This window comes from Corynebacterium sp. UMB10119B (genome assembly GCF_030228125.1).
Taxonomy (GTDB): domain Bacteria; phylum Actinomycetota; class Actinomycetes; order Mycobacteriales; family Mycobacteriaceae; genus Corynebacterium; species Corynebacterium pseudogenitalium.
In genome coordinates this window covers 1-54,875 of record NZ_JASPBG010000011.1, presented here as the reverse complement: position 1 = coordinate 54,875, position 54,875 = coordinate 1, and the positions used below count along the sequence as shown (strand labels likewise).

Below are 54,875 nucleotides of genomic sequence, written 5' to 3'. Positions count from 1 at the left end.
CCGCGGTTTTGATAGACCATTTTCGGGGCGGGCTGGCATCACTCATCACCGACCCTGCCAAGCAAACGTCTTTTGCCCTTCCCCGACTGTTACGATAATGCAGGTCAATTAGGGAAGACGAAAGAACAACCATGCCACTTGCCGAAATAAACACCGAGCGCAAACAGGAGCAGCGCCGCCTCGAACAGTTCATGTGGCTCTCGATTGCCGCGTCAGTCCTTACTATTGCGCTCAAGGTAATCGCAGCTGGAGTGACGGGATCAGTCGGCTTCTTGTCCGACGCCATCGAATCCGTCATTAACCTGATCGCTGCACTCGTGGGCCTGTGGGCACTCAAACTCTCCGCGAAGCCCGCGGATGAGAACCACAACTTCGGCCACGCCAAAGCAGAGTACTTTTCCGCACAGGTGGAAGGCTCCCTCATCTTGGTTGCATCGGTGGCCATTATCTATACGTCGGTACAACGCATCCTGCATCCACAGCCGGTCGAGCAGATCGGCATCGGTTTGGCATTCTCTGTTGCTGCGACTGTATTAAACCTCGTAGTCGGTGTTGCGCTGGTGAAGGCCGGTAAGAAGTACCGTTCGTCAACACTGGATGCCGACGGCCACCACCTCCTTACTGATGTGTGGACCACGGTTGGCGTGATCGTGGGCATCGTGGCGGTCTGGATTACCGGCTGGCAGTTGCTCGACCCGATCATCGCACTGTGCGTCGGCTGCAATGTCCTCTTCACCGGCTACCGCCTCCTGAAAGGCGCCATCCTCGGCCTGCTCTCGGAAGCGCTACCGCAAGATGAGCTGGAGAAGCTCCACAGCTTCCTCGATAGCTACGCTGCCGAGCACGACGTCGAGTTCACGTCGGTGCGCACGGCTGCGTTTGGCCGCGATCGGCTTATCAGCCTCGTCGTGCAGGTCCCCGGCGGGTGGACTGTGGCGTACTCCCACGAGCACGCCGACGCCATCGAGGATGGCATCACTGCGGTCATCGGTGAGTCGGAAACGATCGTGCATGTGGAGCCTGCCGGGTACCACACCCGCACCGGACCGCTCTGGGCTTAAGAACCGTTTTCAGTCACTGACGCATACTGTTCGCTGAGCTTGTCAGCCTCGGTGACGTAAAACATTGCGCGCTTCCCCATCGACTCGTCGCGCTCGTCGGTACGGGCCTGCAGGTCCTCAATTTCGGACTCGGGAACGCCGATGCCGCGCATCTCATCCGTCTTCGCCCAGATAGCGACGATGGCGTCCTCGAAGGCAGGCTCGTCCATCACGCCCGGATCGGACTCGGACTCAGATGAGGCTTCCTGCGAAGCCGGTGCGGCGGGTGTTTGCTCGAATGGGAGGGGCTGGGTGGTGCACGAAGTGGCCGTCGATACGCAGGCGGCGGCGAGTGCTGCGACGAAAAGCTTTGAGTGTTTCATTCTGCTTATTCTAACCACCGAAATTCGCTGGTCATACGATTAAGATACAGAGGTATGGCTGTACAGCATGGAACGATTCCACCACCGGCGCTCCAGCAGCGCGCCCCCTCCCTTTCGAAAAAGCAGTGGGCGGGCCTCATTCTTGGCGCCGTGCTCTTCGCGCTCCCCTTCTTTTTCAACATCCCTGGCCTCGAGGCTCCCGGCCAGCGGATGCTTTCTATTTTCCTGTTAGCGATTGTCTTCTGGATCCTCGAGCCGATCCCGCTGACCGCGACCGCGGTGCTGGTGATCTTCCTCGAGGTCATCCTGCTTTCGAAGGGCGCCATCGTTGACCCGACGGGCGGCGTCGAGGCGCTGAAGGAGACGGTGCTGCCGGCGTCCGACTACTTTGCGGCGCTGGCGAACCCGGTGATCATCCTGTTCTTGGGCGGGTTCATGATTGCGCATGGCGCGGAGAAGTTCGGGCTGGACAAGAACCTGGCGGCGATTATGCTGCGGCCCTTCCCGGATAAGGCGCGGCTGACGGTGCTGGGGCTCATGCTGATTACTGCACTGCTGAGCATGTTTATGTCGAATACGGCGACGACGGCCACGATGTTCGCGGTGGTCATCCCGATTCTGCGCACGCTGCCGCCGGGTAAGGTGCGCGCGGGTGTGGCGCTGTCGATTCCGCTGGCGGCGAATGTGGGCGGCATCGGTACGCCGGTGGGCACGCCGCCGAACGCGATCGCGATTGGTGCGCTGGCGGAGTACGGCATCAAGGTGTCCTTCGCGCAGTGGATGCTGCTTGCCGTCCCGTTCATGCTGGTGGTGCTGGTGTTTGCGTGGCTGTTCCTGTGCGTCGCGTTCATCCCATCGGAGACGCGGATCTCGATTGCAATGGATGCGTCCTGGGATACGTCGTCGAACGCGAAGCTGTTTTACGCGGTGGCGGGGCTGACGATTGCGCTGTGGATGAGCGAGCCGCTGCACGGGATTTCCTCGAATATTGTCGGTTTCTTCCCCGTCGTTGCGCTGCTGAGCCTGAAAGTGATGAAGGGCAAGGACGTCCAGGCGCTGGACTGGCCGGTGTTGTGGCTGGTCTCCGGCGGTATTGCGCTGGGCACGGGCGTGGGTGCGACGGGCCTCGACGATTGGCTGGTCGGCTCCGTGAACTGGAAGGTGCTCGGCCCGATGATGATCCTGGCGCTGCTGGGCCTGATCGGGTTTGCCATGGCGAACGTCATTTCCCACTCGGCGGCGGCGAACCTGCTGGTGCCACTGGCGGTCTCGCTGGCGATCACGCTGTCCGAGCCGAGCCCGATGCTCATCGCGGTGATTGTGGCGATCGCCTGCTCGCTGGGTATGGCGCTGCCGATCTCCACCCCGCCAAACGCGATTGCGTACGCCACAAAGGAGATCACCATCCCACAGATGGCGCAGGTCGGCCTGGTGGTGGGTACGGTGGCAACGCTGCTGCTGATCTTCGTGATGCCGTCAGTGTGGACGCTGTTGGGGTTGCTGTAGATGATTCCACACTCAACAATCGCGGTCATCGGTGCGTCGGAGGCGTCGCGCACCGTCCAGAGCATCGTGCGCGACGCGTTCGGCGGCACGCATACGGTGCTCACCTACCCGTCGCTGACGGACTTGCCTCGCACGGACGACCTCGCGCTCGTCACCGTCACGGTGCACGAGCACGGGCTCACCGCCGATCACCCGCTGGTCAAATTTCTTGACGACGCCCACTACGAACACACCCGCATCATCGTCCTGACCACGGCACCGACGGTGTCGGGCCTGGACCGGCTCAGCGAGCTGGGCAGGCTGGACATGCTGGTGTACACGCCGGAGATCCACGACGAGGCCCTGGCACGGAACCTGCAGCAGCAGCTCACCCGCTATTGGGCGTCGCGCTACCACGACAACCCCGAGTTGGCGTCGAAGTACGACCAGCCGGCGGCGCCGGCGCTGGACGTGGAGCTCAGCGACGAGGAGATCATCAGGCACATTATTGACGCCGCCGACCGGCACCTCGGGCGCCAGCCGCGCCTGGTCTTCCCGCCCGGGGTGAACCTGACCACGGAGGGCAAGGAGGTCGAGGAGGTCATCTTGACCATCTCGGGCGAAGTGGTGCTGCAGCGCAACACGGACGCCGGGGATATTACGATGCACCGTGGATCGACAGGCCAGGTGATTGGACTGTTGGCGCTGGCAGGCACGCGCATTGGGTTCTTCACCGCGCGGACCACGACAGAGGTCACCGCGGTGCAGCTGCCGATGGACCAGCTCAACTACCTGCTCGACATCGCCCCTGGCCTGGACCGCATGCTCGCCGTGTTGCTGGTGCGTTCCTACGACCGGCGCCTACGGCGCTCCGAGGACAGCCAGGTGCACCAGCACGAGATGACCGTGGAGCTGGAGCAGGAGCGCGCACGGCTGAGCACCGCGCTGCGCAACCTGGAGGAGGCCCGCCGAGAGCTGATGAGCCAGGCCCGCTTCGCCTCGCTCGGTGAGTTGGCGGCGGGGGTCGCCCACGAGCTGAACAACCCGATGGCCGCGATCGAGCGCACGGCGGCGCATCTCGGAGAGGACGTCGATACGCTGCTTGCGGCGAGCCCGAACCGGAAGTGGCGCGAGGGCGTGCTCAAGGCGTTTGAGCAGGCAAAACGTGCACCATCGGTGAGTACGAAGGAGGCGCGCAGGTTGCGGCGTGAGCTCACCGAGATCATCGGCGACCGCGCGCTTGCGCAGCGCTGGGTGCTCGCCGGTCTGCACGACGCCGCCTTTGCTAAGCAGGTGGCTCGCTCCCGCGGGCTCGACTTCGAGACCATCGAGCGCGCTGCGGCGATCGGCACTGGGGTGCGTAACCTCTCCACCGCGGCGACCCGCATCACGGAACTCGTGGCCTCGCTGCGCTCGTACGCGCGCCCCGACGGCGACCCCGTCACCGACGTCAATGTCCACGAAGGTATCGACGACACCCTCCGGCTGATTTCGCACCGGCTCGACCACGTCGAGGTCATCCGCGACTATGCGGAGCTGCCCAACATCACGTGCATGCCGGGCCAGCTTGCTCAGGTGTGGACGAACCTGCTGACCAACGCCGCCGAGGCGATGCAGGACACCGGCGTTGGCGGCACTGTCACGATTAGAACCAGCGCGCCCGAGCCGGGCTGGGTGGAAGTCGACATTATCGACGACGGCCCCGGCATCCCCGGCGAGCGCCTCGAGCGGCTCTTCGAACCGCGTTTCACCACGAAGAACGGCCAGGTGCGCTTCGGGATGGGCATCGGCCTGAGTGTGTGCCGAAGCATCATCAATAAGCACCACGGAACCATCGCGCTGGAGTCCTCGCCACGAGGCACCCAAGCCAGCGTTCGCCTACGTATCAACGGACCAAGGAGACACCATGAACCTCACCATTCTGATTCTTGAAGATGAAGCCGAAGTGCGCGCCGCCCTTGAGCGCGACCTCCTCTTGTTCGCGGACACCGTCCGCTTGGAGGTTGCCTCCAACGCCGACGAGGCATGGGAGGTGATCGACGAGCTCAGCGACGACGGCGACCTCCTCGCGCTCGCGCTGTGTGACCACCGCATGCCCGGGACCACCGGCGTGGAGTTCCTTGTGCAGATGATGCAAGACCCACGCACCGCGGCGACCCGGAAGGTGCTGGTAACCGGGCAGGCGCAGCTCAAGGACACCGTGCACGCGGTGAACGAGGCGAACCTGGACTACTACATCGCTAAGCCGTGGGACGTCGAGGAGCTGCACAGCGTAGTGCGTGACATGTTGACGGACTACGTGGAGGCGCTAGACATCGACCCGCTGCCCTACTTCGAGGTGCTTGACCAGCAGCGGGCGCTGAAGCTTACCCGCCACCGGGACTAATGAATGGAGGTTGGGGTGTGCTCGGGCGGGATCTTCGGGTGGTCTAACAGGTCGAACCCGAAGAGGATCCGGTCCTTGACTCCCGCCAGAATCGCCTCGACGGAGTAGACGTCGCGGAACGTTTGCTTCGTAAACACTTCGGCGGGTGAGCCTTCGGCATAGATCTTGCCTTCGTGGAGCACGATGATGTGGTCCGCGAAGCGCTCGATCAGGTCGATTTGGTGCAGGCTTACTACCGTTGTGATGTTTCGCTCAACCGTGAGCGCCTTGATTTGGTGCAGGATTCTGTACTGGTTTTCGATGTCGAGTGCGGACGTGGGCTCGTCGAAAAGCAGGATGTCTGGCCGCTTGACCATGGCCTGCCCGATGAAGACTTTTTGGCGTTGGCCGCCCGACAGATTGCGGATGGCCACGTCGCGCAGCGGCTGCAGCTCAAGCATGTCGAGCACCTCGTTGACGTCGTCGACGTCCTCTTGCGTGGTGCAGATCCCGAGCTTGGCTACTTTTCCGATCATCACCGTTTCAAACACGGTAAACGGTAGGTCGCCTTCCGTGTGCTGGTTCAGGTACGAAATGTTGCCGGTGGTTGTAATCTCGCCTGTGACCTTCTTGCCGCGGCCAGGCTTGCCTGAGCGGGCTATCGACGTCATCAGCGTGGTTTTACCTGCGCCGTTTCGGCCCATCAACACGGTGACCTCACCGGGTTTCGCCTGGAAACTGATGTTGTCGATGATCTGGCGCTCGCCATAATCGAACGAGAAGTTCTTGACGCGAATCATGCCGCTACACCGCCCTTTGACGGCGCTGGCTGGTAAGCGCGTAGACCAGGAACGGAATGCCGATGATGGAGCTGATGATGCCGATTGGCACCACAACCCCAGGGACGATCAGCTTCGAGAGTATAGAGGACACCAGCAGGATCATCGCGCCGAGGATCGCGGAGCTTGTCAGGTAGAAACGCTGGTCTTCGGAAACGAGGCGGCGTGCCAAGTGCGGCGCGGCCAGCCCGATGAACCCGATCTTTCCGCAGAAACTCACCGCGAGCGCGGTCAGAATCGAGGCCAAGACGAGGGAGAGGATCTTCACGCGCCCGACTTTGACGCCGAGCGCTTCCGCTCGTGCTTCACCGAACTTCAGCGCGGTCAGGTTCCAGGCGTTGCGAAGCAGCACCGCGAACACAACGACGAACGTCGAGAGCAGGATCCACGCCTGAGGGTAGGAGGCGCGGGTCAGCCCGCCCATCGTCCAAAAGACGATGTACGACAGGCTTTCTTCGGAGGCCCGGTACTGAATGAGTGACAGGAACGCGTCGAAGAGGAAGTTCAGCGCAATGCCCGCCAGCACGAGCGAGGAATTACTCATCTCGATATACTTGCCCACTGCGAAGATGACCAGGACGGAAAGCAGTGCGAGGAGCAGTGCCCCTCCGGTGACGAACACCATCGGCACCGCCATCACAAAGACGATGGCTGCGCCAAGGCTCGCTGCCGAGGACACGCCAAGCGTGAACGGGCTAGCAAGCGGGTTATTCAGGATTGTCTGCATCACGGCGCCCGCCAACCCCAGGCTCATCCCCACCCCTACTGCCATGAGGGCAGCTGGCATGCGCATGCGGAAGAACGCAATGTGCTCAACCGAGTCAGGGTCTAGCACGGCGGAGAAGTTTGAGAGCTTGATGTCGGCGGGGCCGACGCAAAGATCCACCACGAAAAGGACGACGACCGCCAAAATGGCAAATGCGACCAGAAGTCCTTTCGGGAGGCTTTTTGTTGGTGCCTTACTCATACTTGATGAACCAGGTTCCCTCGTATGGGATCGGCATGTACTTATCGAAGTACTCCTTGATCAGCGCCTCTGGATCCAGGTCCGCAAACTCCTCCGGGTGGAAGAGCTTCGCCAGCTGCGCGTAGGAGTAGAAGTCGAGCATTTCGCGGGTCATCGGGTGCCCGATGGCGTAGAGCTCGTTGTTCTGGATCGCCTTGAGCTTGTCCCAGCCTTCGCGCTGGCGGAACGGCTCCATCGAGGCCAGCGCCTCCTCATTGGAGACGGAGAAGCCCATCTTGACCGAGTCCGGCTGGTTCGCCCACAGGGATCCTGAGAGCACGATCTTGTCCGGGTTGCTGACCAGGACCTGTTCCGCGGAGAGCGCCTCGGCGTCGTCCGCAGCCATGAAGTGCGTCGCGATGTTGTCCGCGCCGACGGCGTCCAGGATGGCGCCCCACATGATGCCGGCGCCGTAGGTGTTGCCGAATTCGGTCGGGCCGTTCGAGGTCGTCTCAAAGTAGACCGACGTGGTGTGGTCCAGCTTCGAAGCGCGCTCCTCGATGTCGCCGACGACGTCCTCGTAGAACTTCGTGATCTCGTCGACATTCTTCGTCAGCCCAGTGGCTTCAGCGATGATCTTGGTGGACTGAATATGGTTTTCCAGCTTTTGGCTGTGGTAATCGATGTAGATTACCGGGATGCCAGTCTGTTCAGCGATGACATCCATCTTTGCTTTCTGGCGAACCGGAGCAATGACTCCGTCGACACCCATCGTCAAAAGTTGTTCGGCGGAGATCTGATCCTTCGTCGCATCACCAATCTTCGGGATATCAGCAAGCTCCGGGTTCGCCTCAAGCAAAAGGTCCCACAGGTCCTGTCGGTTGGACTCGAGGCCCTTATCCATCGCAGCGATCTTAGACGTGTAGTTGTCCCGGTCAAGGGCCGCCATCGTCAAAAGCGGCCCGCCAGAACCAGAAAGCTGAATGGCTGCGTGCTCGAGTGGCTTCTCCAGCTGAATCGTGTTCCCGGTGATGTCCGTGATGGTCACTGCATGCGAGGCGTCTGCGGCAGTCTGGCTCGTTTCCGAGGCAGGCTCGTTGTCCGCAGGGCTGCTGCATCCAGTCACTGTCCACATCATCGCGGCACAGAGCACTACAGCTGGGAGGGATTTCTTCGCGGAGAAGGCCATGATTATCGACTTTCACTGTGGTTTGGTTGCACCGATTCCGAGCAAGGAATGTGAAGGCGCAAGGGTGGATGGCTCCACCCCACTAGCAAATGTTCAATTAATGAATTGAACAATCAAATTACAGCACATGCGAAAGCGATACGTCAAGCCTGTCAAATTATTGTGAGACCTCTTCTGAGGCCTCCGCAATCGCGGCCGTGAGGCGCCCAACCGCCTGTGCGATCTCCTCGTCGCTGATCACCAGCGGCGGCGTCAGGCGGATCACGTCATCCGCCGGCGCGTTGAGGATCACGCCGTGCTCAAGGCCAAGCTTGACGACGCGCTTCGCCACCGGCTGCTCCAAGACCACGCCGAGCATGAGCCCACGCCCGCGGACTTCCTTCACACCCGGGATCTTCGAGGCGGCGTCGTAAAGCACCTGGCCTTTGCGACGCACCTCCGCGAGGAAGGCGTCGTCGATGGTGACCAGCACTGCCGTGGCCGCCGCGCACGAGACTGGGTTGCCGCCGAACGTGGTGCCGTGACTGCCCGGAGTGAAGAGCTTCGCCGCCTCGCCGCGAGCGATCGTCGCGCCGATCGGCAGGCCGCCGCCGAGCCCCTTGGCCATAGTGATCACGTCCGGGAGGATGCCCTCGTGCTGGAAGGCGAAGAAGTCGCCGGTGCGGCCGACGCCAGTCTGCACCTCGTCGGCAATGAAGAGGATGCCGTGCTTGTCGCACAGCTCGCGGACCTGGGTGAGGAAGCCTTCCGGAGCGGGGATGACGCCGGTCTCGCCCTGGATGGGCTCCAGGATGATGGCCGCGGTATCCGAAGGGTTCTGTTCCACGAGTGCGGTGAGCGCCTCGATGTCGCCGTAGGGGTAGAACTCCACGCCGGCGGGCAGGGGCTCGAACGGCTTTTGCTTGTCGGGCTGGCCGGTCATGGCGAGCGCGCCCATGGTGCGGCCGTGGAAGCCGTGCTGCGCTGCGAGGATGCGGCGGCGACCCGTCAGGCGCGCGAGTTTGAAGGCGGCCTCGTTGGCCTCGGTGCCGGAGTTGCCGAAGTAGACGCGGGCGGTGTCATCACCGACGTGCTCGCGGAGTGCCTCGGCGACCTTGACCACGGGTGCGGAGCCGAACAGGTTCGAGACGTGGCCGAGCGTCGATAGCTGGTTGGTGACCGCCTCGACCACTGCCGGATGCGCATGGCCGAGCGCGTTGACCGCGATGCCGGCCAGCATGTCGATGTACTGCTTGCCGTCGGCGTCAGTCACGGTGGAGCCGGAACCTTCGACGAGCTCGATTGGCGGAACCGGGTAGTTATCTAGAAGCGCGCCCGCCCAACGCTGTGTGAAGTCCTTCATGCGTCATCCTTTCTAAAAATGGTGCCGTCCGGGTACTGGGAACGGTCGTAATCATCTGGCAGAACCATGGTGCCCACACCGCCCATCGTGAGCAGCTCAAGAAGCACGGAGTGCGCGACGCGCCCGTCGATGACGTGGGCGGCTTTCACCCCGCCCTGCACTGCAGTCAGGCACGCCTCCATCTTGGGGATCATGCCCGAGTCCAGCGCTGGCAGCATCTGCTCGAGGTCCCCGGCCTCGATCTTAGACAGCAGCGAGTCCCTATTCGGCCAGTCTGTGTAGAGGCCCTCCACGTTGGTGAGCACCACGAGGCGCTCCGCGCCGATCGCCGCGGCGAGTGCGCCCGCTGCCTCGTCGGCGTTGATGTTGTACACCTCACCGTTCTCTCCCGGCGCGATGCCGGAGACCACCGGGATGCGCCCGGCCTCGATGATGTCCATGACGGCGGCGGGGTTCACGTCAGTGATCGTGCCGACGAGCCCGATGTCGCGGGGTTCGCCGTCGACGTCGACGGTGCGGCGCTTGGCGGTGAACAGCCCAGCGTCCTCGCCGGAGGTGCCCACCGCGTAGGGCCCGTGGGAGTTGATCTTGCCCAGCAGGTCGCGCCCGACCTGGCCGAAGAGCACCATGCGCACCACGTCCAGGATTTCGGGGGTGGTGACGCGGAAGCCGCCGACGAACTCGCCGCCGTCGAGGCCGAGGCGAGAGAGCATCGCGCTGATCTGCGGGCCGCCGCCGTGCACAACCACGGGCTTCGCGCCGACGGTGCGCAGGAAGACCATGTCGGCGGCGAATGCGGCCTTGAGGTCTTCGTCGATCATGGCGTTGCCGCCGTACTTGACCACGACGATTTTGTCGCGGTAGTGCTGCAGCCACGGCAGTGCCTCTGCCAGGACGGTTGCCCGCTGCTCGCTGCTGAGATTCGGTAACACGGATGCCTCCTAGCTGCTGTATGCGGAGTTGATTTCGACGTAGGTGTGTGACAGGTCGGTGGTGCGCACGGTGGCGGTGCCCTGCCCGCCGGTGCCGAGGTTGACGACGACCTCGATGTCCGCACCGCTCAAGTCCACGTCGCGCGCGCCCGGCGCGCCCGCCGACTGCTCGCATACGGTCTGCCCGTTGAAGGTGACGGAGATGTTCTCGGCGTCCATCTCGGCGTCTGCCATGCCGACGGCGGCGAGCACGCGGCCCCAGTTCGGGTCGGAGCCGAACATTGCGGTCTTGACTAGGTTGTCGCGCCCGATTGTCCGGGCTGCGTTGAGCGCCTGGGCGTCGTCGGCTGCGCCTTCGACGGTGATGGCCACGCGCTTGGTCACGCCTTCGGCGTCGGACTGCATCATGGCGGCGAGCTGCGAGCAGGCGTCCTGCATCGCGGCGTCGAGGTCTTCCTGCGTCGGGGTGATGCCGCTTGCGCCGCTGGCCATGGCGATGACGGTGTCGTTGGTGGAGGTGGAGCCGTCGATATCGAGGGTGTTGAAGGTGGTGGCGACGGCGCGGTCGAGCGCGGCCTGCAGCGCTTGGCTCTCGACGTCCGCGTCCGTGGTGATGCACACGAGCATCGTGGCAAGCGACGGCGCCATCATGCCAGCGCCCTTGCCCATTCCGCCGAGCGTCCACCCGTCACCATTGACGACGACCTCCTTCGCCACCGTATCCGTGGTCTTGATGGCGACGGCGGCGTCCGCGCCATGGTCGCCGAGCTGTTTCACAACGACCCCGATGCCGTGCTCTATCTTGTCCATCGGCAGCAGGTCACCAATGATGCCGGTGGAGCACACCGCGATCTGCGAGGCGTCCACCCCGATACCCTCGGCGGTCAGCTGCTGCATCGCCTTGGCGTCCTCGACGCCCTGCGCGCCGGTGCAGGCGTTGGCGTTGCCGGAGTTAAACACGACGGCGGAAATAGCGCCGCCCTTGATTACTTCGCGGCTGACCTTGACCGGGGCTGCGAAGACTTTGTTGCGGGTAAACACGGCTGCGGCCGCGTTCTTTGGCCCTTCGTTGACCACGACGGCCATGTCCGGCTTGCCGGATGCCTTGATGCCGGCCGAGATTGCTGCGGCGCTGAATCCCTTGGGGGCGGTAACACCAGTAGTGCTCATGATGAAAATGTCCTTTACAGTCCTATACGAGAAGAAGAAGTAGAGATGGGGTGAGGCTGGCGGTTACGGAGCCACCCCGGCTCGCGAGAGCCCCGCGGTCTCTTCGAGGCCGAGTGCAAGGTTCATGCACTGCACGGCACCGCCGCCGGTGCCCTTGGTGAGGTTGTCGATGGCACTGGTGACCACGAGCTTCTTGGCCGATTCGTCGACTGCTACCTGCACGTGGCACATGTTTGAGCCGACCACGTGCTGCGTCTGCGGCTGCTGCCCTGCCGGGAGCAGGGTGACGAAGGCTTCGCCCGCGTAGGCGGATTCGTACGCCGCGCGGACAGCGGCAGCGTCCACGCCCTGGGCAAGGGGTGCGACCACGGTGGTGAGGATGCCGCGCGGCAGCGGTGCGAGCACCGGCGTGAAGCTGATGCCGACCGGAGACTGCGCGACTTCTTGCAGGTTCTGCTGGATCTCCGGGGTGTGTCGGTGGGTGCCGCCAGCGCTGTAGGCCTTCAGCGAACCCATTGTTTCCGCGCCCAGCATGGCAACGCTCGCCTTCTTGCCTGCGCCGGAAACGCCGGTGACGGAGACGATAGTCAGGTCCGGCTCGACCAGGCCGGATGCCACCGCTGGCCACGCCGCGAGCGTAGCGCCCGTCGGGAAGCAGCCGGGCACCGCGATTCGCGTGGCTGCTGCGATCTGCTCGCGGTGGCCGGGCAGCTCCGGCAGGCCGTACGGCCAGGACCCGGCGTGTTCGGAGCCGTAGTAGTGCTGCCAGGCATCGGCGCTGCGCAGACGGAAATCTGCAGCACAGTCGATGACCGTGACCTCCGGCGGCAGCGCCGCGCCGATCTTCGCGGAGTGCCCGTGTGGCAAGCCGAGGAAGACGACGTCGTGGCCCGCGAGCACCTCTACCGTGGTGGGTTCGATGACGCGGTCGGCGAGCTCGGGCAGGTGCGGCATGAGCTCCCCTACCGAGGCGCCCGCGTTGGAGGCTCCGGTGAGCGCACCGATTGCAAGCTCGCCCGCGAGGTATGCCGGGTGACCGAGTAGCAGGCGGAGGATCTCGCCGCCGGCGTACCCGGTAGCGCCCGCGACTGCTACGTTCAACACTTTTTGCTCTGACATACACGGCAGCGTAACAGATATACGGCGCGCTGTATGTTATTCAGAAAACTTTTTCGCCCACTACCCCCGAAAACACAATTGCCCACCACCGAACCGGCCTTAAGCCAGTGTCGGCAGTGGGCAACCGAGCGTATTTTATGCCATCAACGCATATTCATATATCCCTAGATGACGCCCTGCGCCAGCATCGCGTCAGCGACCTTCTTGAAGCCCGCGATATTCGCGCCGGCCACGTAGTCGCCTTCCATGTCGTACTCCTTGGCGGTCGAATCGACCGTCTTGAAGATGTTCGACATAATCTCGTGCAGGCGCTGGTCGGTGTATTCGAAAGACCAGGAGTCGCGCGAGGCGTTCTGCTGCATCTCCAGCGCGGAGGTGGCCACGCCACCTGCGTTGGCGGCCTTGCCCGGCGCGAACGCGATCCCCTTCTGCTGGAAGTAGTGGGCAGCCGCTGGGGTGCACGGCATGTTGGCACCCTCGGCGACGTAGCGGACACCGTTGTCCACGAGGAGTTTGGCGTCGTCACCATCGAGCTCGTTCTGGGTGGCACACGGCAGGGCAACATCCGCCTGGACTTCCCACACGTTGCCGTCCCGGTGGTACTCGACGCCCTCCCCGGCCTCAGCCGCGTAGGTGGAGATACGCCCACGGCGCACTTCCTTGACGTCCTTGAGCAGTTCGATGTCCACACCGTTCGGGGTGGTGACGTAGCCGGAGGAGTCCGACATGGCCACAACCACGCCGCCGAGCTGCTGCACCTTCTCCGCAGCGTAGATAGCCACGTTGCCAGAGCCGGACACGATAACCTTGGAGCCTTCGAAGGACTCGCCGTGCGTCTGCATCATCTCGGAGGCGAGGTAGACCAGGCCGTAGCCGGTTGCCTCGGTGCGGACGAGGGAGCCGCCCCACTTCAGGCCCTTGCCGGTGATCACGCCGGACTCGTGGCTGTTTTCCAGGCGGCGGTACTGGCCGAAGAGGTAGCCGATCTCGCGTGCGCCAACGCCGATGTCACCGGCTGGCACATCGCGGTATTCGCCGATGTGGGTGTGCAGCTCCGTCATGAAGGACTGGCAGAACCGCATGATCTCGGCGTCGGACTTGCCTTTCGGGTCGAAGTCGGAGCCGCCTTTCGCACCGCCGATTGGCAGGCCAGTCAGGGAGTTCTTGAAGATCTGCTCGAAGCCCAGGAACTTGATGATGCCCAGGTTCACACTCGGGTGGAAGCGCAGCCCGCCCTTGTATGGGCCGAGTGCGGAGTTGAACTGTACGCGGAAGCCGCGGTTGACCTGGATTTGCCCGTTGTCATCGACCCATGGGACGCGGAACACAAGTTGGCGCTCTGGCTCGCAGAGACGCTCAATGAGGCCGTAGTCAGCGTAGTGAGGATCCTTATTGAGGACGATCTTGAGGGAGTCAAGCACTTCCGCGAGCGCCTGGTGGAACTCTGGTTCCCCCGCGTTCCTCATCTGCAATTTGCCGTAATAGTCAGAGATCTGTTGATCGATAGACATGTGAATCCTTTCTTCGTGGCGCCCCTTCCGTGGCGAGCACTATATTGACTGGACCCCTGTTAGTTTTCCCTCATTGCAAAAGCGTCGCAGGAAAAAATCCACCGAATTTTTGGGACATGGGTCACATTTTCTGCGCCCCTGCCCTTCGCTGCTTTTCGACGCCTCTCCACACACCCCGCACACCACACTCGAACACGCCTTCGTCAACATTGACACTGTATCCCGGCCTCTACCTGCCAAAACGCGCCAACAACACGACCGATACAGCGCTGCCCGCGTGCCTGCCCGCCGAAATGTCGGACCCGTTCGCTACATTGCAGCAACACCAACAACACCGAAGGAGTCCAATCATGACAACGCCCACAGTGCGGTTCCACGGCTACCCGAAACGACTAGTGCCGGACATCCTGAGAGGAGTGGACTGGGACGTTCCCATGACCGATCGCGACAGCGACTCTATCTTTCTGCTCGTGGAGTACCTGAAGATAACCGATCCGGAGAACGCGAACGAGCCGACCGCATACAAGATTCTGAAACAGCTTCACAGCGAGCACGCCCAGTTGGAGCGCGGGGTATTCAATCGATTGTGCGAGACACCGGGCGTGCAGGAGGAGAAAGATCAGGCGTACTACCGGGTGATGTTTCAGCATCTTCAGTACCAAGTGGGACAGCTCGTGATCAAAGCCTTGGAAGCGACGGGAGGGGACGCGACGAGGTTGGTGGGAATGATGCGCTACCACAAACCAGCGATCACACCAGCAGAACTGAACGACGCAGTGATGAAAACTACCGTGGAGGAAGCACTGAAAACGTTGGGCAAAGACCACAGCCCGCAGGCTGTCGAGGAACTTTGGCGGCAGCTGAACCAACAGGTCGATCTGTTGTCGCGGACCCGGAGAGCACAGCGTTTAGCGGGATGGGCAAAGGACATCCAGACTCTTCCTGGCAGCAGCGAGGAGATGAAACGAATCTTCCTGCAGGACCAGAACGAAGCCGCCTGGACGGTGATCGACCAACATCTGACAGAGCCGATCAACGCGCTGATCGAGCAGTAGGAAGAAGAGGATCCCTGGGCGGTGGACTGGGACAGCTAGACCTTGTGCCCTGCTTGCCCGCTGTTTATCTTCGCGCAATTAGCGAGGCGCAGTTCCTGACGAATGCAAAGCTGCCACTGTCGGGGCGCCCGCTTCAAAACCCCAGTTTAAGCATGAGAAAAGGTGGGGTGGACTTGGCTAGTTACACACAAGTGTCCCTTAAGCCAACTCTTTCAGATTTAAAATCAAGTCACTGCCCCATTTGATTTGCTATGCAAAAGCCCCCCTCGCATTTAAGCTTGCAACGCATAAGCTTGGAGGGGGTGTCTCTTGGCTCGAACTATATACCGCTCTAAAGCTTTCGAGCAATTTTCTGCCTTGAAAATCCAAGAGACGAAATCGGAGTCAGCTGCAGGGTGCGGGTGATTTCCTCACGATCCATGACGTTGCCTCCAAAGTACACGGCCCGCACCGGCGCCCGGCGCCGTCCCATCCCCTAGATCTCCTCCGGCACTCCGGGCATGGCACCGCTGACACAGACTTCCCCGGGTCAGTCGATACATAGCGGGGCCTCGTGTCCGCGCGTACCGCCGACGATGATGACTGACATTAACCAGACCCCGTCCACACCCAACTCCCCATGCCGTTTCGTCGCCGTGGTGACCAGATGCGACGCCAAGGCGGAGGCCATCGCCAAGCGAACCGGTGCCAGAGCGGGACCCGACGATGACCCCGCGACGACCGCCGGGCGGCCGCCGCCGACGAGCTCGTCGACCAAACTCCGCAGGACCGCTGACCGGGGCATTTCTCGAACCAACTCCCCTTTCGGGCCGTCGCAAAGCTGCTTTGCGACGGCTTGATCTGGCTTTTCACCGCCTTCTCGACAAGAACTTTAGCTTAGCCTAAGCTATTTCCTAGTAATCGGTATTTCATATTCGGATTATTGGCAGCGACGTTCCGACGACACCGCCACCACCGACACTCTACGAAGGAGTTAAGCATGACCGCCCGCGACAGGGATTTCGATAAACTCCAGGGACATTGGCTATTGGCCAGGCTCGGAAAGAAGGTGCTGCGCCCCGGAGGCCGGAAGATGACAGAGTGGATCCTCGACCAGTCCCGCCTCACCGACGCCCGGGTCGTCGAACTGGCCCCGGGCCTGGGCATCACGGCGGCGGAGATCCTGAAGCGACTGCCGTCCGGATACGTCGGAGTCGACGAAGACGAAGCCGCCGTACAGACCACAGCCAAGGTCGTGAGCGGCCAGGGTCGCGTAGTGAAGGGCAAGGCCCAGTCGACGGGTCTCGACGACGATTCAGCGGACGTCGTCATCGGCGAAGCGATGCTCACCATGCAGGGAGACAAGGGCAAGAATGCCATCCTCGACGAGGTCCGCCGCATCCTCGCGCCCGGTGGCCGGTACGCGATCCACGAACTCGCACTGACCCCCGACGACCTCCCGACATCGACAAAGGACGAGATCCGAGTCGCCATGTCGAAGGCGATTCGCGTCAATGCCCGTCCCCTCACCCCCGCCGAATGGCGGCAGCTGCTCGAGGATCACGGCTTCGAGGTCGAACAGGTCCGCATCGGCGAGATGGGCCTGCTCAAGCCGAGCCAGATGCTCGAGGACGAAGGCCCTGCCGGGGTCGCGCGGATCGTCGTCAACGCGATCAGGCAGCCGGCGGCGCGCCGACGGGTCCTGAGCATGCGCAACACATTCGCCAAACACGACGACTCTCTCGCCTCAATCGGCATCGTGGCCCGCGTGAGCGATACCCGTGGGGAGATCGAATTCCTCGACGAGGAGCAGAAGGCCGACCTGGCCGCCGATCCGGACGCGCTGAGCTTCCACGATGTCATCGCGGCGGCACCCTCACCCGTGGACGGCGACGGCCCGGCGGTGCAGCGGTTGCAGACCGCGGACGGCGTGAACCTGATCGCCATGCGCTTCCGGGCGGGCCAGTCCCTGCCCGACCACCGTGCCGCTCATCCGATTCTGGTGCAGTGTATGGAAGGCCGTGTGCGTTTCTCGGTGGGCGACCGGACAGAAACCCTAACACCGGGCCGTGTCGCACATCTGCCGTCGATGGTTCCCCACAGGGTCGATGCCGACGAGGATTCCGTATTCCTGCTGTCGATGCTGACATAGGCGACGACATGGGCATTGGCGCAAGCATGGTCGAACACGGTGCGAACCCGCCCCGCCGAACACCCCGAATTGGGCCGTAACCAAGCCTGTACTTACCTATTCAGGTTTGAATTCCAACCGTCTAGTAGCAAGGTTTACCTAAGTTCATGAGGGATGGTGACGGTAATTTACCTGCCGGAGCGCCGCCCTCCTCCGAAAGGTCGACCGCATGTTCCTCGCTTCCTTCCTCATCGGCCTGCGCGAAGGCCTCGAGGCGGCCCTGATCGTGGGCATTCTCCTGGCGTACGTCCGCAAACGAGGACGGGAAGATGTCCGTCAGAAAATCTGGTGGGGCGTGGCCATCGCCGTAATCGGTTCCCTGATCCTCGGCGCCGTGTTCACGTTCGGTCGCGCCAAACTCTCCTTCGAGGCCCAGGAGGTCATCGACGGCACCATGTCGCTCATCGCCGTGGCGATGGTCACCTGGATGGTGTTCTGGATGATGCGGATCGGCGTCGGCCCCAAACGGGAGTTCGAAGCCGAGGCGGACGCCGGAGCGTTTCGCGAAGGTGCACCAGAACATGGCCAGGGACGACATGTTTATCGAGTACCTGAGGACGACCTCGTCGTCGATGTTCCCCGTCGCGCCGGGAATCGGCGAGGACGGCTACGTGGGCCAGGGCTTGTTCGAATCCTGACCACGGGCACCACTCGATCACGATGGCGAGGAGGAAGGTGTCTAGGAAGGTGACCGGAAAATCCGGCGGAGGCCAGTCGAGAATTGGCCCTCGCCGTCGCCGCGGCGTCGCTAACGTTCGAATGGTGAACATCAGCCGCAAACTCTTCCGCTCCCCCACTCCCCAGGGTCCTCGCACGGTCCTGATTACCGGCGCTGCCTCCGGCTTCGGCCTCGAACTGGCCAAGCGCTTCATCGCCCGCGACGATTCCGTCATCGCGACGGACCTGCATGACCACGGCGAACGAGGACGTCGTTAAGCTCGGCGAAACGTGCGCCTACCGCAAGCTGGACGTGACCTCCGACGCCGAGTGGGAAGCCACGACCGTCGCCGACGGCGCGATGAAGGGGCATCGACGCCCGCCGGCAGGTGGTCACGCCCGATTCGGTGGCGCTGATCGGCTGGTACGCCAAACGCTTCGCCTAGCGGCGGACGTAGGGCGTAGGGTGTAGAGCACCTTCAGCGAGTCGATGATGGCGATCATCATCGTCGTGGCCTCGCCCAACCCGTCGGAAAACGGGGGCGCGCCGCTCAACTCCACACATCATGCCCCTAGGGCATACGGTGTCGAGGGTTCACCGACGGCCGTCGCAAAGCACGGGCGAGCATCCGAGGACCGACTCGCCCCCGACCATCGGCCACCGGCACCTGCGGGAGCGCCCGGGCTTACAGCTGCCCGAACACCGCGTGGGCGATCAGCTGATCGAGGCGACGGATGTCGATGTCCCGGCCCAGCTTGACCTTGATGTGCCCGGCGCGGGTCCACAACTCCAGCTCCGCATTGAAGTCGAGGGTGCCCGCGTTCTCCGACGACCACATGTTGATCGACGAATACGGCAGCGAGTACAGCTCGACCTTCTTGCCGCGCAGCCCCTGGGCATCGCGGACGATTAATCGGCGATCGGTGAAGATCGCGGAATCGCGGAAGGTCTTGTACGCCGTGATGGGACGCTCGCCCTGAACCAGGATCGGCCCGATGTCCTGGGGAATCGGGATTTCCTGCATGAGGGTCCAGCTGGTGATGGGGGTCATTTCGGCGGTCATGTCTCTCCTTCGGATGGGCGGGCACGCCACGGGAAACCGATACCCGCTGCGTCAACGATGCTAACACACCGTTCGACCACGACGCATAGAAATCCTCCGTGTCCCCGACCCCACAGCCAGCCCGCGGCCCGATGAACCGGGTGAGCAGCCTCAGGCCCGGATCGACCAGCTCGAACATCAGCCGCGCCCGATCGACGTGGGGCGGGCTACTCCTGGGTCAGCGCCCCGCCCCACTGGAACTGGCGGTGCAGCCGCCCGGCGATCTGATTGGCCAGCGCGGCCCGCTCCCACCGGTAAGACTGGGGACTGTGGCCCGGCGAGTTCGCGCCCCGGGGGACGCGGCGCCGCCGGAAGAATTCGGCTAAATTCGACGCAACGGCACGCCACGGCAGCACACCACGGCCAATTGGAGGAACCGCCATGACCGACGAACGCAGTTTGTGGGAGCAGGCCACCGAGTCGAGCTACTGGGCCGACCACGGGGAAGAACGGCCCAGCCCCCTCCCATGCCTCGTCGGGGTGAACCGACTTGCGGCCCGCTGCGGCTGCTCCCCCTCCCCGGACCGTCGCGGGCGGGTCGGGTTTCCTCGAACTCGACGAGCTCGCCTTCGAGCAGACGTCGAGCACCGACATGGTCGTCCGCGACGCCGGCAGCGACATCATCGGCCACGTCAACCGCAGGCCGCGCCTGGAGGAACCCGGGTTCCTCATTCCCCGAGTGATGGTCCTCGAGACCACCGGCCCCGACGGCCCCGTCGACCTGCTCCACATCACCGACCCGCGCAGCATGGGCGGCGCCGATTGCGACGCCGCCCTGCCTGACGGCACGCCGGTGGCGCACATTACCGAGATCTGGCGGTGGTTCCGCCTCAACCTCGCCATCCACGTGGAGGCCGGCGAGGGGCCGCCGGTGGCGTCGATAAGCAGGGAAAGCATGGGGTTCTGCGCCTATTTCCTGTCCAGGTACCGCTACCGCCTGCGCATCGAGCCCGGCGTGGACAGGCCACCCGGTTGGCGCTGGCGGCGACGGTGTACGCGGTGTCGCCGTACGGGTACAAGGACACGGAGAACCAATGAGCCCGGAGGCCGTTTCGGCTGCGGGATCGTTTCGGGGGTGGAAAGGTGGCGGCCATGACAGCCGTGCACCGTGATCTGAATCTCGACGACGAACTACTCGACGCTCTGACCGACCGCGACGCAGATGCCCGGGCCGACCGGGCGCTGGCGCTTCTGGATGCTGGCGCGAACGCCGCGGCGACCTCATCATGAAGCTGATCGTGCGCAATTCCGCCGAAGAGGAGGACAAGAGGGAGCTGTACGACGCCATGTTCTCCTGCCCCGCTACCGCGACACCCATCCCGACACGCCCGCCTTCCCTGGGCTGGACGCCTACCCGAACGCGAACAAGCCCAGTTAGCGGCGGCGGCCCGCCCCAGAGCTATGTGAAACCAGACTTTATTTTCGATACGTTTCCAGGGTGTCCGTCAACGTTTCCACCCCCATCGCATGTCGGGCCCGGTAGACGACTATCGGGGCCATCCTGACCGCGGCGGTGCTCGTCACGGTCCTCGCGGGAATCTCCCTCGGCCCGGTCAGCGTCTCACTGTCCGACGCGACCGCCGCCCTACTCGGGCCCATCGCCGACCGTCTCGGCGTCGACATGCCCGGCGCGACCCAGGCCCGCACCGCGCTAATTTGGACCATCTGTTTGCCGCGGGTGGTCGTCGCCGGTTTGGTAGGCGCTTCCCTGGCCGTTGCTGGGTTGGTCATGCAGGCGGTCTTCCGCAACCCGTTGGCCGAACCGGGCATCACCGACGTGTCCTCGGGCGCGGCCACCGCCGCGGTGCTGGCTATCGTCACCGGAGCGACGTCGATGGCCAGCCGCTGGAGGATCTAGCCGGTAACCCGGTGAGTGAGCTCGGCCCCGTAATCGGCACAGTTAAGGGAAACTTGGAAGATTGTCCTCCGGCATTGTTGAATGGTGCAGGTGAATCGGGGGACAAGAACGTGCAGGCAGGTGGGAAACCCCACCACCGGCAGGTCAACCAGTCAGCAGACAGAGTCATCACGCAGTTTCCCGGGGTGGGTGCAGTCGGGGCAGTGCCCGTCGACAGCAACCGGGGCGGCGTCGATGATAGTGGAGGCGCCCGCGTCGGCGGCTCCGGTAAACGTCAAGCAGATTACTGCCGCGCGGCAGATAGTGTCTGCGACGAGGCTGCCACTAGGCTGCAAGTACGGTCCTGGTTCGGTCAGATGCAAGCGTCGTAACTCTCAACTTGTACCGGCCAGGACCCCTACATGTTGCGCCACCCCGAACCAGGCTCTACGGTCAACTACACACTCCAAAACGCGAAGAGCCGCATTGAACTTCGAGAGCGTCTGCGCGGCGTGTACGCGAATCGACTCCAGCGTGGGCGGGTTCTCCGGATCAGTCGGCACGATCACCGCAACAACCGTCTCCCCGTACACCTCGTGAAGATCACCCACAACAGCCACGTCCAGAACATCAGGGGTGACCAGAGACAGCATTCTCCACCTCGGCGGAATAGATGTTCTTCCCACCGGAGATGATCATGTCCTTCATCCGGTCGACCAGCGTCATGAATCCGTCAGATCCACGTTTTACCTGTTCACCAGTGTGCAGCCAGCCATCCCGGATAGTCTTCGTGGTCTCTTCCGGCTTGTTCCAGTAACCCTTCATCATCGATTCGGACTGAAGGATCATTTCGCCGACCTCACCTTCGGCAACATCATTGCCCTCAGGGTCGACAATTCGGTACACACCATTCAGGTTAGCGCCCAGCTAGAGTTGCCACTCCTTGACCAGCAGGTCCACCAGCTCCTCTTGGCGGCGCTCAACGACCTCGGGAGTCCACACTGGTTCCGCCAGTACCTGGGTCGTCAAAGCGAACACGGCCACGCCTTTACCCGAGGTGAAGTACTTGTCCTTCTTCACGTCGAAATCGAAGCTCTGCGCCCGTGAGTTCGCACGTCGATTCAACAGCAACAGGTTACCCAACTTATGTGTCCACGTCGCTGTTTCTTCCTCAGTGAAGTCACGCACCCACTGGCTGTCTTGAGCAGGGCTTTGCGGCAGAACGTGCTCAACGGTGATGATGCGGTGGTCATAGGATGCACCCGGGTCCTTCGCCAAGATGGAATCAAGCCGTAACAGCACGTAGCGACGCACACGAGTTGCGAGATAGATCTCCCCGTCAATGCGGTCTCGTGTCTCGGCTCGTTCGCTTTCGGTCAGTTCAAAAGCCGGGGCCTCGAGTCCGAAGCCATCAGCAAGCTGCTTGAGGAGTTCCATGTATCGCAACTGGCGTGGGGTCGCGTAGACACGGCGAACCAACATGCTCGCAGCCAAGCGCTCCAACTTGGTAAAGAAATCGACAAGAAATTCTGGGTTTTCACCGTGCTCAGTCAGAGCCCACAATGCCGGAGGACGCCAGTCATCGTTGTCGAGCTGATCGAGTCGCTTGAGCCAGTGATTTACCTGCTCCCAGTGTGGGTCCTCGCCCTGAAAATCCTGTGCCAGTAACCGGATGTCGGCGCGAGCATATGGTTCGAGTACCTCCCGAATGAAGCCACTTCCATTGTCCGGCAGGTAAGTATTGAGAACCTGCTCTGGAAACTCTTGTAGGAGGCTCTTCACGCCACGGTTGCGAGCCTTGATTGCTCGGATATACAGGAAGAGATCGCCGAACTCGTCTCGACCAAGGCTTTCCTCCAAGTGCTCCCAGCGATCGGCATAGTGCTGCTTTTCATTCTCGTCGATCGCGCCAATCACCTGGGACTTAAAAATGTCCTGCGGAGAAAGCGGTAGACCCCGAGCATTCATCACCGAGAAGATCCGGTAGGCACTGTTCAAATCCGGCGTCGAGACCGTTACCAAGAAAGCCCGTCCAGCGATGAGCCGAAACAAGTCCTTCAACCGCTCTGCACTGAGCTGCACCAACTCGTCGTGAAGCGCCTTCGCGTTGTCTCGTAGACCCCGCTGAGAGTCAGTCTCGGGAATGTTGTCGCTGAGTTCAATGAGCTTCGCCGTGTTGCCCACGGTCTGCACGTAGTCGTAGAAGAACTGGTTGTCGCGCGGACGAAGCTTCAAACGTGGCCGTGCGGGCTGGTTATCCCACTCCACCGCAGGCTTCTCGATCAAATTGTGAATGGAACGGCGCAGGTCATCGTTGGCGACGAGGTCTCGAAGCAACGACAGTAACAACGTCAATGTTGTGATGCGCTGCTGCCCGTCGATAACCTCGGATCGAGCTACGTTCGGAGACTTCACGAGAACAATCGACCCGAGAAAATACGGCTCATCGGTGTCCCGCTCCAGCGCACCGAGCAGATCCGATAGCAGCTGGAGCGATTCCTCAGCACCCCACGCATACGGACGCTGGTACTCCGGAATGACGAACTCGAAGTCGCCGCTGGTCAACAGCCTCCCGATGTTGATCTCCGCAGCCTCTAGCCTTCTAGTTTCTCCTGCCACCAAGTGTCCCTTCATCGATTAAGTCTTGAACTTGAGTTTAACCACCGAGGCCTCATTTGAAGCACTCACGCCGCCAGCGCGACTGTGCCGTTATTTTGTATCCAAGTCGGGTTGAAAGCTTCCATGCATACGTGTGTGGCGAGGCTGTCGCGGAACTCCTGGAGCTTTTTCACACTGGTTGACTTCGAGTTGATGAGGCGGTCAGCTTCTTCGCGAAGCTCGTCGAGAAACAGCGGGCCGAGGGTTTTGAGAATGTTTTTCTCGGAGGTGTAGTGCTCGCCGTCGCCGCGACGTGCCTCCTTCGATTTCACAAGTTGGAAGAGGGAGCCGAAGATTGCCGGAGAGATGTTGGTCCACTGGAAACGGCAAGCAACCAAGATCGCGTCGCGCATCTCCGGGGTGAAGAACTGGGTGGGCATGATGGTCTCAAACAGCGTGCCGTTCACGTACGGGAACGCGGCCATCGAATCGGGAACACGTCGGCGACGCTCCTCCGGTGTATTGAGCACCTCGAACAAACCGGCAAGCTGCGTGCCGACGTTCTCGCTGTTGGTGTGCTCAAGAATGAAACGATAAAACAGGTCCTGCTCCCACAGCCCTGCATCATCGCCGAACAGGAGGAAGAGTAGGCGCGTGAGAAACATGGAGGTTTCTTGTACCGCGAGTTCTTCGTCGTGCATGTAGGTGGGGGCTGCGTCGCCTACTTCTTCGTCGACGTCGTCGCCGACCATGGCGGTAAAGAGGTTCGCCATGATTTTTGATGCTGCGATCGAGGCTTCGGTTTGCTCAACGTGGGTGAGTTTGTCTTCGTAGCCTGCGAGGAATTTGAGTTCGTCGACGTGATCGGTGATTTCTTCGAGCGGGAACTCGATGTTGAACCTGGTTTCTGGGTCACCGAGGCGCATGAGTCGGATGCGGTAGAAGTCGGTGGCGATGATGTAGCGGGGTTGTTCGGCGTCGTTGACGGTGCCGCCAAGCAGGTAGTCGCGGGCTTGGTCGATTGCTACTTGCAGGTCGACGCCTGGCTTCTTGGCTTCGCCGATGACTACGCCCGGCCAGAAGAGGTCGATGTAGCCGCGTTGTCCGCTTGAGGCGCGCTTCGCGTCTTGCTCAAACAGGTCCATGCGTGAGGCTGTGATGCCGAAGCATGCGAGGAGTTCTGCCCAGTACGATTGTGCGTATTTGCGCTCCAGTGCGCCTTCGTCGAGTGAGCGCCACCCGTCGAGGCGTTCGTTCCAACGGTGTTTGAAGCCGTCGAGGTTACGGCGCATGGTGGCGCGGTCAAGGCGCGGAGCAGTTGTCACAGAACTCATACAGGTAGCTTAACGGAGGCGCTCGACATGCGAGCGGGCGATCGTCGATAAGCGTAGGGCCTCAGCCCAAGCGAACTTCTGCTTTGGGGCTCAACGCGCTTCAACGCCGGCGTTTCAAATGCCCTTTAGCAATTGGCATTCCAACTGGTCTGTCAAAGCCGATTTCATGACCATGGCTCTAGCTTTTGGGTCCACGTCAGGTCATAATTTGAAGCATCATTTTCCCTATAAAAAGAGGAGAACCATGCCGCTACAGCAAACAGCCATCGTGATCCCTGAGGCGATTGCACAAGGATTGAAAACAGGTGAACTCATTCGCAACGGTAGTGTAGTCCGCAACAGTGCCGGCCAGATCGTTAAACATTTGGCAGAAGTGACGATTGAGCCTAACACCGCCGAGAAAGCAGTAAACACTGTGCGACTCGTAGCTGGACGTGGAATTGAACTGACCCGGAAATACCCAATAGTTGCTGGCGCGATTGGTCTTACGGCTCTCGTTGCAGGTGGAACGATGGCCACGCTATCTGTCAGAAGCAAGAAGGCCAAGATTCAAGAACGCGTAAATATAGAGGACCGATTTGCAGCAGCGGCCACCGCCTGGTTTGACGCCGCCGCTGCAGGAGCGGTGACCTCCGACACGGTCTCAGAACTTGAGGAGGCGTGGGAAGAATACAACGATTCGAATAAGGAGTGGCATGCTCAGCCCAACAATCTAGCGATAAGCCTTATGCAATCGGTTCAAACCTGGAACTCACAGAACGGGCTGAGCACCAACTTGCCTGCCACACCCCACGACTCAACTGACGATACCGTCGTGAATCTCAGCGAGTATCTGGCAGCCCAGCGAAAGTTTCTAGGCGAGGCCGAGGGTCGCGGCGTCGCTAGTGCTTGAGCTACGCCAATGTACTCGTGAACGACCCCATCGGCCGCCAAGCTGGGCAGCCGGTGGTGTGCCCAAAGCGGGAGTGGCCAGCCGACTCGGTATCGGGCAAAGGACCTTTTTTAAATTCCTTGCGGGAGGCGCCGAGTAAACGTCCTCTTTCCTCGTGGTCGCTCCTATTCCCGCTCTTCGCTGTTGTAGCGCTCAATGAGGCGCCCAAGGAAACTGATGATGACTGCGGTAGTTAAATACCCGCTGACCACAATGCTAAACCAGCCATCGCCCATCCCACTGCGAAATATGTTGTACATCAGAAAAACGGGTACTGGTAAAATCATCGCAACTAAGAAGCGGTATGCAGAAAGCACGTTTCGCTCAGTGAATAAGTGGACTAGGAATCCAACTACCAAGATGCAAAAGCACACGAATAGCGCGGTTAATGCACCTGAACCTAAAATCGCAAAGACCATGTTTCTCTCCTAATTCTTCTTTTGGGGTAATTGGTGCGAGGCTCTAGGTCCTAGCTTCCTCTGAACGAGACCTTTCTTCCGCAAGTCGTCGTTCGACTTTCACATTGGACGTATAAAGAGCTTCCGTAAAAGCGAGATCCCCGCCTTCCACAATCTCTCGTGCGGACTCGGCGACGATGAGCATCGAGCTGTTCTTCGTCCGGACCCCGAGGCCAAACGAAAAGTAGAGGGCTGGCTTGTCCACAGGCATGGGAACGAAATCCCAAACACCATCAACCTGGTCGATATACCAGCACCCCAACAGGTAAGCAATTGCTTTCTGACGCTCCTCTTCGCCGAGGTCCGAATCGCGAATCCGCTCCACTGAGCTCCGCGGGAAAGCGACTCCCCGGAGATTGGTGACATCCATATCTGCCAAGACCAGAGGAGGCTGCAGAGTCTGGTATTCGACAAGCAGGGCGCGCGACTCTTTGTCAATCTTCTTCAGGCGCGGCGCGTAAGAATCAGCGAGGAAATAGCTGGAGTGTACGTCGGTGCTCATGAGGCTGCATCCTCCTAGGTTTCATGCCGGTGCTGGTGCCACTTTAATCCCGCACCCATATTCGATTCGACCCATAAGCAAAATCCAGCAAATCGCTCCAGGTAGCAGGAACGAAATGCTTCGTATCAGCTCTCATCCAAGTGATGCGATCCGGATCCTCAAAACTGAGTGTTTGAAGAAACGAATCGCCAGCAATTTCGTACGCCCACAAATCATGGACATTCTCATACTCGACCGAATCTTGTTGAAACGTTCCCTCGGGCTGAAAGAGGGTTTCAAACCCCACGAAGGTGGTCCCAGTCGACGTTTCCACTTCCAAAATGAGATATAAAAACGTATCAATCCAAGCGGCAGCCCCATGAAACTTCGGCAAATCCACGGCACCCTCAACCCTAGAATCGCTTTCGCTCAACGCATCCCTATTGAGGATGTCCGCCAAATAGTTTGCAGCGGCCTTTAAATCGAATTGATGCTCTGCGGCTGTTGCCATTTCCGTAAATCCAAAGTGGGAACTTCTGCAGCGTATACGCCCGCGCGTCACCAGATGCTAACACGTGCCTTATCGAATACGCGCCACCCAGCATGCGCCCAGCACGGTGGTCGAACTGCATCGCACTCCTTAAGCACCTCGACACGAGCAAACCCCTGCAGATCAATCGAGCTACAGCACCTTTTGGCCCCAAGCAAGAATCGGAACGCCCAGTGAAATCCCCTTGCCCACTGATATGTACAAGATGTACATTTACGATATGGAAATAAAATCAGTGGCATCCAGCGAGTTCCGCAATTCGCAGAGCCAGCTATTAGAGGAAGCGCAGCGCACACCTGTCGTTATCACCAGCCGGGGCAGCCGCGCTCGCGCAGTTGTCGTCTCTCCTACATTCTTTGCCCGCGCTGTCGAAGCTCTCGAGGACCTGGAAGACATCCGCGCCGCCGAAATTGCTCGGCAAGAGAGCGAGGAAATCTCGTTTGAGGACCTCAAAAAGGAACTCGGCTTCGCGTAAAGCTCGGTTATGTCAAACGCCACTTATCGCATCACCTTCAAATCTTCTGCTGCGAAGGAACTAGGCAAACTCGACAAGCAGACCCAGAAGCGTATCCGCGTCGAGCATCACCGCGTTGTATACGAGATCGCAGACGCTAGATGCTCGGCCTCAGTGCAACCCAGCCCGTGCGGCCAGCACCTGGGCCGTCACCGAGCGCGAATCCGGGTCCACGCCCTGCTGAGCGACTGCCGCCGGCGTCCCTGTGGCCAGGATCTGACCACCTTCGTCGCCGGCGCCTGGGCCGACGTCGATAATGTGATCGGCCTGCGCGACCACCCGCAGGTCGTGCTCGACGACGACCACCGTGGCGCCGTCGTCGACAAGGCGACGCAGCTGGGCGAGCAACAGATCAACGTCCGCCGGGTGCAGGCCGGTCGTCGGCTCGTCAAGGAGGTACAGGCTGTGCTTGCGGCTGGAGCCGCGCTGCATCTCGGAGGCCAGCTTGATGCGCTGCGCCTCCCCGCCCGAAAGCTCCGGGGACCCCTGCCCCAGCCGCAGATAGCCCAGGCCGAGCGCGTGCAAGAATTCGACAGAGCGCAGAATCTTCGACTCCTCGGCGAAAACCTCCAGCGCCTCGTCCACGGTCAGGGCCAAGATATCCGCGATGCTGCGGCCGTTCCACTGCACCTCAAGGATCTCCGGCTTGTAGCGCTTGCCGTGGCAGGCCGGGCAAGTGGTGTACGTGCCGGGCAGGAACACCAGCTCGACCTCGATGCTGCCCGCACCGTCGCACTCCGGGCAGCGGCCCTTCGTCGTGTTATAGGAAAAGTCCGACACCGACATGCCCCGCCGCTTGGCCTCTGGGGTCGCGGCGAAGAGCTTGCGGACGTGATCGAACAGCCCCGTGTACGTCGCGACGGTGGAGCGTACCGTGCGCCCAATCGGCTTCTGAGTGATGTGCACCAACCTGCGGATCTTATCGACGCCCTCTACGTTGTCCACCCTGAAATCCTCAGAGGGATCTGAACCTGCCGTGAGCTCAGCATCCACATCCCCGTCCGAGGCCTCCTCGGCGCCGACCACCTGCTTGGCAGAGCGGGACACCACGTCCGCCAGCACCCCGATGACCAGGGTGGATTTGCCAGAACCAGATACGCCCGTGACCGCGGTCAGTGCTCCCAGCGGGAAGTCCACGTCGGCCCCATCGAAGGCGCGTGCGTGCACGCCGCGCAGGCCGATGGATTCACCGGTACCGGCAGGGGTGTCCGTCAGCTCGGGGAATTTCTCGTTCAAAGCGGCAGCCGTGGGCGAGCTCAGCTCACCGGCGTTGGCCCGGAACTGGCTAGTCGGGCCGGAGAACACCAGCTCCCCGCCGCGCTCCCCTGCGCGGGGGCCGATGTCCACAATCCAATCGCATCCCGCCACCAGGGACATATCGTGCTCCACCAAAAGCACCGAATTACCCGCGTCGATGAAGCGCTGGAGCAACTCGGAGACCGCCTCGCGCTCCACGACGTGCAAGCCCGCCGAGGGCTCATCCAACACATAGGTCGTGCCGAATAAGCTCGAGTTCAACTGGGATGCCAACCGCAGGCGCTGGTGCTCGCCGGCAGACAAGCTCCGTGCCGGACGGGAGAGGCTTAAGTGCCCCAGCCCCAGCTCAATCGCCGCGCGCACCGTGGGCAGCACCTGATCCAACAGCAGCTCTTCGGCCTCGTCGTGCTCGTTCCACTCCTGCTCCGTGATGCCGCCCAAGCGCTCCAGGTGGTCTTCCAGCACAACCAATACGTCCTTCAACGCCAACGCGTTGAACTCGTCGATGGCGTAGCCAGCGTAGGTGACTTGCAGGGTATCCGGCTGGAAACCGCGGCCCTGGCACGTCGGGCACGTCGATGAGTGCATGAAGGACAGCACCCGACGACGGTTCTTATCCGACTCCGTCTCCGCCAACGTGTCAGTCAGGTAGGTAGCAACCGAGCGCCACTTGCCCTTATACGACCCATGCACGGCGTTTTCGTCTCGCACCGGGTGGACGGTCACCACCGGCTGCTCGTCCGTGAACAGGATCCAGTCGCGGTCCTTCTGCGGAAGATCCCGCCACGGGACGTCCAGCGGGTAGCCGAGGGTGCCCAGGATGTCCCGGAAGTTCTTCCCCAACCACGCCCCCGGCCATGCGGCGATCGCGCCGTCCCAGATGGACAGGCTGGGATCCGGCACCATCGACTCCTCCGTCGGCTGGTGCACGGTACCAGTGCCCTGGCACTCGGGGCACATGCCGGCCGTGGTGTTGGGAGAGAAGGCGTCGGAGTCGAGCCTGCCGTATTCCAGCCGCTCGCGCATGCCGTCCGGGTAGCTGCCGGAGCGGGAAAAGAGCAGCCGGATACTATTCGACATATTCGAGATCGTGCCCACGGAAGAGCGCGCTCCACCCAGGGTGGTGGACTGCTGCAGCGCCACTGTCGGCGGCAGCCCCGCGACCGAGCCGACGCGCGGGTTGACCGCGCCACCGATCAGACGCCGCGCAAACGGCGAGACGGACTCCAGGTAGCGGCGCTGTGCCTCCCCATGAATCGTGCCGAAGGCCAGACTGGACTTGCCCGACCCCGACACACCGGTGACCGCCACGAGGGTATCCCGAGGCAGGTCGACGTCGATGTGTTTCAGGTTGTGCAGGTGCGCATCACGCACCCGAATCATTGGATCGTGACCCGCACGCGCCGAAACGTGCGCAGCCGGGGACTCGGACGTGGAGTGAATCATGGTGGCCACCCTACCGTGTGGGCTGCTCCCCTATCTGGCGAGGTAGCTGATCGCTTTGGACGCGGCCCGGGACGATCTTCCAGGTATAACAGCCTCTTCGGAAAACCTCCGCCGAAGCAATCACTGGCCATATAAAGAAAAGTCGCAAATCTTTGCGATAGAAAACACGCTGAGATACCCCTCTGACCAGCGCTGACTCAAACACAGAATGCCAATATGCCGTCCCGTCAGCATAACTCCATGCCGCCATGTCGGCATGCCTGCATAGCATTACCCAAAAAGTAGAAGGGAGTAACGATGACCACACCACAGATTCAATTTCACGGTTACCCGAAGCGACCAGTACCAGACATCCTGGGAGGATCGGATTGGGACGTTCCGATGGTCGATCGCGACAGCGACTCGATCTTTCTGCTCGTGGAGTACCTGAAGATAACCGATCCGGAGAACGCGAACGAGCCGACCGCGTACAAGATGGTGTCCCAACTCAACCAGGAGCACACAGAATTGGAGCGCAAAGCGATCGACGTACTGCGCTCGACACCGGGCATTCAACAGGACAAGGATCAATCCCTGTACCGAATAATGTTCCAGTTTTTGCAGTACCAAGTAGGACAGCTCGTGATTAAAGCCTTGGAAGCGACGGGAGGGAACGCAACGAGGCTGGTAGGAATGATGCGCTGGCACAATCCAGGGATCGCACCAGCAGAAACGAACGACGCAGTGATGAAGACTACCGTGGAGGAAGCACTGAAAACGTTGGGCAAAGACCACAGCCCGCAGGCTGTCGAGGAACTTTGGCGGCAGCTGAACCAACAGGTCGATCTGTTGTCGCAGACTCGGAGAGCGCAGCGATTAGCGGGATGGGCGGAGGACATCCAGAGCCTTCCGGACAGCAGCGACGAGATGAAACGAATCTTCCTGCAGGATCAGAACGAAGCCGCCTGGACGGTAATCGACCAACATCTGACGGAGCCGATCAACGCGCTGATGGAGCAGCAGGAAGAAGAGGATCCCTGGGCGGTGGACTGGGACAGTTAAGCGGGGTTGTCGATACCGCAACTCGTTCTGGCACACCGGTTCGGTTTGACCGGTCAAGCTTGGAACGGGTTGCGTCCTCGCCGCGAGCGCGCGTCGAAGCCAACATTGAGGCAATACGTCCCGCGCAGCACGGAATACACGGTGCGCTCAATATCGTGTGCGCTCATGACTGCCCTGCTTCAAATTGCTCGAACGCGTGTTTTGCCTCAATAAGATGGATACGACGAACCGCCTCCTCAACGACTTCGCCTACAACGCTCCTAACATCGCCCGTGCCCAGGAGAGCGTTGACAGCATCAATCTGTTCATCCGTCACTTCGTCGTCGACACCCGCAGGAACCTGGTAATACTTGGCCAACAAGTACCTAGAAAGGTCTTCTGTCAACGCGTTCAATCGCTGAAACTGCGCTCCAAGGGTTTCCGGCCCCAAAAGCCGCACTGCTTGGTCAATGCCAAAGACCTGCCACCCGCTTGCATCCGCCTTGCTGTCATCTCCTCCCCATGTTGCCGCGCACTCGGCGATATGTGATACGAGCAATTCTTTGGTTCGGTGCTTAATCAGGCTCCATGCCCGTGGCGACACACCGTTAAAAGCCCTGCTCATTGACACAATGTGTTCATTAATCGTGGTTGTTTTCATCATGGCAATACTCCATCTGCGAATGCTTGTCTATATTTAGACGCTGGAGACCGCGTCTCGGTTCCCAACGCTATTGCTCGAAGATCGAGTGTGGGCGTAAGCGACATTTTGTGTGTATATGTCTATCTGGTTTCCCGGGATGGCCTCGGCCAACAACCAGATATGGTTTTCAAAACAGTTCCATTTGCCCGTTTTGAGAAATCAACACCGAATGACGTCTGGTGTGTGGTATGGAGTCTGCGGGCAGCACAGGAACCCCAGCGAGATCAAGGACTCTAAGGAACTAGAACCAGCCGCCTGTGCGTTGGGCGGTCGCATATAGCCAGGGGGACGAGCAAAGCCCTTGACGTGCACAATTCTGGTCGCATAGAGGTATCGGGGGTTCCGGTCGACCTCATTGCATCGACCAACCCAGGTCAGCGGTGATTTGGATGATTTTGGGGCTATTTTGCCGATTTTGCGCTGACCTGCGTTGGTAAACCGGAGTAGGTCGACGGGAAGAGGTCGACGGGCCGAAAGAATTCGATACCGGCATTGATCATCAGTGGAACCCCAGCTTAGGCGTGAGAAAAGGGTGGGCTGGACGCAGCTAAACACACACAAAATGTCCCTTATCGCGACACACCGTAAAAACACACAAAATGTCCCTTAAGCCCCTAACAGGATGTCGCCAGGGTCAGTGTCCAGCGACAGCGCTAAAACCGCTCTAATTCAGCGAAAATCGAAGAATTAGAGCGGTGTTTTTTGAAGCGTCCTGGGTTCAGATTCAGGTAACTCAAGGATGAGTGTGAATCCGGGGTTTGTGTCTTTGAGAAGGCCCTTTAGAAGCCTTCAAGTACTTCGTAGAGGGCGGTGGCTAGGGTTAGTCGCCGTCGCTAGCTGTGCTTGGCTGTTAATGTCATGTCGACCAACTGCAGGAAGCGTATAACGTAGTCTTTGACAAAGCCTGCGGTGCCTTCATTGAGATGGCCGGAGTCTTCGAAGAGGGTGGGGGATTGGCCAAGGAATACCTCGGGCTGACCAGGAAGCGGCATATCGAAGTAGGACAGGGCGAGCCGGAGGTTCTTCTGTGAACTGTAGCCGCCCATGCGGCCTACAGAGTGACTGATGATACCTGCGGGAAGGTTCTTCCAAGCCACATCCGAGTTGGGCTTGGAACCGATGTCCACTGCATTCTTGAGACAGGCAGGGATAGTACGGTTATTTTCCGGGGTAACAAAGAGGACGCCGCTCGAGTTCTTGATGGTGTCGCGGAAAGTGGTGTACTCAGCTGGAATGGGCTTGTCCGTGACCGAGGGGTCATCGTAGTCGAAGTCATAGAGCGGCAAGTCACGGATTTCAACGATGTCTGCCTGGTAGTTTTCAGGGATCATTGTGAGCACTTCGTGTGCAATCTTGCGCGCAAATGAGCCGCGGCGCAGGCTGCCGACGATAACACTAATGCGTGGGGTGGTCATAGGAAGTCCTTTCTTCTTAGTTGGGCGTAGGTACGTGCGATCAAGGGAGAAAAGGCTTGCAGCCAAAGGCAGGCGGTGGCCCGGCGGCGTGGGCGGCAGTAAGAAAGTTATCCACTTTGTCTTCTTCATGGCGGAAGTACAGTTCGATGAGTCCTAACAGTCCCCCGAGGACGGCCTCCCGTGCGGCGGACGTATCCAAAAGCCGCATGGCTGCTGGTTGGTTTCCTTCGCGGATGGCTTCAAACAGCGCGATGGTCTCAAGCCAGCTTCCTTGGTCTGGTCGTGGAAACGGTTTAGAAATCCCAGTCATCATCACTCGTTTCTTCAGCGGTGCCAATGACATAGGAGGAACCGGAGCCGGAGAAGAAGTCATGGTTTTCATCTGCTCCAGGTGCTAGGGCAGCGAGGATTTCCGGGTTCACTTCCGTTTCTTCAGGTGGGAAGTAGTCCGGGTAGCCCAAATTCATGAGCGCCTTATTGGCGTTATAGCGAACGAATACAGCTACATCATCCATGAGCCCCAACGGCTCATATAGCTCGCCGGAATAATCCAGCTCTAGGGCATAAAGCTCTTCGAGCAAGGAAATAGTGAAATCATGCATCTCCTGTTGCCGTTGTGGAGCAGACGTTTCCAGTCCGCGCTGGTACTTGTAGCCTGAGTAGTAACCGTGCACTGCCTTGTCACGCAGAATGAGGCGAATCATGTCTGCCGTATTTGTCAGGGTGGCGTGGACGGAAAAATGCAGGGGAAGATAGAAACCCGCGTAGAGAAGCAGCGAGGAAAGCAGCGTCGATGACACTTTGCGCTTGAGTGGATCGGGCCCAAAATAATGAGTGAGCACTTTTTTGGCGCGTGCCTGGAGAAGGTCATTATTCACCGCCCAGCGGTATGCCTCATCAATTTCTTTCGTACTGCTCAAAGTAGAAAACACTGAAGAGTAAGAACGGGCATGGACTGATTGCATGAAGGCGATGTTGGTATACACGGCCTCCTCGTGCTCGGTGCGGGCATCTTGGATCTGACAGATTTCGCCCACAGTGGCCTGGACGGTGTCCAGGGTGGTGAGTCCCGTGAACACCCGCATGGTGAGGTTGCGTTCCTCCGGTGTCATCCTCTGCCACGCCGGGAGATCGTTTGAAAGTGGAACCTTTTCTGGCAACCAAAAGTTGGCGGTGAGGCGGTTCCACACTTCAAGATCCTTCTCATCGCTCACCCGATTCCAATTGATGGCGCGGATGCGGGCTGAAGGGTCATGCCGGTAACTTGGCGGCGTAACTGAGATGCTGGTTAGCTCAGCAGTGTTTGATGTTGAAGACATAGCTTCTTTCTTTCTTGATGGATGGTTGTGAATGAAGGAAGGACCGTGTTCCTACAGAGCACAGGAAACGCAGCCTTCGACCTCGGTTCCCTGGAGTGCAGGTTGGCGTAAACGGATGTAGTACAAGGTCTTGATTCCGGCTTTCCAGGCATAGATTTGTGCCTTGTTGATGTCCCGCGTAGTGGTGTCAGCGGTGAAGAACAAAGTCAGGGAAAGCCCTTGGTCCACGTGTTGGGTGGCCATAGCGTAGGTGTCGATGATTTTTTTGTACCCCACGGTGTAGGAGTCATCGAAATACTCCAAGTTGTCGTTGGTCATTTCCGGTGCGGGGTAGTACACGCGCCCCAAGCGGCCTTCCTTGCGTATTTCAATCTTGGAGGCAATCGGGTGTATGGACGCGGTGGAGTCATTGATGTAGGAAATTGATCCAGTGGGTGGAACTGCCTGCAAGTAGGCGTTGTAGATGCCGTCTTGCATCACTTGGTTCTTGAGCCGTAGCCAATCCTCGCGTTGAGGAATCTGCACGCCAGCCTCATGGAATAGCTGTTTTACGTGGTCAGTGGCCGGCGCCCAGTCTTGGTCGATGTACTTGTCGAAGTAGACGCCAGTGGCATAGGTGGATTCTTCAAAGCCAGTGAATCGTTGACCTTTCTCAACCGCTAGCGCATGGGATGCACGGAGCGCATGATAGGTCACGGTCAGGAAATAGATATTTGTAAAGTCCAGTGCTTCGGCGCAGCCATAAGGAATACGCTTGGAAGCCAGGAAACCGTGGAGATTCATTTGGCCCAACCCGATGGCATGCATGGATGCATTACCGTGAGCGATGGAAGGAACAGCTTCGATATTTGTTAGGTCTGAGACCTTCGTGAGAGCGCGCACCGCGGTTTCAACAGTTTCCCCAAAGTCCGGTGATTCAAAAGCTTTAGCGATGTTGAGCGACCCTAGATTGCAGGAAATGTCCTGGCCAACGGTGGTGTAGTTACCTGAGGCGCCGTAGGTGGATGGCGTGTTGACCTGGAGGATCTCACTACACAGATTGGACATATTGATATGTCCTTTGAGGGGATTAGCGCGGTTGACCGTATCCTCAAAGAGTATGTAGGGGTATCCAGATTCAAACTGAAGCTCAGCCAGCGTGGTGAAAAACTCGCGGGCCTTGATAGTCGTATGAGAAATTCGCGGATTGGAAACCAGCTCGTCGTAATACTCGGTGATAGACATGTCAGACATGGCTACGCCGTACTCGCGAGCGATGTCATACGGGCTAAAAAGATGCATATCCTTGTTCTCTTTGGCCAGCTGGAAGGTTATATCTGGAATAACAACTCCCAGCGAAAGAGTCTTAATGCGGACTTTCTCATCGGCATTTTCCCGCTTGGTATCCAGGAAACGAAGAATATCTGGATGGTGCGCATGTAGGTAGACGGCTCCAGCGCCCTGTCGAGCGCCCAATTGGTTGGCATAGCTGAAGCTATCTTCCAGAATTTTCATAACTGGGACTACGCCGGAAGCTTGGTTCTCAATCCTTTTGATTGGGGCTCCGGATTCGCGCAGATTGCTCAGTAACAAGGCCACACCACCGCCGCGTTTTGAAAGCTGCAGTGCAGAGTTCACGCTGCGGCCAATGCTTTCCAAATTGTCTTCGATGCGAAGGAGGAAGCAGGAGACCATTTCGCCACGCTGGGCTTTTCCTGCGTTGAGAAAAGTAGGGGTGGCGGGCTGGAAGCGTCCGGTCATGATGTCATCCACCAGCTTCTCCGCAAGCTCTTCATCGCCCTGTGCAAGGTACAAAGCTGTGGTGGCGACGCGTTCTTCGTAGCCTTCCAGAAATCGCGAGCCATCAAAGGTTTTCAGTGCGTATGAAGTAAAGAACTTAAATGCGCCGAGGAAAGTGCGGAACTGATGCTTGGCTCGGTGGGCTCTGTCGTACATAGTGCACAGAAAATCGTCATCATAAAGCTCAAGGAATTCCCGCTCGTAGTATTCGTTATCAACCAACCACTCCAAGCGCTGCTTGGTGGATTCAAACTGATGCATGCGGGGAGTGACATGGTGCGCTAAAAAGTCTTGTGTTGCCTCAATGTCCTTGTCGAACTGGATTCTTCCCGAATCGTCGAATAGGTTCAGCTGCGCGTTGAGTGCATGGTAGCTCTTGCGCTTACCGACACCGCCGGCATCGTCTGCTGAAGCGGTGCGGGGCGTAGGGCCAATGGGCTGTGTGGGGGTGGCCTTAAGTGGCGGCATTGTGGTTTCCAATCTGTGTGTTGCGGATGTGGTCTTCATTTTGTGGGAAATCAATGGGGTGTAATTGTTAGTTGCTTTGCTGCTCCCAAAACTTGTGAAGGCCCTGCTTTACAGCGGCAACGTCCTTCTGCGTGCCGAGTAGCTCGAAGTGATACAGCTCTGGAACGTGGCACTTAGCGGAAATGATGCGGCCGGCGACGCAGTAAGCGCTTCCGAAGTTGGTATTGCCTGAGGTAATCACGCCCCGGATAAAGGAACGGTTGATTGGGTCATTGAGGAAGTCGATGACCTGTTTGGGGACTGCGCGTTTGAGCGAGCCACCGCCGTAGGTTGGAACGATGAGTACGTACGGGTGTGAAACCTGGATCATTCCGGTTTTCTTGGGCCGCAGTGGAATGCGCACTGCGGGTCTATCTAAGCGTTCGACGAATCTTTTTGTGTTTTCAGAAACGCTAGAAAAGTACACCAAATCTGGTGAGTCTGACATGACAATCCTGCTCATCCTGGCCTTAGCCATAAGTGGGATAGGTGATGATCGAAAAGATTAACTACGTACTACCGTAGTTGCAAACTACGCCGCACCGTAGTTTTTAAAAGGGCAGGTAGGGACAGGATTAATGAGAAAGGGAAAGACTACAGGCTGTGGTGTGCTACAAACACTGCGTCCGTAGCTGGGCGCCCAAGTACTACCCACTGAGTACTGTCGGCTACCTGTACTTCGAGCGATTCTGAAAAGGGCGTTCCTTCGCGCGTGGTAAGAACAGCCCCAATGACGATGCCTTGCTCTTTGAGGAAGGCCAGCAGTTGTGGGTCGGAATCAGAAATGCGTTCCACGGTCACCTGCGGTTGTGCGCCGCTGTCGGTGAGACGGTGCGCACTGGGGATAGTGACCTGTCCATCAACCGTAGGGATAGGGTCGCCGTGTGGATCCCTAGTGGGGTAATTGAGGAACTTATCCACGCGCTCTATGAGCATGTCAGACACCGCGTGTTCAAGATTTTCGGCTTCATCATGGACCTCGTCCCACGTATAATCCAATGCTTGAACCAAAAAAGACTCAAGCAATCGGTGGCGGCGCACCATGACCAATGCGTACTGCCTGCCAAGTTCGGTTAACTCCACAGAGCCATAGGGCGTGTGTGACACGAGCCCTTGCTTCGACATTTTGCGCACTGCATCGGAGACCGAGGAGAGCTTGAGTCCCAGCTGTTTCGCTATAAGTGTGGCGGTAACGGGCTCGGATGACCATTCCTTTAGCCCCCAGATAGCTTTCAAATAGTTCTGGGTACTGGTGGACAGCTCAGAAACAGACATGAGTAAATGTTAACCCAGCTTCCGTATGCGCCTTAGGCGCTGTGCCCCAACGCTCATAGCGAACAGAGGCCAAGTTTGAGAGGAATGCCGGTAAGGTGGGGCCAGTTAAAGCATTCTTCACTTGAAGGAGAACCACTAATGTCTGAGAAGATTTCAATGAACTTGAAGTGCGCCAGCGTAGTGCGTAATGGAATGGCTAGTACACAGTGCAGTAAAACAGCGCATGTAATGGCTCATGTAATGCACTGTGTAGAGACAGAGCGTCTGGAGCAGGAGTATCAGCGCTCCCGTACTGGACGGCGACGGCGTTATGCGTGGTCTGTGCTGAAAAAATAACCCCGCAGGTTTCCCTGCGGGGTGTTGTTGCAACTAGAACGGCACTTCTTCAGAGTCATTAGCAGCAGCGTTATCTGCGCTGTTCTCGCGGCGTGCTGCTCGTGCCTCAGACTCCTTCTTGGAGTCGATCAGCTGCACAGTGTCGATGCGCGCTACCAGCGGATAGTGCTTGTTGCCGTCCTTATCGGTGTAGTTGTCAGTCTTCAGCGAGTAGCTCACTGCAACGCGATCACCAGCGCCGATGCATCCGAAGACGCCGAGGTTCTTGGCGTCAGCCACGTAGCCAGTGAGTTCGACAATCTCTGATTCCACCTTGCCTGTGGACTTGTTCTTGAACGTATTACGTGCGTAGACGTTGAGCTTCACCGTCGCACCGCCGTTTGCGTGCTCAAAGATCTTCGGCTCGCGTGCTGCGTTGCCAACGATGGTGCCATTGTTAAACGGGTTGGACATTGTGATTTCTCCTTATATGAGTGAGTGTGTGATTGTCTTTCAATTGTGTGTTTGAGCAGCGGCTTTGCTGCTGCTGTAAGTGCTGTTACAGCACTGCCCAGGGCAGATGTGCCCCTGCTGCTTCCAGGTCGCGTAGCTCTTGTGCGGCACCCGGATCGGCGTCTTCGCCATCCATGCCGTCAGACATGAGGTAGAGCAGCTCTAGGTCTTCGTGGGTGTAGTGGTACATGGCGTGCCTCCGTGTCGTGGATTGATTCTCAATCCGTTCTTTGAGACAGCTCTGCTGTCTAGAGACCTCTCCCCTGCTCGGTGGAGATTTCCTTCTTCCCTGGTCACGGCGTGGGTAGAAAAGAAAAACCCCGCTACAGCAACTGCTGCAACGGGGTGTGAAGTACTAGTTTTCGAACAACTGCACGCGAGCCTGAGCACCGCCCTCGTGAACCACTTCTGCGAGACGACTGCCCTCGCCAATGTCGATTAACTTCGCCACCAGCGACGGGAACGTCTCTTTGCTGCTGATCTCGGTGGCCCTGTGTGCGGCAACGCCAGCCAGACCCGTCTGGCCGGTTGCCTGGGCCAGCACGGCGACAGTGGCCGTAAGCTGTGCCCTCATCCCAGGCCAGTGAGCCGGTACAGCGCGCATCACCTGCTCAGCGAACTTGAGACCTGCTTGTGGCTCCTCAAGCAGCGCAGCAAGCAATGGATCACGCAAGCGCGGTGTCGTGAAGCACTTCAGCGCAGATCGGATAGCACGCGCACTCGGCTGCGTCATCCCCGCCGCTGCCTGCTCGTACTCACGCTGCAGTACGTCTCGGAAGATGGGTGGAACATACGCCAGCGCGTCTTCGATGATGTCTTCATGCTCTGCGGCGTCGATGTCGTGCTCGGTGCTGTTCAGCCTGTTCTCAATCTCTTCACGCGAGAGCGCTGGGAGATCGCCGGTCTGCTCAAGCAACTGCTGTAGCGCTGCTGAGGCGTGGATGTTGCTGATTCTGCCCGCCTGTGGCTCACATGAGTTTGGGTGCAAGTACATCGCACACCAGGCAGTACCAGCGGTGATTTCTGACGTTTGAATGACCGCCAGTACCTCACTGCGCAGCGGGGAATCCTCGCTACAGAGGAAGTGCGCCGCTGCATCTGCTTCAACCATGTCGTCGGTGATGACGTACGCCGCAACAGCGTCGAGATCCAGCGTCTCAGTCCATGCTGCGAGCTTCTCACGATCCTCGGTGAGCTGTTGGATCGCTCCGTCGAGATCAAGCCGGGCAAGTGGCCCGAGGCTCAGGCTGTGCGTGTCGCTGTCTTGTTTGAAAAACGCGAACACCAGCGAGTCCTGCGGGTAGAAGCCCAGGATGCCGGGGATGTTTGCGAGAATCTCGCCGTGAGAGGTAAGTGTCTGCGAATAGTTGGACATGAAACACTCCTTGCCAAATACGGGATGTGTAAGGTCAGTCCCGTATTTGGTCCCGGCTCTGCCGGGCGGTGTTACCACCGCCCGGCAGCACCCCAGCGTGCTCAGTGCGTCGCTAGTGCTCACCTGGTGCTTGCTTGCAGGACACAAGCACTAGCGGCGCAGCCTGTGCTTAAGCGTCTGCTTCGATACGCTCAATAGCGCGGTAAATCGTTGGCCTGGACACGTTGAACGTCCTCGCCACTGCACTCACGGACTTACCACCATCGATGAGTTCTTTTGCGACTTGTGCCTGTTCGTCGCTGAGCTTGGGCTTCGGCCCGGCTACCCTGCCCTGCGCACGGGCGTGAGCCACGCCTTCACGGGTGCGCTGAACAAGCAGGTCACGCTCCCACTCAGCCAAGCTGGCCATGACGTTGATAACCACTTTGTCGGTGGGCTTCGACGTGTCCAGCGCTGGCTCCAACACCTTGACGTTGATTTTGCGTGCAGCCAGGTCGGCGATAGTGTTCACGGTATCTGCGAGGCTGCGGCCGAGCCTGTCGAGGCGCGTAACAACGAGCGTGTCGTCGGGGCGCATGTATGCGAGAGCATCGTCGAGGCCAGGTCGCTGCCAGTTGGTGCCGGAGATGGTGTCTGAGTAGATGTGGTCCGGGTCGCAGCCAGCGTCGATGAGCGCCTCGCGCTGGGTATCAAGTGACTGCCCCTGCTTGGACGTTGAGACACGGGCGTAGCCGATGAGCATGGTTAATCACCGACTTTAAGCGTTGCCCTTGGCACGGTTGTGCGACTTGCAGAGCAGCTCACAGTTGCTCTCCTCGGTCGATCCACCCTTGGACCACGCAGTGACGTGATCAGCGTCCATTTCTTTAAGCGCCCAGATCTTTGCTTTCTTCTCATCGTGACCGATAGCGCAATACGAGCAGTTGGAGACACCCTTCTGTTTTGCAGCATCAGTCTGGCGCTTGTAGACGCGCTTCTTCACCGCTTCAGTGAAGACACGTACGTTAAGTAGTTTGGTGTCTGTCTTGCCGCCAAGCAGGTACTCGTAGATACCCTTCTTGGACTGAATTTGCGGGTCAGACAGCAGCTCCTTTGCAGCAGCCGTCATCTCAGTCGCGTTGTAGCCCTGGCCGCCGTACTGCTCATACAGAGTGTTCCATTCGATGCCTCGCATGGACGTGTCTGTCATTTTGAACACACTTGCTGCCCAGTCGATAACTGCAGTGAAGTAAGTCTGTAGTTCGTTGCAGTTATCGTCTTCACGGTGCTTTGCCATGTAGCTGTCGATGGTGGTGCCTTCACGCTGAGCGATCCAGTCAAGGGCTACCTCAAGCACCTCCTGGCGAGCAGGGTCGCCTTTTACGAAGTTCGACCATTTCGACATGACCGCAGAGCCGGAGTTGGAAAAGACCTTCTTAGCAGCATCAACGAATGGGCCAGAGTACACGGCGTTACGCAGCTCTTGGGCTGTCAGCGGCACACCAACGATGTTGATGGTCTTGAACCACTCCTTGATCTCAGACTCAGTGCCATTGCAGTCGTAGATAAGCAGCTCAGTCTCAAGGATCTGCTCTTGCTGGTGCTCACTCAGCGACGAGAAGTACTGTTCGTTGCCGTCGGTATCTTTGACGACGAACAAGTCCTTGAAGAAACGGCCGATAGAGGTAATACGCTGCTGGCCGTCAAGGATCTCGAACTTGTCTTCGTCCTGCTTGGGCTGGTTGAAGTAAATCAGCCCCAGCGGATAGCCCTTGAGCAGCGAGTCAATGACGGCAACATCTTTCTTACCGTCGTTGTAGATGTAGTTGCGCTGGTACTCAGGCTGGATGGTGAGGTTGCCAGCCAAACCGTACAGACCTTTGCCTTCGAGTTCGTTGTAGTGGAATCCGTCAACGATGTCACGGGTCTTGCGGGGGTTGAGTTTTGCTTCCATGGCTTAAGACTCCTTGACATTGGGGTTGCGGTGGCGGATAAGAACTCTGCAATACGGTTTAGTAAAGAATTGTCCGTCGACCTCGTAGTACGTCACGTCTTGAGGCTCTGTGTCATGCGGTATGGCGGCACCGTCATTAAGCTTGCCCACCCGAGATCTAACGCCGTTCTTGCTGACCTGAATCTGGGTTGGATAGTTCTTGAGCTTCAACCCCGAATGATCGTCCCATGCCTGCGTGATCCCAAGGATTTCAAACTGGTCTGGGCTGTACTTATCGAGGAACGAGATGGGAACACCCATCATGTCGTTGTAATCGTTGGGGATTGCTTTGGTCTCCGGTACTTCTATCGCGTCGTAATTGTCGTACTTTGGATACCTCACGTTTCGGACCGTCTTTGAACCGTAGATCAGGTTGTCCTCCATCGACATGAGCACGAGCTGTTCATGTCGGCGTCCATGCTCAATGTTGGTAAACCATCTAACACCCTTTACATGGACGAATTTATTCCCCTGTTCATCCACACGCTGACCTGCAGCGGTAAGCGGGTAACTTTCGGGTACACGAAATTCGCGATCACCACTTGAGATTGAGGGGCCGTACCAAACCTTGTTGTCTTTGAAAAGCGGGAATACCTCTTTATAGGTAACTGCGTTCATGTTCCCGATAACGGAGAACTGGACGTCGCCATCAATCAGCCACGCAAGGAACTCGCGGAATAGGGAGAACGGTGGGTTGGTGATAACGATGTCGGCTTCATCGCGGAGTTTCGTGACCTCTTCAGAACGGAAATCGCCGTCGCCTTCAAGATAATCCCACTGGAGGTCTTCTTTGTTAAGGCGCCCGTCATCGTTAAGGTCCTTGCCCTGTTCCATGACGTAAATGCGTCCCCGGAGCCAAGTGTCGTCTTCGTTGAACTTCTCGTCCTGGTCCTCACCAAGTGCGAAGTCCAGCAGCATCTGCCCCTTCTCAGTCACGGCTGGGTTTGATGCTGGCACATAAGACGTAGAGACCAGCTTCTTCAAGCCGAACTTCTCAAAGTTCAGTGCAAAGTACTTGGTGAAGTTACTTGCCCCGGGTCGTCACACGGCAGCAGAACTGTCTTACCTCTGAATACGTCGGGATCGTATTCGAGATAGGCTTGCATCTCGTTTTCAATGTCATTCCACTGCGTGTAGAACTCGTCCTTCTTGGCAGTCTTGGCTGTGCCTAAGTTAGTATTGCCGCCCATTGCCTACATCACCTTGTAGATTGATTCAGTCTTCATCCGGCAGTGAAGAATGAGAGAACCCGGGTGAAGCAAGGTTCTCAGATAGCGGAAGACCCCGGGGAGCAGGGGGGATTGCTCGACCCAGGGCCTTCGGACGCCTGCGGAGCAGGAACCCACCCCAGCGTCATCACGAAACTATCATTTGTACAAGCAGCGTGCAGGTCTTACGCGTTAGGGATGACTACTACGTCAGTCAATTTGTCGATTTTGCTGATGAGCTCTTCCTCAATTTTGTAGATCTGGCGGTATCTTTTTGCGAGAGCCTTTTGGCGGTCCAGGAGGTGTGCCCAATTGGATTACAAGTACCTACACACTTGATCGGTGCTGCACGTTTCAGGGTCCGGGTGTGCGGCGTCCTGTCTGAGGTCCGCGATAGTGTCGCGCAGCACGGAGAGCTGCGCGATCTGCTGCTCGATCTCAGCGAGGCGCATGTCAAGCAGGTCGCGCACGTGCTCGCAGGGCGCCTGGCCGCCGTCGCGGATGTCGAGGATCTGGCGGATCTGGGCGAGGGTCAGCCCGGCGGCCTGGCCCCGGTGGATGAACCCGACCCGACCCACGGCATCCTCGGCGTAGTCCCGATAGCCGGAGGCCAATCGCTCGGCCGGAGGGAGCAGCCCCGACTCCTCGTAGAACCGCAGGGTCTTGGTCGTGGTTCCGGTTGCTTCCGCAAGCTGTCCGATCCTCATGTTCGCCGATTCCCTTCCAATGGCCACCACACTTGACTTGACCTTCCATTGTACTGGAAGGTTCACAATGGTTCCATAGGAACTTTTGAACCACAGGGAAGAGACATCTGGAATGACAAACGAAAAGTTCGATCTGGCGATTATTGGTTCCGGCGGCGGAGCGTTTGCGGCCGCGATCCGGGCCACCGAGCTGGGCAAGCGCGTCGTGATGGTGGAGCGCGGCACCGTGGGCGGGACATGCGTGAACACGGGCTGCGTCCCGTCGAAGGCGCTCCTGGCTGCCGCGGAGGCCCGCCACGTGGCGTTGGATTCGGCCCGCTTCCCTGGGGTGGCGGCCTCGGCGGGCCCGGTGGACATGCCGGCCCTGATTCAGGGCAAGGCCGCGCTGGTTGAAAGCATGCGCACGGAGAAGTACGTCGATCTGGCCGCGGACTACGGGTGGACGATGATCTCGGGGGACGCGTCGTTCACCGGAACCCAGGACGCACCGCTGCTCCGGGTGATCTCCCCGGATGGTGCAGTGAGAACGATCGAGGCCGGGCACTACCTCGTGGCCACTGGCTCCGCACCCTACGTGCCCCCCGTTCCCGGACTGGCCGAGGCCGGGTACCTGACCTCGACGACGGCGATGGAACTGGACGAGGTGCCCGAATCAATGCTGATCCTGGGCGGAGGCTATGTTGCCCTGGAGATGGCACAGCTTTTCTCCCGGCTGGGCTCCCGGGTGACCATGCTGGTCCGTTCCCGGTTGGCCTCGCAGGAGGAACCGGAGGCGTCCAAGGCGTTAGCGGGGGTGTTCGCCGACGAGGGGATCCGGGTGGTCCGGCGGGCCATGGCCGACTCCGTGGCCTCCGGCCCGGACGGGGTCTCGGTGACGGCAAACATGGCCGGGGGCGAGGAGGTGTTCCGCGCTTCCCACATCCTCGTGGCACTGGGCCGCCGCCCGGTGACCGAGGGACTGGACCTTGACGCCGTCGGGGTGAAGACCGGCGCATCCGGCGAGATCGTGGTCGATTCCCGCCTGGCCACGTCCAACCCGCGGGTTTGGGCCGCCGGGGACGCGACCGGCCATCGGGAGTTCGTTTACGTCGCAGCGGCCCACGGCGCCCTGGCCGTGGACAATGCGTTCACCGATGCCCTGGCCGAGGTCGACTACCGGCACCTGCCCCGGGTCACCTTCACCAGTCCCGCCATCGGGGCGGTCGGGATGACGGAAAAGGAAGCTGTCGCCGCCGGGATCAGCTGCGAGTGCCGGGTCCTCCCCCTGGAGTACGTGCCGCGAGCCGTGGTCAACCGCGACATCCGCGGCTTCATCAAGGTTGTCGCGGACCGCGACACCGGACGGATCCTGGGCCTCTCCGCGGTGGCCAAGGACGCCGGGGAAATCGCCGCCGCCGGCGTCTACATCCTCGAAGCGGGCATGACCACCGCGCAGGTCGCCGCCGCCTGGAGCCCCTACCTGACGATGGCCGAGGGCATCAGGATCGCCGCCAAGGCCTTCAACACCGACGTCTCCAAGCTCTCCTGCTGCGCCTGAGCTGCAGCCCCCACTACCGAAGCAAAGGAATGCCATGACCGCCACCGACCAGGCCCTCACCTATCTGTTGTCCCCCGCGCGCTCCGGAATAGACCCGGAATTGTTCGTGCCGCTGCTGCGGCTCCTGGCCGAGGGCGAGCCCGTCACGGTCGCCGAACTGGCCACCGCCAGTGGCCGGAGCGAAGACACGGTCCGGCAAGGACTGGCCGCCGTCCCGGACACCGAGTACGACGACGAGGGCCGCATCATCGGCCTGGCCCTGACGATGCGGCCCACCCCGCATCGCTTCACCCTGGCCGGGGAACAGCTCTACACCTGGTGCGCCCTGGACACTCTCTTCTTCCCGGCCCTGATCGGGAAGGCCGCAACCATTGAGTCGACCTCCCCGGGTAGCGGGACCCTCATCCGGGTGATGACGGGCGCGGACGGCACGGTGACCTCCGTACAGCCGGCCACCGCCGTCGTGTCCATCATCAGCCACCCGGGCACGGGGCCGGTGCGGTCATCGTTCTGCAACCAGGTCCACTATTTCGCCTCCCGCGAGGACGCCCAGCCGTGGTTGGATTCCCATCCCGACGGCGAAGTCCTGGACATCGAGGCGGCACACCGGGCCGGTGCCGCCATGGCCGCCGCCCTCCTCGCCGCGGCCGCCACGCGGGCCCCCGCGGCGCAGGACTCCTGCTGCTGAGCTTTAAAAGGACATGACATGACCCAGCACCCAGAACAGCCAGACACCGGCCATCAACCCGTCCGGCAGACCGGTCGCCCCGGGCGATACCACACACTGGCCGCAGGAATCGGCATAGCAGCGGCCATGATCCTGTGCTGCGCAGGACCCATCCTCATCGCCGCCGGAGCCCTCGGCGCGATCGCCGGATTCTTCTCAAATCCCCTCGTGTTACTCGCGGCCGCCACGGTGCTCCTGGCCGGGATCATCGCCGTCACCAGGCAGCGAAAACGCCGCAGGACCGACGACTGCTGCCCTCCCGCACCCCCCGAGCACCACCGCACCGACCACGGCACCGCCTGAGTCCCCATACCCATTTCTGGAAGGAACCACTAGACACCATGACATACCCGAGATCCCGCCGTTCTCTGTCCGTTCCCCGGCCCAGGCACCTCGCCTCCGCCCTGTTTCTGGCAGCGGTCATGGCACTGACAACCGCCTGCGCCAGCTCACCGAGCGGCCCGTCGGCCGCGCCAGGCGGTTCGTCGCCCGACGCGGCCGGTGCCGTTGCTGTTACGGTCTCCGACATTGACGGCACTACCCGGACCATCCCGGACGGTAAGCCCGCAGCACTGTTCTTCTTCTCTGTCGGATGCGGTGAGTGTGTGAAAGGGGCCGATTCCCTGAACAAGGCCTCCACGGCCCTGGGAAGCTCGGCCGACTACCTCCTGGTGGACGTGGACCCCCGAGAACCGAAGGAGACCATCAACGGATTCCGCGATTACATCAAGGCCCCTGAGCTCCCTGCCGTCATCGACACCGGGGCCACACTGACCACCCGGTACAACGTCACCTCCATAAGCACCCTGGTGGTGGTCGACGCGAAGGGTGACGTTACCTTCCGGGCCACCGACCCGTCTGCGGAAAAGATCCAAGAAGAACTCACCAAGGCCAGTGCCCAATGACAGCCCTGCTTGCCCTGGCCTTCGCCGCTGGAATGATTGCCCCGGTCAATCCCTGCGGTTTCGCCCTCCTGCCCGCCTGGATAGCCCAGACCATCGGGGACGCCCGGACGCGCCCGCTCGCGCTGCGTCTGGCCCACGGGCTCCGGGCCGGGCTCGCGCTCAGCTTCGGCTTCGCCGGGACCCTGGCAGCCTTCGGGCTGATCGTCAGCGCGGGCGCCAGGACCCTGATCAGCGCAGCGCCCTGGCTGGGAATGGCCACCGGGGTGATCCTTCTCCTGCTGGGCCTGGCCATGCTCACCGGACTCACACCACGGCTCCGTCTGCCGGCCTGGGCCACGAAACCCCGCACACAAGAAGCCGCAGGGGCAGGTCGCAAAACCGGGCGCATGGTGGCCTTCGGGGTCGGATACGCCGCAGCATCCCTCGGCTGCACCCTCGGGGTGCTCCTGGCCGTGATCGCCCAAGCCCAGGCCGTCGCCAGCTACGCCGGGCTGCTCGCGGTCTTCGCCGCCTACGCCGCAGGCTCGGCCACTGTCCTGATGCTCGTTTCGGCAGGCACGGCCATCGCCGGGGCCGCCCTCGGGCGAAGAATCACCGGCCTGGCCAAGCACAGCAACCGCATCGCCGCCTTCATCCTCACCATAACCGGCGCCTACCTCAGCTGGTATTGGTATCCCGCCGCCACCGGCGGAACCGCACAGGCCAACAGCCTCGCCGTATGGTCAGCCGCCGCCAGCGCCTGGATCAGCGACAACAGCACCCTGATCGCAGCCCTCGCCGCAGCCGTGGTGCTCGCATCGGCATTGGCCGCCCTCAACCGGCGCAGGAGACTGCGCATTAGACAGGGAACGCCGCCCACAGGCGAGGGCCCCGGGCAAAGCGGGGAACCCGACTGCTGCACACCAACTCCGGACAACAACTCGACCGAGGACCGGCCAGGCACGATCCCGTAGCTGGCCGAGGACTCCCAAAAAGCAAGGGGGAGAGGGAACCTTGCCCATCTTCTGGCAAACGAGGCGCCCGCCTATCAGGACAGGTTGGTACAGCGGCATCAGGCCGGAAGTCAATTCGTGCAGAGGACTTCGGGCAATCCGTCAGGAGCCCTCTGTACCGCCCCCGCAATGACGGGAACGTCAGTGTGGTGGACTTCGGAAAGCCACAGTGACACCCACTAGTTGTACTCGACCGTGACGTTGGTGGCACTTTCGGTCTTGTGAAATAGCTAGGCCTCCTGGCTTAGTGGAGCTGTCTAGTTCTTCACTGCCAGGAGGCCTCTATGCCCAACGGTAACGCCCGCTTGACCACGCATGCGAGAGCGTTGCTGGTGGCCAGGCAAGCTCATCCATATCGATGTGAAGAAACTCAGCCGCATCCCCGACAGCGGCGGTTGGCGAGTCCACGACCGATCCGCGACCGGAAGACCCGATCGGGTTCGACCACGTCCATGCCGCTGTCGATGACCACACCCGACTCGCTTATATGGCCCACTAGCGGTCGCGGAGCGTCCTGAAAACCTAAAGTTTTATGAGACACCCGGCAGGAACTGGAATGTGAGACCGTTTCATGGGGCAATTGGCCTCCTCCCCGTCTCACTAAAGCGTCTCGCCCTAAGTTGTCGCAGGGTGGTGCTCGGTAGGGGTTTGTGAGGCATAATCGAGACATGCGGCTTTTGGGGTACACCTCAAAAGAACAGTTTTAGAATTACTGTCAGAGTCAGAAGGCGTTGGCACAGATGGCCCCGGTGACCAGGGTTGTGACGACGGCTTCGGAACACCATCCGGTCAGTACTCGTGCCTAAGGGTGTGGATCCACAGCTGTTGCGCGAGGTTGACCGCGTGATCATCCTGGGAGGTGATGCCCAGCTGGAACTTCCCGACGACGCCCACGGAACGTGCGAACGGTGGGTGACTGACGAGCCGTCCAGGAGGGGGATAGAGGCGATCGAGCGCATGCGTCTGGTCCGTGACGACATCGACACGCGTGTACGCCGGCTCGTTGCCGAGTTGCTCGAGAACTGACCACCCCACCTCACACCATCAACGACCCCGCGCGAACTCGCGCGGGGTCGTTGATGCCTGAACTGATCATCAGCGTCGTCGGCCTGAAACCGGACATGCTGGTAGATACCAGGAGCGTGGCAGGTTAGGACTGAGCCTGCGGATGCTCCTCCTCCTGGTTACTGGTGGTGTCGGTGTCGTCGTCGGCGACGATCTCGACACTGCAGCAATCGGAGTTCGTATTCTTCTTGTGAAACAGGTCTTTGAAGCCCATGAGGGTCTCCTTTCGTTAGAGGTACGTGGTTTAGAGGATGATCGTCATCGCGTAGCCGGCCAGCATGGCCGCCAGCAGAATGGTGATCACGAAGGTGGCCAACAGTTTCGGCTTGAACACTGCCGCCAACATCGAGATTTCCGGTGGCGAGGCCCCGGACCCGCCGATCATCATCGCGAAGATCGGGCCGATGGCCACCCCGGCACCCGATAAAGCCAGGGCGACCGGCAGCATCGTCTCCAGTCGGACATACAGCGGGATACCGATCGCCGCAGCCAGTGGAATCAGCCACCAGACGTTTTCACCGGCCATAAATCTCAGGCCGTCTTCGGGCACGACCCCGTAGATGAATGCACCGATGGCCACGCCGATGATCATCGGAAGGAGCATGGGGCGAAGATCGTCCCATGCCTGACGGATCGCTGCCGGGGTTTCTTGTTTGATTCCACGCCACGGGGTCCCGTCCAGCTGGCGCCCGCCCTTGACCTTGACCTTGCGCAGCTGGTCTTCCATGCCCAGCGCGGTCCAGCCCCAGGGTGCTCCCAGCGACAGCAGCACCATGATCACCGCGTAGCTGATCGCGACCTGCCAGGAAAGGGTCAGCCAGATCCCGCCGACGATAACCGGGTTGAGCAGCGGCGAAGCGATCAGGTAGGTCACGGTGGTACGAAAGGCCACCCCGGCTTTGAGCATGCTGACAAACATCGGGATCGTCGAACAGGAACAAAACGGAGTGATCGCCCCCAACGCCAGTCCCTTGACCTGACCGGGAACCGCTCCACCAGCCATTCAGCTCTGCAACCGCTCCGGGCCGAAGCGCCGGTTGATCAACGCGACCGCATAGGAGATCACCAGAAACAGCAGGAGCAGTTCGACCAGGAGGGTAGTGAACGTGCCGAGCGCGTTAATCAGCATCGACGACCTCGCTTTTCAGGGAGGTGTCCGTGCAGCAGGCGCGTTGTCCCTCCGGGGTCAACGTCGCCAGGTGCGCCAGCCAGCGCACCGGATCAGCCAGCTGAGTACAACACACCGAATTCAGCGTGGCACGACCCGTCGGCTCCGAGTCCACCAGTCCGGCCTTGCGTAGGGCAGCCAGATGATGGCTGACCAACGCCTGACTCATCCCGGTGGCCTCATGGAGCTGGCGGTTGGTCATCGACTTCTCCGCCAAGGTGAGCAGGATCGTCAACCGGTTTTCATCCGACAGCGCGGACAGGGTGGGTACGAGTAACTGGGCCCGCTCGGCGGGACTGAGATCCGACGCGGGGATGGATAAGGAAATCTCTGTAAGCACACCCCGATATTAACAAGCGACTACTTGTATTTCAAGCAATGGTTTGAACGTCGAGAAAGAGGCCCCTTCCGGCCTTTCCCGAGCGCCTCACTTTCAAGGAAGTGGGACACCATCAATGGCAATGGATTGAAAATACATATCCCCAGGAGGAGCATGTCTCACAAGTCACACCCAAGCGCCACAATCTGCACCGTTCGCCATGGATTGCCCCAGCTTTTTGCTGTAGTTTTTACTGCTTCTACAGAAAGCAAGCACGCTTTGAGCTCGTTCGAGTTACTGGAGCTTGAACTCTACGATGTCGACTTTGTCATCGGCAGCTAATCCGGGATAGTGAGTATCTAGCGCTTCCTGAAGCTCGGAAAGGGAGCCAAAACCGTCATTTCTAGCTTGCTTTTCCGACAATTCACTTCGCTGGGCAGAGGCAACGGACGTAACCTGTGCCTGGATAGTGACGACCTCTCCGGATTCTTTCTCGAAGACAATTTGGGCACTTCCTTCATGGAAAGGATCATCTACCCGGATGGTTTGTTGCTTTTCTCCGCTACGAATTGATTCCTCGTAGCCTTCCCACATGTAGATGCGCTGCTCTTGTTCCATATCTCGCCAGTTGAATGCGAATGGCAAGAGTTCTTCTACGGTAGGTGCTTCAAGTCCATTGCTTCCGCGCACGATGCACCGGATGGACGGATCAACATCAAAAAGCACCTGGCGGCATTTACCGCAGGGAGGAATAATTTGACCAGTAGGTCCGTATACGGCGACTACTGCTTGGATTGGGTCCTCTGGATAACTAGCAGCATGGTTGGCTAAAGCCGAGATCTCCCCGCAAGGACCACCGAGGAAATGGTGCGCGTTCAAACCGAGTACGTGTTTTCCTGATTTGGTAAGGAGCGCTGCGGCTACAGTGTGGTCTTCTCCGTCCTGAAAACGCTGTGCATGGGTGGTTGCTTTGGCCAGTAAATTTCGAAGTTCGTTGGTAATCACTCTTTAAGGGTAATAATTGCCAACGCGCTTTATCTATGTGAAGACAGAGATCGTGAACACCGGGGTTTCTGAGATGTACCAATCGCTTACAAAGCAAGACAGGACCATACGAGGACGTTGAGTGGATAGAGCGTCGAGTTTTAAGTTCAATGTTAGCTAAGGGCCTTATTAAAAGCGTTTGGCAACACGCGCTCCTATTTACCTTCGTATCTCGCGAGACGCTGACGTGGATGGCCTCACCATCGACCGGCAGCGTCAGGACTGTGAAGCCATTGCAAAGCAGCGTGGCTTGGACGTTGGACATAGGACATAACTACGTCGATCAGTCCATTTCCGCGTCAAAGAAGAATGTGGCTCGCCCCGACTACGACGCCATGGTGGCATCCTTTGAACGCGGCGAAATCGACGCGATCATCTGCTGGGACCTCGAACTACCCGCCCCACGTCGGTGGGTAGTCCGATCAGTCGGACAAAACTACTCCCGCACCACAGCGTAATAAGGGGTGCACCTTAAAAACATCCGGAGGTGGGGGTAACTCCCCCTCGTTGCCCAGAGACAAAATACGCCAGTGGCGTCTGTACGACGAGCCGAAGGTAGGACAAATTCCAATCCAGAGAGGTCTTGCACTGTTGCGGTGCGGTTGTCTTCTTTCTCACCGTATTGGACCCTGCGAAATTAATTGGATACGATAGGCCCATGTTGATTTCAGGTTCCGTTTTCATGCGGCCGCTCACCAGCCGCTAAGGCGGTTTTCTCCCTCCCGCAGGTTAGAAACCGCTCCGGTCCTTTAGCCGGGCGGCCATTTGCCATGCCCGGCTCCGTTTCAACTCCACGGAGCACACCTGATGTCTACATACGGATACGGCCGTCACGAACATGGCCAAAATTTTCTCACAGACCACAAGATCATCAACTCCATCGTCGATCTTGTAAAACAAACCTCCGGCCCCATCATTGAGATCGGGCCAGGAAGCGGTGCCCTCACTCACCCGATATCCCACTTGGGGAGGGCAATAACGGCAGTTGAGGTAGACGCAAAACTAGCTGCCAAACTCACAAAAAAGACCGCCTCGGCGTCGGTCGAAGTGGTCCATGATGATTTCCTCAACTTCCCGTTACCCGCCACTCCCTGCGTCATTGTGGGAAACATTCCCTTTCACCTCACCACTGCCATTCTTCGAAAGCTGTTGCATGCGCCGGCATGGACTGACGCTGTACTCCTCATGCAGTGGGAAGTCGCTCGCCGCCGGGCCGGGGTAGGTGCAAGCACGATGATGACAGCTCAGTGGTCCCCATGGTTCACGTTTCACCTTGGTTCCCGAGTACCAAGGTTTGCTTTCCGGCCACAGCCAAACGTTGACGGGGGGATCTTAGTGATCCGCCGGGTGGGTGACCCGAAGATCCCGATAGAGCAACGCAAAGCCTTTCAGGCGATGGTGCACACCGTTTTCACCGCCCGGGGACGCGGGATAGGGGAAATTCTCCGAAGGGCAGGGTTGTTTTCATCACGTTCAGAGACACAATCATGGTTGCGCTCGCGAGGAATCGACCCCGCAACCCTACCTCCCAGATTGCACACCAGCGACTGGATCGATCTCTTCCAGGTGACTGGTTCCTCTTCACCGCGCCATCGGCCCATTTCACAATCGGGAAGTAGTCAACGCCCTCCTCAACGGAAAAATCGAGGCCGGCGGCGGTAATCCCCCCACCACCAAAACCGAAATCCACCAGTAGTAGTGAACGACCCATGTTCGTCTACCGTGAGCCGCGTTATGGCAGTGACGTGTTCTCGTCGGGCACAGTCATAGTTCCCGGCGTTGCCAGCGACAGGGTTCTACACCCAGCAGCGGGACCGATCAAAATCACCCGCACGGGGAACGACCCTGCTGGTGGTTTCGATTTTGATGAAAGCGAGGAGACATAGCCCCTCGCCAACTCCCCGTAGCTGGCGAACAGTAGCTCCTGGTGCTGGCGCTCGTTGGTGAGTTTGCGTGCCACATCGAAAGCCTTATCGACTTCCCGGTCCAAGTTGTTGTGAGCCTTGAGCAGAATTGGGTCCATCGATAACGGGTTGTAGTGCTCCGCGAGTGACCGCTGGGGGTGCCGCTCGCGTGCCCGCAGCACCAACTGTCCAGCGTCGATGATTCGCTGCTGCGCCTTCTCATCTAGTTCACACAGAGCTGGTCCGCAGTTGTAGCTCCCGATGTACTCCGAAAAACGGAAAAAATAAATAGTGGGGATACATCAACCTTCCACTTTCCATTCTTCCGGCTCAGAGTATTGAGGGGTCTGGGACCGGGTCCGTAAACCCTTTATGTTTTTCGCGCACAGCGGTT

The 54,875-nt window shown here is 59.7% G+C and carries 59 protein-coding genes and 5 pseudogenes; 23 read left to right on the top strand and 41 right to left on the bottom strand.

Annotated features, from left to right (window positions below; genetic code table 11):
* Positions 1-131: 131 nt before the first annotated feature.
* On the top strand, positions 132-1,061 hold the full coding sequence (locus tag QP802_RS08925) for a cation diffusion facilitator family transporter (protein WP_284818427.1): 930 nt from the start codon (positions 132-134) through the stop codon (positions 1,059-1,061).
* On the opposite strand, the gene QP802_RS08920 is transcribed toward QP802_RS08925, so the two are convergent.
* Positions 1,058-1,423, bottom strand: a complete 366-nt coding sequence (locus tag QP802_RS08920) for a hypothetical protein (protein WP_284818425.1) — start codon at positions 1,421-1,423, stop codon at positions 1,058-1,060. The two genes, QP802_RS08925 and QP802_RS08920, sit on opposite strands and share 4 nt — an antisense overlap.
* A gap of 54 nt (positions 1,424-1,477) precedes the next feature.
* On the opposite strand from QP802_RS08920, the gene QP802_RS08915 reads away from it, so the two are divergent.
* From QP802_RS08915 to QP802_RS08905, 3 genes are read left to right on the top strand one after another with little or no spacing between them, the layout of a single operon-like run.
* Positions 1,478-2,929 (top strand): SLC13 family permease, encoded by a 1,452-nt coding sequence (locus tag QP802_RS08915; RefSeq protein WP_070476955.1) that lies wholly within the window; start codon positions 1,478-1,480, stop codon positions 2,927-2,929.
* Positions 2,930-4,840 carry a sensor histidine kinase gene (locus tag QP802_RS08910; protein WP_284818422.1) on the top strand — a complete coding sequence of 637 codons (1,911 nt, stop codon included), beginning with the start codon at positions 2,930-2,932 and terminating at the stop codon, positions 4,838-4,840. It begins immediately after the preceding gene.
* Positions 4,815-5,294, top strand: coding sequence for a response regulator (locus QP802_RS08905; RefSeq protein ID WP_284818417.1), 480 nt, complete (start codon positions 4,815-4,817; stop codon positions 5,292-5,294). The genes QP802_RS08910 and QP802_RS08905 overlap by 26 nt, the downstream gene beginning before the upstream one ends.
* On the opposite strand, the gene QP802_RS08900 is transcribed toward QP802_RS08905, so the two are convergent.
* From QP802_RS08900 to gdhA, 8 genes are all read right to left on the bottom strand, one after another.
* Complete coding sequence (locus QP802_RS08900; protein ID WP_284818415.1) at positions 5,291-6,073, bottom strand: ABC transporter ATP-binding protein; 783 nt, start codon at positions 6,071-6,073, stop codon at positions 5,291-5,293. The genes QP802_RS08905 and QP802_RS08900 overlap by 4 nt on opposite strands.
* A gap of 4 nt (positions 6,074-6,077) precedes the next feature.
* Positions 6,078-7,079: a FecCD family ABC transporter permease gene (locus tag QP802_RS08895; RefSeq protein ID WP_284818413.1), complete on the bottom strand. Its 1,002-nt coding sequence runs from the start codon at positions 7,077-7,079 to the stop codon at positions 6,078-6,080.
* Positions 7,072-8,247 (bottom strand): ABC transporter substrate-binding protein, encoded by a 1,176-nt coding sequence (locus QP802_RS08890; RefSeq protein WP_256006263.1) that lies wholly within the window; start codon positions 8,245-8,247, stop codon positions 7,072-7,074. The genes QP802_RS08895 and QP802_RS08890 overlap by 8 nt, the downstream gene beginning before the upstream one ends.
* Before the next feature lie 157 nt (positions 8,248-8,404).
* Positions 8,405-9,589, bottom strand: a complete 1,185-nt coding sequence (locus tag QP802_RS08885) for an acetylornithine transaminase (protein ID WP_284818411.1) — start codon at positions 9,587-9,589, stop codon at positions 8,405-8,407.
* Positions 9,586-10,521 carry an acetylglutamate kinase gene (gene argB / locus QP802_RS08880; protein ID WP_284818409.1) on the bottom strand — a complete coding sequence of 312 codons (936 nt, stop codon included), beginning with the start codon at positions 10,519-10,521 and terminating at the stop codon, positions 9,586-9,588. Before argB ends, QP802_RS08885 begins: the two co-directional genes overlap by 4 nt.
* 9 nt (positions 10,522-10,530) lie before the next feature.
* A complete protein-coding gene (gene argJ / locus QP802_RS08875) occupies positions 10,531-11,691 on the bottom strand; it encodes a bifunctional glutamate N-acetyltransferase/amino-acid acetyltransferase ArgJ (RefSeq protein WP_284818407.1) in 1,161 nt (386 codons plus the stop codon).
* Between the two features lie 63 nt (positions 11,692-11,754).
* Positions 11,755-12,810, bottom strand: coding sequence for an N-acetyl-gamma-glutamyl-phosphate reductase (argC, locus tag QP802_RS08870; RefSeq protein ID WP_284818406.1), 1,056 nt, complete (start codon positions 12,808-12,810; stop codon positions 11,755-11,757).
* Positions 12,811-12,974: 164 nt separating this feature from the next.
* A complete protein-coding gene (gene gdhA / locus QP802_RS08865) occupies positions 12,975-14,321 on the bottom strand; it encodes an NADP-specific glutamate dehydrogenase (RefSeq protein WP_256006258.1) in 1,347 nt (448 codons plus the stop codon).
* A 350-nt stretch (positions 14,322-14,671) separates the two neighbouring features.
* On the opposite strand from gdhA, the gene QP802_RS08860 reads away from it, so the two are divergent.
* Positions 14,672-15,376 (top strand): hypothetical protein, encoded by a 705-nt coding sequence (locus tag QP802_RS08860; protein ID WP_284818403.1) that lies wholly within the window; start codon positions 14,672-14,674, stop codon positions 15,374-15,376.
* A gap of 529 nt (positions 15,377-15,905) precedes the next feature.
* Here the strand turns inward: QP802_RS08860 and QP802_RS08855 are convergent.
* Positions 15,906-16,160, bottom strand: coding sequence for a hypothetical protein (locus QP802_RS08855; protein WP_284818401.1), 255 nt, complete (start codon positions 16,158-16,160; stop codon positions 15,906-15,908).
* A 195-nt stretch (positions 16,161-16,355) separates the two neighbouring features.
* On the opposite strand from QP802_RS08855, the gene QP802_RS08850 reads away from it, so the two are divergent.
* From QP802_RS08850 to QP802_RS08830, 4 genes and pseudogenes are all read left to right on the top strand, one after another.
* On the top strand, positions 16,356-17,507 hold the full coding sequence (locus QP802_RS08850; RefSeq protein ID WP_350338470.1) for a methyltransferase domain-containing protein: 1,152 nt from the start codon (positions 16,356-16,358) through the stop codon (positions 17,505-17,507).
* 208 nt (positions 17,508-17,715) lie between these two features.
* Positions 17,716-17,976, top strand: a pseudogene (locus tag QP802_RS08840) (FTR1 family protein); the annotation flags it as partial.
* A gap of 257 nt (positions 17,977-18,233) precedes the next feature.
* Positions 18,234-18,482 carry a hypothetical protein gene (locus QP802_RS08835; protein WP_256060164.1) on the top strand — a complete coding sequence of 83 codons (249 nt, stop codon included), beginning with the start codon at positions 18,234-18,236 and terminating at the stop codon, positions 18,480-18,482.
* On the top strand, positions 18,454-18,675 hold the full coding sequence (locus QP802_RS08830; RefSeq protein ID WP_256060163.1) for a hypothetical protein: 222 nt from the start codon (positions 18,454-18,456) through the stop codon (positions 18,673-18,675). Before QP802_RS08835 ends, QP802_RS08830 begins: the two co-directional genes overlap by 29 nt.
* A 214-nt stretch (positions 18,676-18,889) precedes the next feature.
* On the opposite strand, the gene QP802_RS08825 is transcribed toward QP802_RS08830, so the two are convergent.
* Both QP802_RS08825 and QP802_RS08820 read right to left on the bottom strand, forming a co-directional pair.
* Complete coding sequence (locus tag QP802_RS08825) at positions 18,890-19,267, bottom strand: PH domain-containing protein (RefSeq protein WP_071569246.1); 378 nt, start codon at positions 19,265-19,267, stop codon at positions 18,890-18,892.
* A gap of 177 nt (positions 19,268-19,444) precedes the next feature.
* On the bottom strand, positions 19,445-20,203 hold the full coding sequence (locus QP802_RS08820; RefSeq protein ID WP_143110082.1) for a hypothetical protein: 759 nt from the start codon (positions 20,201-20,203) through the stop codon (positions 19,445-19,447).
* 195 nt (positions 20,204-20,398) lie between these two features.
* On the opposite strand from QP802_RS08820, the gene QP802_RS08815 reads away from it, so the two are divergent.
* Together QP802_RS08815 and QP802_RS08810 are read left to right on the top strand one after the other, a co-directional pair.
* Positions 20,399-20,536, top strand: coding sequence for a hypothetical protein (locus tag QP802_RS08815; RefSeq protein WP_177221749.1), 138 nt, complete (start codon positions 20,399-20,401; stop codon positions 20,534-20,536).
* Between the two features lie 283 nt (positions 20,537-20,819).
* Positions 20,820-21,164 carry an iron chelate uptake ABC transporter family permease subunit gene (locus tag QP802_RS08810; RefSeq protein ID WP_284818394.1) on the top strand — a complete coding sequence of 115 codons (345 nt, stop codon included), beginning with the start codon at positions 20,820-20,822 and terminating at the stop codon, positions 21,162-21,164.
* Here QP802_RS08810 and QP802_RS11205 read toward each other — a convergent pair.
* From QP802_RS11205 to QP802_RS08785, 5 genes and pseudogenes are all read right to left on the bottom strand, one after another.
* A pseudogene (locus QP802_RS11205) lies at positions 21,164-21,499 on the bottom strand (ISL3 family transposase); the annotation flags it as partial. The gene QP802_RS08810 and the pseudogene QP802_RS11205 overlap by 1 nt on opposite strands.
* 39 nt (positions 21,500-21,538) lie before the next feature.
* The gene (locus tag QP802_RS08800) at positions 21,539-21,796 is read right to left on the bottom strand and encodes an AMP-binding enzyme (protein WP_284818391.1); all 258 of its coding nucleotides are present in this window, start codon (positions 21,794-21,796) and stop codon (positions 21,539-21,541) included.
* A complete protein-coding gene (locus QP802_RS08795) occupies positions 21,774-22,049 on the bottom strand; it encodes an acyl-CoA synthetase family protein (RefSeq protein ID WP_284818390.1) in 276 nt (91 codons plus the stop codon). The genes QP802_RS08800 and QP802_RS08795 overlap by 23 nt, the downstream gene beginning before the upstream one ends.
* 21 nt (positions 22,050-22,070) lie before the next feature.
* Positions 22,071-23,777, bottom strand: coding sequence for a DUF262 domain-containing protein (locus QP802_RS08790; RefSeq protein ID WP_284818388.1), 1,707 nt, complete (start codon positions 23,775-23,777; stop codon positions 22,071-22,073).
* Between the two features lie 50 nt (positions 23,778-23,827).
* Complete coding sequence (locus tag QP802_RS08785) at positions 23,828-25,075, bottom strand: type IIL restriction-modification enzyme MmeI (protein ID WP_284818386.1); 1,248 nt, start codon at positions 25,073-25,075, stop codon at positions 23,828-23,830.
* A 244-nt stretch (positions 25,076-25,319) separates the two neighbouring features.
* Between QP802_RS08785 and QP802_RS08780 the strand changes: the two genes are divergently transcribed.
* Positions 25,320-25,967 (top strand): hypothetical protein, encoded by a 648-nt coding sequence (locus QP802_RS08780; protein ID WP_256060159.1) that lies wholly within the window; start codon positions 25,320-25,322, stop codon positions 25,965-25,967.
* 164 nt (positions 25,968-26,131) lie between these two features.
* Here the strand turns inward: QP802_RS08780 and QP802_RS08775 are convergent, their stop codons facing one another.
* From QP802_RS08775 to QP802_RS08765, 3 genes are read right to left on the bottom strand one after another with little or no spacing between them, the layout of a single operon-like run.
* Entirely contained in the window at positions 26,132-26,425 is a 294-nt protein-coding gene (locus QP802_RS08775) for a hypothetical protein (protein WP_071569253.1), read from the bottom strand.
* 43 nt (positions 26,426-26,468) lie between these two features.
* On the bottom strand, positions 26,469-26,966 hold the full coding sequence (locus QP802_RS08770) for a hypothetical protein (protein ID WP_071569254.1): 498 nt from the start codon (positions 26,964-26,966) through the stop codon (positions 26,469-26,471).
* A 43-nt stretch (positions 26,967-27,009) separates the two neighbouring features.
* Entirely contained in the window at positions 27,010-27,456 is a 447-nt protein-coding gene (locus tag QP802_RS08765; protein ID WP_071569255.1) for a hypothetical protein, read from the bottom strand.
* Between the two features lie 259 nt (positions 27,457-27,715).
* On the opposite strand from QP802_RS08765, the gene QP802_RS08760 reads away from it, so the two are divergent.
* The gene (locus tag QP802_RS08760) at positions 27,716-27,970 is read left to right on the top strand and encodes a type II toxin-antitoxin system prevent-host-death family antitoxin (protein WP_070363564.1); all 255 of its coding nucleotides are present in this window, start codon (positions 27,716-27,718) and stop codon (positions 27,968-27,970) included.
* A 150-nt stretch (positions 27,971-28,120) separates the two neighbouring features.
* Here the strand turns inward: QP802_RS08760 and QP802_RS08755 are convergent, their stop codons facing one another.
* Positions 28,121-30,712: an excinuclease ABC subunit UvrA gene (locus tag QP802_RS08755; RefSeq protein WP_284804256.1), complete on the bottom strand. Its 2,592-nt coding sequence runs from the start codon at positions 30,710-30,712 to the stop codon at positions 28,121-28,123.
* A 297-nt stretch (positions 30,713-31,009) separates the two neighbouring features.
* Between QP802_RS08755 and QP802_RS08750 the strand changes: the two genes are divergently transcribed.
* Positions 31,010-31,753 (top strand): hypothetical protein, encoded by a 744-nt coding sequence (locus QP802_RS08750; protein ID WP_145945261.1) that lies wholly within the window; start codon positions 31,010-31,012, stop codon positions 31,751-31,753.
* Between the two features lie 163 nt (positions 31,754-31,916).
* Here QP802_RS08750 and QP802_RS08745 read toward each other — a convergent pair whose 3' ends face one another.
* The 14 genes and pseudogenes from QP802_RS08745 to QP802_RS08680 all read right to left on the bottom strand — a co-directional run bounded on the left by QP802_RS08745 (position 31,917) and on the right by QP802_RS08680 (position 44,820).
* Positions 31,917-32,396 (bottom strand): hypothetical protein, encoded by a 480-nt coding sequence (locus tag QP802_RS08745; RefSeq protein ID WP_071572895.1) that lies wholly within the window; start codon positions 32,394-32,396, stop codon positions 31,917-31,919.
* Positions 32,397-33,268: 872 nt separating this feature from the next.
* A complete protein-coding gene (locus QP802_RS08740) occupies positions 33,269-33,850 on the bottom strand; it encodes an NADPH-dependent FMN reductase (RefSeq protein ID WP_022862715.1) in 582 nt (193 codons plus the stop codon).
* 40 nt (positions 33,851-33,890) lie between these two features.
* Positions 33,891-34,163 carry a hypothetical protein gene (locus tag QP802_RS08735; RefSeq protein ID WP_133065267.1) on the bottom strand — a complete coding sequence of 91 codons (273 nt, stop codon included), beginning with the start codon at positions 34,161-34,163 and terminating at the stop codon, positions 33,891-33,893.
* Positions 34,144-35,169: a class 1b ribonucleoside-diphosphate reductase subunit beta gene (gene nrdF / locus QP802_RS08730; RefSeq protein WP_034666259.1), complete on the bottom strand. Its 1,026-nt coding sequence runs from the start codon at positions 35,167-35,169 to the stop codon at positions 34,144-34,146. The genes QP802_RS08735 and nrdF overlap by 20 nt, the downstream gene beginning before the upstream one ends.
* 51 nt (positions 35,170-35,220) lie before the next feature.
* A complete protein-coding gene (gene nrdE / locus QP802_RS08725) occupies positions 35,221-37,416 on the bottom strand; it encodes a class 1b ribonucleoside-diphosphate reductase subunit alpha (protein WP_070362917.1) in 2,196 nt (731 codons plus the stop codon).
* 67 nt (positions 37,417-37,483) lie between these two features.
* The gene (nrdI, locus tag QP802_RS08720; protein ID WP_033399510.1) at positions 37,484-37,903 is read right to left on the bottom strand and encodes a class Ib ribonucleoside-diphosphate reductase assembly flavoprotein NrdI; all 420 of its coding nucleotides are present in this window, start codon (positions 37,901-37,903) and stop codon (positions 37,484-37,486) included.
* A 146-nt stretch (positions 37,904-38,049) separates the two neighbouring features.
* The gene (locus tag QP802_RS08715) at positions 38,050-38,730 is read right to left on the bottom strand and encodes a metal-dependent transcriptional regulator (RefSeq protein ID WP_022862719.1); all 681 of its coding nucleotides are present in this window, start codon (positions 38,728-38,730) and stop codon (positions 38,050-38,052) included.
* Between the two features lie 369 nt (positions 38,731-39,099).
* Positions 39,100-39,519, bottom strand: coding sequence for a single-stranded DNA-binding protein (locus tag QP802_RS08710; RefSeq protein ID WP_070362918.1), 420 nt, complete (start codon positions 39,517-39,519; stop codon positions 39,100-39,102).
* Positions 39,520-39,604: 85 nt separating this feature from the next.
* Entirely contained in the window at positions 39,605-39,748 is a 144-nt protein-coding gene (locus QP802_RS08705) for a hypothetical protein (protein ID WP_165482993.1), read from the bottom strand.
* A 165-nt stretch (positions 39,749-39,913) separates the two neighbouring features.
* Positions 39,914-40,933: a DUF4192 family protein gene (locus QP802_RS08700; RefSeq protein ID WP_284804253.1), complete on the bottom strand. Its 1,020-nt coding sequence runs from the start codon at positions 40,931-40,933 to the stop codon at positions 39,914-39,916.
* Between the two features lie 169 nt (positions 40,934-41,102).
* Positions 41,103-41,675 carry a recombinase family protein gene (locus QP802_RS08695; RefSeq protein WP_070362920.1) on the bottom strand — a complete coding sequence of 191 codons (573 nt, stop codon included), beginning with the start codon at positions 41,673-41,675 and terminating at the stop codon, positions 41,103-41,105.
* Positions 41,676-41,690: 15 nt separating this feature from the next.
* A complete protein-coding gene (locus QP802_RS08690) occupies positions 41,691-42,866 on the bottom strand; it encodes an HNH endonuclease family protein (protein WP_070362921.1) in 1,176 nt (391 codons plus the stop codon).
* A 3-nt stretch (positions 42,867-42,869) separates the two neighbouring features.
* A pseudogene (locus QP802_RS08685) lies at positions 42,870-44,095 on the bottom strand (adenine-specific methyltransferase EcoRI family protein).
* 335 nt (positions 44,096-44,430) lie between these two features.
* On the bottom strand, positions 44,431-44,820 hold the full coding sequence (locus QP802_RS08680) for a heavy metal-responsive transcriptional regulator (RefSeq protein ID WP_071572943.1): 390 nt from the start codon (positions 44,818-44,820) through the stop codon (positions 44,431-44,433).
* A gap of 112 nt (positions 44,821-44,932) precedes the next feature.
* Here QP802_RS08680 and merA point away from each other — a divergent pair, with 112 nt between their 5' ends.
* The 7 genes and pseudogenes from merA to QP802_RS08645 all read left to right on the top strand — a co-directional run.
* Positions 44,933-46,357 (top strand): mercury(II) reductase, encoded by a 1,425-nt coding sequence (merA, locus tag QP802_RS08675; RefSeq protein WP_284804251.1) that lies wholly within the window; start codon positions 44,933-44,935, stop codon positions 46,355-46,357.
* 34 nt (positions 46,358-46,391) lie between these two features.
* On the top strand, positions 46,392-47,045 hold the full coding sequence (gene merB / locus QP802_RS08670; protein ID WP_070362923.1) for an organomercurial lyase MerB: 654 nt from the start codon (positions 46,392-46,394) through the stop codon (positions 47,043-47,045).
* Positions 47,046-47,171: 126 nt separating this feature from the next.
* Entirely contained in the window at positions 47,172-47,387 is a 216-nt protein-coding gene (locus QP802_RS08665; protein WP_071572942.1) for a hypothetical protein, read from the top strand.
* 119 nt (positions 47,388-47,506) lie between these two features.
* Positions 47,507-47,989: a TlpA family protein disulfide reductase gene (locus QP802_RS08660; RefSeq protein WP_284818383.1), complete on the top strand. Its 483-nt coding sequence runs from the start codon at positions 47,507-47,509 to the stop codon at positions 47,987-47,989.
* Positions 47,986-48,942 (top strand): cytochrome c biogenesis CcdA family protein, encoded by a 957-nt coding sequence (locus tag QP802_RS08655; RefSeq protein WP_284804246.1) that lies wholly within the window; start codon positions 47,986-47,988, stop codon positions 48,940-48,942. The genes QP802_RS08660 and QP802_RS08655 overlap by 4 nt, the downstream gene beginning before the upstream one ends.
* A 375-nt stretch (positions 48,943-49,317) precedes the next feature.
* Positions 49,318-49,468, top strand: a pseudogene (locus tag QP802_RS08650) (IS481 family transposase); the annotation flags it as partial.
* 314 nt (positions 49,469-49,782) lie between these two features.
* Positions 49,783-50,007, top strand: a pseudogene (locus QP802_RS08645) (arsenate-mycothiol transferase ArsC); the annotation flags it as partial.
* A 124-nt stretch (positions 50,008-50,131) separates the two neighbouring features.
* Here the strand turns inward: QP802_RS08645 and QP802_RS08640 are convergent.
* From QP802_RS08640 to QP802_RS08620, 5 genes are all read right to left on the bottom strand, one after another.
* The gene (locus tag QP802_RS08640; RefSeq protein WP_005285980.1) at positions 50,132-50,260 is read right to left on the bottom strand and encodes a hypothetical protein; all 129 of its coding nucleotides are present in this window, start codon (positions 50,258-50,260) and stop codon (positions 50,132-50,134) included.
* 30 nt (positions 50,261-50,290) lie between these two features.
* Entirely contained in the window at positions 50,291-51,007 is a 717-nt protein-coding gene (locus tag QP802_RS08635) for a permease (RefSeq protein WP_284818380.1), read from the bottom strand.
* A 42-nt stretch (positions 51,008-51,049) separates the two neighbouring features.
* Positions 51,050-51,175, bottom strand: a complete 126-nt coding sequence (locus tag QP802_RS08630; RefSeq protein ID WP_256008562.1) for a hypothetical protein — start codon at positions 51,173-51,175, stop codon at positions 51,050-51,052.
* The gene (locus tag QP802_RS08625; RefSeq protein WP_049172296.1) at positions 51,165-51,554 is read right to left on the bottom strand and encodes an ArsR/SmtB family transcription factor; all 390 of its coding nucleotides are present in this window, start codon (positions 51,552-51,554) and stop codon (positions 51,165-51,167) included. Before QP802_RS08625 ends, QP802_RS08630 begins: the two co-directional genes overlap by 11 nt.
* Positions 51,555-51,827: 273 nt before the next feature.
* On the bottom strand, positions 51,828-52,538 hold the full coding sequence (locus QP802_RS08620; RefSeq protein WP_049172294.1) for an ASCH domain-containing protein: 711 nt from the start codon (positions 52,536-52,538) through the stop codon (positions 51,828-51,830).
* A gap of 263 nt (positions 52,539-52,801) precedes the next feature.
* Between QP802_RS08620 and QP802_RS08615 the strand changes: the two genes are divergently transcribed.
* Both QP802_RS08615 and erm read left to right on the top strand, forming a co-directional pair.
* The gene (locus QP802_RS08615; protein ID WP_224784272.1) at positions 52,802-53,035 is read left to right on the top strand and encodes a recombinase family protein; all 234 of its coding nucleotides are present in this window, start codon (positions 52,802-52,804) and stop codon (positions 53,033-53,035) included.
* Positions 53,036-53,384: 349 nt separating this feature from the next.
* The gene (gene erm, locus QP802_RS08610; RefSeq protein ID WP_049172293.1) at positions 53,385-54,239 is read left to right on the top strand and encodes a 23S ribosomal RNA methyltransferase Erm; all 855 of its coding nucleotides are present in this window, start codon (positions 53,385-53,387) and stop codon (positions 54,237-54,239) included.
* 70 nt (positions 54,240-54,309) lie between these two features.
* Here the strand turns inward: erm and QP802_RS08605 are convergent, their stop codons facing one another.
* Positions 54,310-54,717, bottom strand: a complete 408-nt coding sequence (locus tag QP802_RS08605) for a type IIL restriction-modification enzyme MmeI (RefSeq protein ID WP_479684163.1) — start codon at positions 54,715-54,717, stop codon at positions 54,310-54,312.
* Positions 54,718-54,875 lie beyond the last annotated feature (158 nt).

Excerpts from the sequence above, each read along its gene's own strand:
- QP802_RS08660 (WP_284818383.1), top strand. The coding sequence starts at position 47,507 with ATGGCACTGACAACCGCCTGCGCCAGCTCACCGAGCGGCCCGTCGGCC.
- QP802_RS08700 (WP_284804253.1), bottom strand. The coding sequence starts at position 40,933 with ATGTCCAACTATTCGCAGACACTTACCTCTCACGGCGAGATTCTCGCA.
- QP802_RS08890 (WP_256006263.1), bottom strand. The coding sequence starts at position 8,247 with ATGGCCTTCTCCGCGAAGAAATCCCTCCCAGCTGTAGTGCTCTGTGCC.
- QP802_RS08630 (WP_256008562.1), bottom strand. The coding sequence starts at position 51,175 with ATGCTGATTAACGCGCTCGGCACGTTCACTACCCTCCTGGTCGAACTG.
- QP802_RS08775 (WP_071569253.1), bottom strand. The coding sequence starts at position 26,425 with ATGGTCTTTGCGATTTTAGGTTCAGGTGCATTAACCGCGCTATTCGTG.
- QP802_RS08715 (WP_022862719.1), bottom strand. The coding sequence starts at position 38,730 with ATGTCTGTTTCTGAGCTGTCCACCAGTACCCAGAACTATTTGAAAGCT.
- QP802_RS08860 (WP_284818403.1), top strand. The coding sequence starts at position 14,672 with ATGACAACGCCCACAGTGCGGTTCCACGGCTACCCGAAACGACTAGTG.
- merA (WP_284804251.1), top strand. The coding sequence starts at position 44,933 with ATGACAAACGAAAAGTTCGATCTGGCGATTATTGGTTCCGGCGGCGGA.
- nrdI (WP_033399510.1), bottom strand. The coding sequence starts at position 37,903 with ATGTCAGACTCACCAGATTTGGTGTACTTTTCTAGCGTTTCTGAAAAC.
- QP802_RS08710 (WP_070362918.1), bottom strand. The coding sequence starts at position 39,519 with ATGTCCAACCCGTTTAACAATGGCACCATCGTTGGCAACGCAGCACGC.
- QP802_RS08745 (WP_071572895.1), bottom strand. The coding sequence starts at position 32,396 with ATGATGAAAACAACCACGATTAATGAACACATTGTGTCAATGAGCAGG.
- QP802_RS08920 (WP_284818425.1), bottom strand. The coding sequence starts at position 1,423 with ATGAAACACTCAAAGCTTTTCGTCGCAGCACTCGCCGCCGCCTGCGTA.
- QP802_RS08760 (WP_070363564.1), top strand. The coding sequence starts at position 27,716 with ATGGAAATAAAATCAGTGGCATCCAGCGAGTTCCGCAATTCGCAGAGC.
- QP802_RS08820 (WP_143110082.1), bottom strand. The coding sequence starts at position 20,203 with ATGCTTTCCCTGCTTATCGACGCCACCGGCGGCCCCTCGCCGGCCTCC.
- QP802_RS08900 (WP_284818415.1), bottom strand. The coding sequence starts at position 6,073 with ATGATTCGCGTCAAGAACTTCTCGTTCGATTATGGCGAGCGCCAGATC.
- nrdF (WP_034666259.1), bottom strand. The coding sequence starts at position 35,169 with ATGTCTTCAACATCAAACACTGCTGAGCTAACCAGCATCTCAGTTACG.
- QP802_RS08765 (WP_071569255.1), bottom strand. The coding sequence starts at position 27,456 with ATGGCAACAGCCGCAGAGCATCAATTCGATTTAAAGGCCGCTGCAAAC.
- QP802_RS08770 (WP_071569254.1), bottom strand. The coding sequence starts at position 26,966 with ATGAGCACCGACGTACACTCCAGCTATTTCCTCGCTGATTCTTACGCG.
- QP802_RS08925 (WP_284818427.1), top strand. The coding sequence starts at position 132 with ATGCCACTTGCCGAAATAAACACCGAGCGCAAACAGGAGCAGCGCCGC.
- QP802_RS08885 (WP_284818411.1), bottom strand. The coding sequence starts at position 9,589 with ATGAAGGACTTCACACAGCGTTGGGCGGGCGCGCTTCTAGATAACTAC.
- QP802_RS08750 (WP_145945261.1), top strand. The coding sequence starts at position 31,010 with ATGACCACACCACAGATTCAATTTCACGGTTACCCGAAGCGACCAGTA.
- QP802_RS08690 (WP_070362921.1), bottom strand. The coding sequence starts at position 42,866 with ATGGAAGCAAAACTCAACCCCCGCAAGACCCGTGACATCGTTGACGGA.
- QP802_RS08855 (WP_284818401.1), bottom strand. The coding sequence starts at position 16,160 with ATGCCCCGGTCAGCGGTCCTGCGGAGTTTGGTCGACGAGCTCGTCGGC.
- QP802_RS08830 (WP_256060163.1), top strand. The coding sequence starts at position 18,454 with ATGACCACGGCGAACGAGGACGTCGTTAAGCTCGGCGAAACGTGCGCC.
- QP802_RS08825 (WP_071569246.1), bottom strand. The coding sequence starts at position 19,267 with ATGACCGCCGAAATGACCCCCATCACCAGCTGGACCCTCATGCAGGAA.
- QP802_RS08735 (WP_133065267.1), bottom strand. The coding sequence starts at position 34,163 with ATGATGACTGGGATTTCTAAACCGTTTCCACGACCAGACCAAGGAAGC.
- QP802_RS08755 (WP_284804256.1), bottom strand. The coding sequence starts at position 30,712 with ATGATTCACTCCACGTCCGAGTCCCCGGCTGCGCACGTTTCGGCGCGT.
- merB (WP_070362923.1), top strand. The coding sequence starts at position 46,392 with ATGACCGCCACCGACCAGGCCCTCACCTATCTGTTGTCCCCCGCGCGC.
- QP802_RS08740 (WP_022862715.1), bottom strand. The coding sequence starts at position 33,850 with ATGACCACCCCACGCATTAGTGTTATCGTCGGCAGCCTGCGCCGCGGC.
- QP802_RS08850 (WP_350338470.1), top strand. The coding sequence starts at position 16,356 with ATGACCGCCCGCGACAGGGATTTCGATAAACTCCAGGGACATTGGCTA.
- QP802_RS08680 (WP_071572943.1), bottom strand. The coding sequence starts at position 44,820 with ATGAGGATCGGACAGCTTGCGGAAGCAACCGGAACCACGACCAAGACC.
- QP802_RS08790 (WP_284818388.1), bottom strand. The coding sequence starts at position 23,777 with ATGAAGGGACACTTGGTGGCAGGAGAAACTAGAAGGCTAGAGGCTGCG.
- argC (WP_284818406.1), bottom strand. The coding sequence starts at position 12,810 with ATGTCAGAGCAAAAAGTGTTGAACGTAGCAGTCGCGGGCGCTACCGGG.
- QP802_RS08640 (WP_005285980.1), bottom strand. The coding sequence starts at position 50,260 with ATGGGCTTCAAAGACCTGTTTCACAAGAAGAATACGAACTCCGATTGC.
- QP802_RS08905 (WP_284818417.1), top strand. The coding sequence starts at position 4,815 with ATGAACCTCACCATTCTGATTCTTGAAGATGAAGCCGAAGTGCGCGCC.
- QP802_RS08695 (WP_070362920.1), bottom strand. The coding sequence starts at position 41,675 with ATGCTCATCGGCTACGCCCGTGTCTCAACGTCCAAGCAGGGGCAGTCA.
- QP802_RS08780 (WP_256060159.1), top strand. The coding sequence starts at position 25,320 with ATGCCGCTACAGCAAACAGCCATCGTGATCCCTGAGGCGATTGCACAA.
- QP802_RS08915 (WP_070476955.1), top strand. The coding sequence starts at position 1,478 with ATGGCTGTACAGCATGGAACGATTCCACCACCGGCGCTCCAGCAGCGC.
- QP802_RS08800 (WP_284818391.1), bottom strand. The coding sequence starts at position 21,796 with ATGCTGTCTCTGGTCACCCCTGATGTTCTGGACGTGGCTGTTGTGGGT.
- QP802_RS08785 (WP_284818386.1), bottom strand. The coding sequence starts at position 25,075 with ATGAGTTCTGTGACAACTGCTCCGCGCCTTGACCGCGCCACCATGCGC.
- argJ (WP_284818407.1), bottom strand. The coding sequence starts at position 11,691 with ATGAGCACTACTGGTGTTACCGCCCCCAAGGGATTCAGCGCCGCAGCA.
- QP802_RS08910 (WP_284818422.1), top strand. The coding sequence starts at position 2,930 with ATGATTCCACACTCAACAATCGCGGTCATCGGTGCGTCGGAGGCGTCG.
- QP802_RS08655 (WP_284804246.1), top strand. The coding sequence starts at position 47,986 with ATGACAGCCCTGCTTGCCCTGGCCTTCGCCGCTGGAATGATTGCCCCG.
- nrdE (WP_070362917.1), bottom strand. The coding sequence starts at position 37,416 with ATGCCGCCACTTAAGGCCACCCCCACACAGCCCATTGGCCCTACGCCC.
- gdhA (WP_256006258.1), bottom strand. The coding sequence starts at position 14,321 with ATGTCTATCGATCAACAGATCTCTGACTATTACGGCAAATTGCAGATG.
- erm (WP_049172293.1), top strand. The coding sequence starts at position 53,385 with ATGTCTACATACGGATACGGCCGTCACGAACATGGCCAAAATTTTCTC.
- QP802_RS08895 (WP_284818413.1), bottom strand. The coding sequence starts at position 7,079 with ATGAGTAAGGCACCAACAAAAAGCCTCCCGAAAGGACTTCTGGTCGCA.
- QP802_RS08665 (WP_071572942.1), top strand. The coding sequence starts at position 47,172 with ATGATCCTGTGCTGCGCAGGACCCATCCTCATCGCCGCCGGAGCCCTC.
- QP802_RS08705 (WP_165482993.1), bottom strand. The coding sequence starts at position 39,748 with ATGTACCACTACACCCACGAAGACCTAGAGCTGCTCTACCTCATGTCT.
- QP802_RS08815 (WP_177221749.1), top strand. The coding sequence starts at position 20,399 with ATGACAGCCGTGCACCGTGATCTGAATCTCGACGACGAACTACTCGAC.